The sequence below is a fragment of the Lentibacter sp. genome (genome assembly GCF_965657785.1).
Classification (GTDB): Bacteria; Pseudomonadota; Alphaproteobacteria; order Rhodobacterales; family Rhodobacteraceae; genus Lentibacter.
The window spans coordinates 1-48,964 of sequence record NZ_CBFHPP010000016.1 but is presented as its reverse complement, the minus strand read 5'-3'; the positions used below and the strand labels follow the sequence as shown (position 1 = coordinate 48,964).

The following is a 48,964-nucleotide window of genomic DNA, read 5'->3' as shown; positions in this document are numbered from 1 at the left end:
CTCGGCGGCGTCTTTCGATGTCTGTGGCTTCTTCGTCATCTCGATCTCCTAATCGATAAGATGAACCAGAAATCCTCCGTTATTCAAATCTTCAAATCTGTCCCAATGGTGCTGACGTCAGACAGTGGCCCCCTGACCCAAGACCGCCTGCGCAAAATCACTGGGCAAGAATTGCACCGAGATGAAGATCACGAGCGAGACGATCAACAGCGTCACGATCCCAAGGCCGAGGCGCTGTAAAATGGTGCGGATGACAGGATGCATATTAAATGGTTACCCTTCTTTGCAAGCAGAAGATTCATCCGATGATGCGAATGGATCATCCACCCTAGGCCAGAAATTCAAGTCACGGCGAGTGTAGTCAATGCGTCTGGTGTCTGGATTGACGCGACCGGGCGTAGCGCAGAAAATCACCTGTTTGGCAATTGCGGCAAACGGGCTGAAAAAGTGAAAGAGCGATTTCACAACAACAAGGTGTTTGGCCGCAAGCGCGATGCCCATCTGCTCGAATACTTCGGGGTGATAGACTTGGATGCGCAGGTCGTTGATCAACAAATCGACCTCGCCCTGCAACCTATGCCAAACCACCGTTCCCAAAGGCTCAAGCCCTGTTCCAAGGTGCTGACCCAAACCGGTTTTGATAGCACATATCGTTCCAGTCACTTCAGCCGGTTGACCCGAGGCCGGCTCGGCCTTGCCGCCAAGGTTCAACGTGACCGTGGCCCCTGCGCCAGCCCGCACGCAGGTCTGGACCGCTTCACTGTCCCAAGAGAGGCCAGACGCGACATTTGCCATGCCACGGTTCAGGATTGAATGGAGAACGTATGTCGCATCTCCAGGTGCACCAGCGCCTGAGTTGTCGGACATATCAGCCAGAACGACGGGTCCGCTCGGGGCCTGCTCGACCTGATTCAGCGCGTCGTCGAGGTTTGGATAGTCGGGAAGCAAACCGTTACGCGCTTCAAAAAAACGTTGCCCAATATCTCTTGCCGTGCGTTGGGCCAGCGCAGGGTCGCCGTCCGCGATGACAAGCATTCGCGCGCCCGTATCTGGCATGTCTGCCCATGGAAAGCCATGCGCCAAGGAAACCGATAGAATGCCTGGCGTAGCCTGTATTGAATTTATATCGGCAATAATTGCGCGCATCTGGGCAGTTTTGGTCAGGAACAAGGACACCATACGGCAGTCAAACATTGCCATAACGGGTTTGATCTCACCCTTCAGAACGCGGTGCGCCAGATTAAACAGCTCTTGCGCGCGCGGTGTCGCGTCGTCATGCGGATATTCTCTGAACGTGATCACAAGGTCCGCGGCCTCAAGCAAGCGGTCTCGTAAATGGCAGTGCAGATCAAGGGAGACCCCGATCACCGCATCGGGGCATAACGTGCGGATTTTCGAAACGAGATCGCCTTCGCAATCGTCTTCACCCTCTGCAATCATCGCCCCATGAAGTTGCAGCAATATGACATCTGGCTGGCCGGCAGCGCGCAGATCGTTCAGGATTTCGCCTGTCAGCTCCGCGTAGGCTGCGTGTGTGGTGAGGCCCGCAGGCTCTGCAATCGCGGTAAGACTTTCGGTGACCTGCCAGTCCAGCGCTTCTGCGCGCGCGCGCCACAGGTGCAGGGCTTCGGTCATGAGGTTGGCAGGTTCTTGCGTGGCCGTGCCATGTCGCAAAAAATAGGCCTGAAAATCCGAGTATACCGTTGGCACTGGCGAAAATGTGTTTGTCTCGGTCGACAGGGTCGCCATGAACATATGCATAGGTGCCGCCCCTTTATTGTAGAATGGCAGGGCAGCCTGAAAGATTACACTTTGCAGGCTGCCTGTTCAGCTTAAGCGCGCCACCAGCGTTCCATAAACTTCGAGCTATCCATGTCGAGGTTCCTGCCAAATGTTTCGGGGTGGCCAACCGTAGCAGCAGTCGCAAAGATGTAGGACGCAAACATCGGGATCGCCACGCCACCTTTGTTAGCGACAAGGTCCTGCATCTCAAAATACATCTCGCGCCGCTTGTCTTGATTAAGTTCGGCGCGCGCCTCTACCAGCAGGGCGTCGAAGCGGTCGTTCGACCAGAAGGATTCGTTCCAGTCCACACCAGATTTGAACGCCAGCGAGAACATCAAATCCTCGACCGGACGGCCTGCCCAGTAGCTTGCACACCAGCCTTTGTTGCGCCAGACATTGGACCAGTAGCCATCGTTAGGCTCGCGCACAACCTCGACGTCGATGCCCGCACCCGCAGCTGCTTCGCGGATCAGCACCCCCGCATCCACCGCGCCTGCAAAGGCTGCATCCGAGACCGAAAGCTGAACTTTCAGATCGCTGATTCCCGCATCACTCAGAATGCCACGAGCGCGGTCAGGGTCATAGGTTTTCTGTTCAAGATCTGCGTTGAAAAACTGCTGACCAGCCCCAATCGGATGGTCGTTTCCAACGGAGCCGAAGCCAGACAGAACCCGCTCCACCAACGCCTCGCGGTCGATGGCGTATTTAAGGGCTTGGCGGACGTTATTGTCGTCGTAAGGCGCCATGTCGGTGCGCATCGGGAAGGAATAATGCTGGTTTCCCGCAACCGAATGAACACCGATTGAGGGGTCCCGTTTCATCAGGTTCACGGTGCGCGGATCAAGGCGGTCAATCACATCGACATTACCAGAAAGCAAAGCTGTGGTGCGCGCATTGGTGTCTATCAACGAGAGGAGACGCCATTCCTCGACGTGGCCCACGTCTTGCGTCCAGTGGTTTGGATTGCGGCGCAGCTCTGCCGAAACACCCGGATCAAGGTTTTCAAGCGTGTAAGCCCCACACCCGATGCCCGACTGCCAGTCCGCGGCACCATCCTTGGCGGGCATGATCGCGAGGTGATAGTCGGCCAGAGCGGCTGGGAAATCTGCATTGCCCGCGCTCAGTTCGATCACGATAGTGTTGCCGCCTTCGGCGCGCATCTCTGTTACGGCAGACACCAATGGCTTGGCCGCAGACGTAGACGTTTCACCGCGGTGGTGATTGAGCGATACGATTACATCTTCGGGTGTGACAGTGCGCCCGTCATGGAACGTGATGCCGCTTCGTATTTTGAACGTCCATGTTTTGGCGTCCGGTGTCGCTTCCCAGTTTTCTGCCACCGACGGTTGCACGACGCTGTTGGCATCTACGTCCGTAAGGTAGCCATGAATTGCAAGGCCCAAAGGGATCATAAAACCCGCCTCAAACAAGCCGGGATCAAGCGTGTCAGTTGTCGCACCATGCGCCACGCCTGCGGTCAATGAGCCGCCCTTGACGGCGGTCTGGGCTTGCACTTGAGAGGCGAGGCTGAAGGCCCCCGCCAACCCTATACCCGTCGCGGCCGATGCGCGGATAAAATCGCGGCGGGACAGTCCACCAGTGGCGTAGTTTACCTTTAGGCGATCTAAGAAGTCGGATTTGGTCATGCTTGAAGCTCCCTGGTGTGCCGCTGATTTGGCCCGAAAAATCGGACTGCGGAGTGTTTGGCCGACGTGACATCGGCAGAATCAGATGACACAAGCCAACCCGTTTTATCTTTCCATAGATACTGCGCTGTGCTATGCGACTTTATGCTATTTTATGCGAGCGACCAATACTGATGACAAAACCGACGAGCAGTCTTGCTTTAAACCTGCGGCACTTGTGCGCCGATGTAGGAACTTCAGCATCCGTGTGCCGTTCTATCGGTATGAACCAACAGCAATTCAGCAAATACGTGAATGGTGTATCGCGGCCCGCAGCACATAACCTGCGCCGCCTTGCGGGCTATTTTGGTGTCGAGGAACGTGATCTGGACCTGCCGCACGAACAATTCATTGCCCGCGCACAGGTATCATCAATACCCAAACACACGCGACGAAAAGACGTTCTGTCCAGCGCCTTTCCAGGAGACATCGCGGCGCTGCGGACATTTATCGGCAACTACCAGGTCTATTATGCTTCGCCCGCACTTCCGGGCAGGATCGTATCGGCTACGATGTTCCTGCATGAAAAGAACGGGGTCGTTTTTACCCGCTCACTCGAAGTCCTGATGGACGAAGGTGAAAAAAGGCGGCAATGGACGCGGTGCGATGGCAAGGCCGCCCATTACGGCGAACGCCTGTTCGTCGTCGATTTTGAAGCAAAAAACGGTGGCGCGCTTTCCATGACCACGCTTGTTCCGCCACACCGGTATCGGCAGGGTTTGATTTTCGGTATGTCGTTTTTCCTTACGTCACATCCACGTCGTACGCCCCATGCCTCCCGCGTCGTCTGGAAACGAATGAGAGGCTACGTTTCAGCCAAAGAACTGCTGCAAAGCAGCGGTAGCTTTCCAATGGACTCCCCCGCCATCCACCCTGCGATACGCCGATATCTGGGCAGCCCCCAAGAACCGATGTCTGTTGCTCCGCCGTTTGGCCAGTGAGAAAGCAGGTCACGATAGGAAGCTCTAGCTTTTTCAGCGCGCCAGCGATCCGCTTTTAGGCGCAGAGGAGGTTCTCAGATCTAATGCGAGTGACAACGTCCCGCAGTTCTTGCGTCAGGCGTGGCCGCAAGACGGCCAAAAAGGGGCTTCCGCCGCGCATCTGGCGGGCCAGCGCTCGTCGGTGGCAGGCTTGGTTACTTCCATCAGCCCGTCGACATCATATCCGCAATCTTCCCCGATGCGAATGAGTAAAAAATCTCATCAGGCGCTAGGATGATCCGTTGGGTTGGGATACGTGCCCGAAAGATTGCGATTTGGGCCTTCAGGAGCCTCAGCTGCGCGGTGTGCCGCGGCATGAAGAGGTGGTTTAGGAAGACGAGAGGAAGGGATAAAGTTGAATTGATCTTATTGGCTCTACGATGACGTTTAATGAGGTTTGTAACTCAACGTCATATGGCTCGCTTTCGTTTGGGCATCCCTCTCAGTGAAGGCGGGAAATGCTGGAGCCTGAGGTTTACGGTCAAAAATAGGGCATGGCCTTTGCTCTCTAGTCGATCCCCAATCACAATGCTGCGGGCAGGTGAACCGCGTTAGGGAGCCCACCCAATCAGCTGACAAATGTCGCGCAGAGTTTCGCTCAAGCCCGCACTGGCTGCCTCTGAAACGAGAGAGAGTTCGGTGCCATGCTGCCTTCCTTCGTGGGATTGCAATTAATTGGGGGAAAATCGCATATAGGAATTGATTTGACTGAGCTTTTCTGCAATGTGCCTTCAACCTTTGTAATATCATATCGGAAATAAAATGCAGGTCAGTGTACGCGACAACAATGTCGATCAGGCGCTTCGTGCCCTTAAGAAGAAGCTCCAGCGCGAAGGCGTGTTTCGTGAGATGAGATTGAAAGAACATTTCGAGAAACCCTCGGAAAAAAAGGCGCGCACGAAGGCAGAAGCTATTCGTCGCCAGCGCAAGCTTGCCCGTAAAAAGGCCGAGCGCGAAGGGTAAACCCCACAAGCTATTGGATGGCCAGACTGGCCTCAGGCGTGGTTTGCGAAAGCAGGCCACGCTTTTTTTATGGGCGGTGATTTGAGCGTTGAACGGCTGTGATTCTTTGATCTGAAGGGTGTGGCAGAGTGTATGGCTTCCTATAGGGCAGCGCGGGATACAAAATGCATGACAGCGAACACAGCCACGACAGCGATCTGATCGTCATTTTGGGCGATCAGCTCAGTGAGGACCTCTCATCGCTACAAGCTCAATCCAAAGAGCGCTCTGTCGTGCTCATGGCGGAGGTGCATGAGGAGGCGGGGTATGTCTGGCATCACAAAAAGAAGCTCGTCTTTGTCTTCTCGGCCATGCGGCATTTTGCCGAGAGGCTGCGCCGCGCGGGCTGGACGGTCGAGTATCGGAAGCTCGACACACCAGATACCTGTAGCAGCTTGCCCGAGGCCGTTGCGGACCTTCTGAGCAGTGGCCGTTTTGGGCGCGTGGTGATGACCGAAGCAGGAGAGGTTCGGCTTAGGGATGCTTTTGCGGCTGCCAGCCCGAGCTGGCCTGTTCCGCTTGAGGTGCGCGCGGATGACCGCTTTTTGGCCTCCCATCAGGAGTTCAAGCTCTGGGCCGAGGGGCGCAAGCAGCTTCGGATGGAATATTTCTATCGGGAAATGCGGCGCAAGACGGGGTTATTGATGCAAGGCGATCAGCCCGAGGGCGGGCAGTGGAACTTTGATGCGGACAACCGCAAGGCCGCAAAAGCGGATTTGTTTATGCCGCAGCCTTTTCATGTGACCCCAGACGCTATCACTCAAGAGGTGATCGAGATGGTTGAGCGGGAGCGCGGCGATCATTTTGGCATCGTTGACGGCTTCTGGTTTGCCGTGACGCGCGAGGATGCGCTTGAAGCACTTGAGCAGTTTGCGAGTGCGGCCTTGCCGCGCTTTGGCGACTATCAGGACGCGATGCTGACGGGAGAGCCGTTTCTTTATCATTCTCTTTTGGCGCAATATATCAATATCGGCTTGCTGGGGCCGCTTGAAGTCTGCCGCCGTGTTGAGCGTGCTTATTATGAAGGCCATGCGCCGCTGAATGCGGTGGAAGGGTTTATCCGCCAGATTATTGGCTGGCGCGAGTATATGCGCGGGATCTACTGGCTTAAGCCTGAGGGCTACACCGATCAGAACTTTCTGGGTGCCGAGCGTGATTTGCCACAGTTTTATTGGACGGGAGAAACAGGCATGGCCTGCATGGCCGCCGCAATCGGCCAGACGCGGCAACAGGCCTATGCGCATCATATCCAGCGACTGATGGTGACGGGGAATTTTGCCATGTTGGCGGGGATTGATCCGAAACAGGTCCATGAATGGTATCTGGCGGTTTATGCGGATGCTTATGAATGGGTGGAAGCGCCCAATGTGATCGGGATGAGCCAGTTTGCCGATGGAGGCTTTTTAGGCTCAAAGCCCTATGCCTCAAGTGGCAATTACATCAACAAGATGTCCGATTATTGCGCGGGCTGTAAATACAGCGTGAGCCAGAAGACGGGCGCGGGGGCCTGCCCATTTAATGCGCTCTATTGGGACTTTCTGGTGCGCAATGAAGCCAAGCTGAGAGGCAATCCGCGGCTGGGGCAGATGTATGCCACATGGGGGCGGATGGGCGCTGAAAAGCAGCAAGACTATCTGGAGAGCGCAGCAGAAACATTGGCGCAGATCGAGACGCTATGAGGGCGCAGGATCTGCAAGTTGTTTGGTTTAAGCGCGACCTACGCGTCTTTGACAACCGCGCTTTGGCGCGTGCCGCTGAACGCGGGCCTGTTCTGCCGCTCTATGTGGTGGAGCCAGAGCTTTGGGCCGAGCGGGATATGTCGGCGCGCCAGTGGGATTTTATTGCAGAAACGCTTCACGGGCTGCGGGCGGAGCTTGCCACGCTCGGGCAGGGGCTTGTTCTTCGACAGGGCGATATTTGTGCTGTGCTGCAGGCGCTTAGAACAGAGCATGGCGGGTTTTCGCTTTGGGCCCATGAGGAAACGGGCAATGGCTGGACCTATGCGCGCGACAAGCGCGTCGCGGGCTGGTGCCGCGCGGCGGGGATGCCGTTTTATGAGATAAAGAACCACGGTGTGACGAGGGCGATGGCCTCGCGCAATGGCTGGGCCAGCTCTTGGGACAGCTTTATGAACGAGAAACTTACGGCTGCGCCACGGCTTCGGCCTCTGGAGGGGCTTGAGCTTGGCGCTATTCCGCGCGCTGAAGATATCGGGCTTGCGCCTGAGCGGTGCGACGGGCGCCAGAAGGGGGGGCGCAAAGCGGGGCTTGAGACGCTGCAGAGCTTTTTGAGCGAGCGTGCGCCGCCCTATCGCAAAGCCATGTCCTCGCCACTGGCCGGCGCGCGGCATTGCTCGCGGCTCTCGCCCTATCTGGCTTGGGGCGCGCTTTCGATGCGGGAGGTGCATCAGGCCAACGAGCGGCGGCGCGCAGAGCTGGCTGTGACGCCGCGCGCCGACAGACGCTTTAACGGCGCGCTCAAGGCCTTCTCGGGGCGGCTGCACTGGCATTGCCATTTTATTCAGAAGCTCGAAGACGCGCCGAGGCTCGAATATGAAAACCTGCACCGCGCCTATGATGGCTTGCGCCCCAAAACGGCAGATGCGACCCGCTTGGGGGCATTTTCGGAGGGCGAAACGGGGCTGCCGTTTGTGGACGCCTGTTTGCGCAGTTTGCGGGCGACGGGGTGGCTTAACTTTCGGATGCGGGCGATGCTGCAGGCTGTGGCGAGCTATCATCTCTGGCTGCCTTGGCAGGAGAGCGGAGCCGTTTTGGCGCGGCTTTTTACAGATTATGAGCCGGGGATTCACTGGAGTCAGGTGCAGATGCAATCGGGCACAACAGGTATGAACACGGTGCGGATTTATAACCCTGTGAAGCAGGGATATGACCAAGACCCGACGGGCGCATTTACCCGCCGATGGCTGCCCGAGCTTGTGGATATTGCGGATGAGTATCTACAGGAGCCGTGGCGCGCGCCAAATGCAGGCCAGATTTTGGGACGGGCTTATCCCGAGCCTCTTGTAGAGCCTTCTGCGGCGGCAAAGGCGGCGCGTGACGCTGTCTGGGCGGTGCGCAAGGGGCCGGCGTTTCGCGAGGAGGCGCAGCGGCTTTTGGTGAGGCACGCCTCGCGCAAGCCTGCGCGGGGGCGCGCAAAGAGGGCTGCTCAGACATCTCAGATGAGCTTTTCTTTTGGGGTGGACACGCCATGAAGATGCGCCGCAAGGGGGACTTGCCCCAGAAAATATGCGCCTGCTGCGGGCGGCCCTTTGACTGGCGCAAGAAGTGGGAAAAGGTCTGGGATGAGGTGCGCTATTGCTCGGAGCGCTGCAAACGGGAGGCGCGCCAGAAATGAGCCGTTGCCTTGGCGGCGCGGGTGGCTAAGCTGGCCTCAAAAGGGAGATTGGTGATATGAAACTTTTGCGTGTGGGGCCTTTAGGCCAAGAAAAGCCTGCTTGTCTGGATGCTGCGGGTGTGATCCGTGATTTGTCAGGTGTTGCGGCTGATTTTGAGGGCGCAGGTGTGACGCTTGAGGCGCTTGAGGCGCTTAAAAGCCTTGATCTGACGGCTTTGCCTATTGCTTCGGGGGAGCCACGGATCGGGGCGGCGCTTGCGCGGGTTGAGACGTTTTATGCGATTGGGCTCAATTATGCGCAACACGCGGCGGAGGCTGGCATGGAGCCGCCGAAGGAGCCGATTGTGTTTAACAAATCAGCCTCCTGCCTTGCGGGGCCGAATGATGATTTGAGCTTGCCGAGAGGGTCTGAAAAAAGCGACTGGGAGGTCGAGCTCGGGGTCGTGATTGGCAAACGGGCGCAGAATGTCAGCGTGGAAGAGGCGTTGAGCTATGTGGCGGGTTACTGTGTGATCAATGATCTGAGCGAACGCGCCTATCAGATCGAGCGCGGCGGGCAGTGGACCAAGGGCAAGTCTGCGCCGGGGTTCGGGCCTGTCGGGCCGTATCTTGTCACAGCCGATGAGGTCCCTGATCCGCAGGCGCTTGGGCTGCGCTTGAGCCTGAACGGTGCACGGGTGCAGGATAATTTCACCTCGGATATGATTTTCTCGGTGGCTGAAATCATTTCCCACATGAGCGAATTTATGGCGCTTGTGCCCGGGGATGTGATTGCGACGGGAACGCCTGAGGGTGTGGGCATGGGCATGACGCCACAGCGGTTCTTGCGGGCAGGCGATGTCATGGAGCTTGAGATTGACGGGCTGGGCCAGCAGCGCACAGAAGTGATCTGACCCAATAGAACGCGGCCCAGGGGCCGCGTACAGTATTTTTGAGTGAGGGGCGCTGCCCCTCAAACTCCCCGGGATATTTTTAGAAAGAAAAAGCCTAGGCGTTGGCTTCGCGGATTTTGTCTGCCGCATCCTGATTGAAGGCGATGCCATTGTCTGTGAAGAGCGTATCCAACTCGCCCGAGAGGGTCATCTCGGTGATGATGTCACAGCCGCCGACGAACTCGCCTTTGACGTAGAGCTGTGGCACGGTCGGCCAGTCGGAATAGTCTTTGACGCCTTGGCGGATGGCTTCATCGGCCAGCACGTTGACGTCTTGATAGTCAACGCCCATGAAGTTGAGCACGCCAGCGACACGGGAGGAGAAGCCGCATTGCGGCATTTCTTTGGTGCCTTTCATATAGAGCACCACATCGTTGGCTTTGACGGTTTGATCAATTTGGGTTTTTGCGTCGGTCATGGGGGTCTCGCTTATTCGGGGGCTTTTGTTGTGAGGGCAAGCGCGTGAAGCTCGCCATTGGGACCGTCCATTTTGCCTTTGAGGGCGGCGTAGACGGCGCGCTGTTGTTGAACGCGGTTTTTGCCGCGGAAGCTTTCGTCAATGATCATGGCGGACATATGCACGCCGTCGCTGCCTGAGACTGTGATCTCGGCCTCTGGAAAGGCGGCGCGCAGGATGGTTTCGAGTTCGTCAGCAAAGATTGCCATATGTCTCTCTCCTTGGATCGCTTCAAAAAGATGTAAGCGTCATGTTGCTTTTTCGCAAGCGGCTCAAGCGAAGGTTTCTGCAAAGCTGCTGCGGTAGAGGCTGCGAAGCTCGGTGAGGGGGGCTGTGCTGGCACCGAAGGTGACATCGGAGCCTGTGAATTTGCCCACCGCTGTGATCGGAACGCCTGCCCGCATGGCCGCACCCATCAGGGCTTCGGCTTGGTCAAAGTTGCAGGCCACAAGGTAGCGCGCCTGATCTTCGCCAAACAGCTCTTGGGTGTTTTCGCTGTCGATTTGTACGCCCACATCGGAGGCCTCGGCCATTTCAAACGCGGCCATGGCGAGGCCACCGTCGGAAAGATCAAGGCAGGCTGTGATCCACTCGTAATGATCGCGAATGAAATCGCCGTTGCGTTTTTCGGCGGCCAGATCGACGGCTGGTGCGTCGCCTTCGACACGGTTGAAGACTTCGGCCAGCAAGGCCGACTGGCCAAGGTGGCCTTCGGTGTCACCGATCAGAAGCGCAACATGACCTTCGCGGGCCTGGCCCAAAATTGCCTTGTCTTCATGGGCGATCAAGCCGACAGCTGCGATTGTCGGAGTTGGCAAGATGCCTGCGCCATCGGTTTCATTATAAAGGCTGACATTGCCTGACACGATGGGCATATCCAGAGCGAGAACGGCCTCGCCAATGCCCTGAATTGCGCCGACGAACTGGCCCATGATCTCTGGCTTCTCGGGGTTGCCGAAGTTGAGGTTGTCGGTGCTGGCAAGGGGTTTTGCGCCTGCGGCTGTGAGGTTGCGATAGGCTTCGGCGACGGCTTGTTTGCCGCCTTCAACGGGGTTTGCCATGACGTAGCGCGGCGTCACATCCGAGGTGAAGGCCAGCAGTTTTTCCGTTCCGTGAACGCGGACAACCCCAGCGCCAAAGCCCGGTGTGCGGACCGTGTCGGCCATAACCATTGTGTCGTATTGCTCATAGATCCACTGCTTGCCAGCATAGTTTGGCGAGGCGAGGAGGGCCTTGAGGCCATCCACAGGATCGACCTGTGGCACATCATTGTTGTCAAGCGGGGTGGCCGCAGGGGTGGCGACCCAAGGGCGGTCATATTCGGGGGCGGAGCCTGACAGCGTGGCCAGCGGCAGATCGGCTTTCAGCTCGTTGCCATGCATGATGATAAAACGGTCTTCGGCGATGGTCTCGCCGACGATGGCGAAATCAAGGTCCCATTTGACAAAGACGGCGCGCGCCTCGGCTTCGAGTGCGGGGTTGAGCACCATCAACATACGTTCTTGGGATTCCGAGAGCATCATCTCATAGGCGGTCATATTTTTTTCGCGTTGGGGCACGTCATCGAGCTGGAGGCGCACGCCAAGGCCGCCTTTGTCGCCCATTTCGACGGCCGAACAGGTCAGACCTGCGGCGCCCATGTCTTGAATGGAGATCACAGCGCCTGTGGCCATCAGCTCGAGCGTGGCCTCCATCAGGCGCTTTTCTGTAAAGGGATCACCGACCTGAACGGTGGGGCGCTTTTCCTCAATCGTCTCATCAAACTCGGCTGAGGCCATTGTGGCTCCGCCGACGCCGTCGCGGCCCGTTTTGGCCCCGAGATAAACAACGGGCATCCCGACACCAGAGGCGGCAGAGTAAAATATCTTGTCGGCATCTGCGAGGCCTGCGGCAAAAGCGTTGACGAGGCAGTTACCGTTGTAGGCGGGATCAAAGCGCACTTCCCCGCCGACGGTGGGCACGCCGAAACAATTGCCGTAGCCGCCGATACCTTCGACCACACCGTGCACGAGCTGGCGCGTCTTGGGGTGGTCTTTTTCGCCAAAGCTGAGCGAGTTCATCGCGGCAATGGGGCGCGCGCCCATTGTGAAGACATCGCGCAGGATGCCGCCGACGCCTGTGGCTGCGCCTTGGTAAGGCTCGATATAGCTCGGGTGGTTGTGGCTTTCCATTTTGAAGATCACGGCCTGACCGTCGCCGATATCGACGACACCTGCGTTTTCGCCCGGGCCGCAAATGACTTGGGGGCCTGTGGTGGGCAGGGTGCGCAGCCATTTCTTGGAGGATTTGTAAGAGCAGTGCTCATTCCACATGGCCGAAAAGATGCCAAGCTCTGTAAAGGTCGGCTCGCGGCCAATGATCTCAAGGATGCGCTCGTATTCGTCAGGCGAAAGCCCGTGCGCTTTGATCAGGTCTGGGGTGATGGCGGGCTCGGTCATGGCAGCAATCCTTGCAAGGCAGAGGTATTATTCTTGCTGTTTGTCATAGGACAACTGCTGAGAATGTAAAAGCTGAAAGCTTGGATTTTTGGGCAAATCAGAGGCCGTTTGGCGCGGGAGAGCGACTTGACCTAGGGTTGAATATGGCTTTCTGATAGTTGGCATAAATTAAGGAGCTGAAATTGATCGAAAATCCATTTCTGGGCATGGGCCTAAACGATGAGTCTCTTGCAGGGTTTCCTATGCCGAGTGTGGATGCGGCCGCGCCGCGGGCCTTGTTGGAGCGGTGTCCCGAGGCTGGGCCTACACCACTGGTTGCGCTTGGGGCCTTTGCGGGAGCGGGGGCTGTTTTTGTGAAGGACGAGCGTGCCCGCATGGGGCTTGGAAGCTTTAAGGCGCTTGGGGCGGCTTATGTTATCGCCTGTGAAGCGGCGGCAGGGCACGCCGAAGGGCAGACTTTTGTCTGTGCGAGTGCTGGCAACCATGGGCTTTCGGTGGCAGCGGGCGCACAGGCCTTTAAGGCGAAAGCGGTGATTTATCTGAGCCGCACTGTGCCTGAGGCTTTTGCAGAGCGCTTGAGAGCGCGGGGTGCCGAGGTGCGCCGTGTGGATGGAAGCTATGAAGAGAGCATGGCGGCGGCGTCCAAGGCCGCTGAGGAGGAGGGGTTCAAGCTTTTGTCTGATAGCTCTTGGCACGGCTACGTCGATTATCCGCATCGCCTGATGGAGGGCTATCTTGTGATGGCGGCGGAGGCTGCGGAGGCGATGCCCGCGCCGCCCACCCATATCTTTTTACAAGCGGGGGTTGGCGGGCTTGCGGCGGCTTGTGCGGCGTATTTTCGCAAGGTTTGGGGCGATGCGCCGCAGATCATTGTGGTCGAACCAGACGCAGCGCCGGCTTTGAAAGACTGTATTTCGGCGGGCAAGTTTGTCGCGGCGACGGGGCCTGAGTCTTGTATGGGGCGTCTCGATTGCAAGGAAGCCTCATTGATTGCTTTGAACGGGCTCGCCCGCGATGCGAGTGCTTTTATGACGATCTCTGAAGCGCAGTCGATTGCGGCGCTGCCTCTTTTGCAAGAGGCGGGCCTTGAAACAACGCCATCTGGCGGTGCAGGGATGGCGGGGCTTCTGGCGCTGGCGTCCCTCGGGCCAGAGGCGCGAGTCTTGTGCATTGTGAGCGAAGGACCAGAGGCATGAGGCGCGGGTTTGATGTTGGTGAGTTCAAGGCGCGTGTGAAGGCGGCACAAATTTCTATGGCCCGCCATGAACTGGCGGCGATCTTGCTGACGACCGAGCCGGAAGTGCGCTATTTCACTGGCTTTCAAACGCGGTTTTGGGAGAGCCCGAGCCGTCCTTGGTTTGTCATTGTGCCCCAAAGCGGCGCGCCGATCGCGGTGATCCCCTCTATTGGTGAAGCTCTGATGCGGCGCACCTGGGTGAGTGATATCCGAACCTGGAGCGCGCCTGACCCGATTGATGACGGGGTATCTTTGTTGAGTGAGGCGCTTTGGGAGGTTGCGAAAGGCGGTAAAATTGGTGTGCCCTCCGGGATGGAAAGTCACTTGCGGATGCCGCTGGCCGACTTTGGCCGCTTACAAGCGGCGGGGCTGACGTTTGGCGACGATGCGGGCATTGTGGCGCAACTCAGAGCCGTGAAAACCGAAGCCGAAATCGAGAAAATCGCCAAGGCGTGCTCGATTGCGGGGCGGGCGTTTGACCGTGTGGGCGAGGTGGCGCGGCAGGGCGCAAAGCTTGATGCTGTTTTTCGCGGCTTTCAGGGGCTTTTGCTCGACGAGGGGGCCGATTGGGTGCCATATCTGGCTGGCGGTGCAGGCCCTAAGGGGTATAGCGATGTGATCTCGCCTGCGGGTCCTCAGCCTCTGGCGATGGGCGATGTCCTGATGCTCGACACGGGGGCCGTCTGGGACGGGTATTTCTGTGATTTTGATCGCAACTTTTCAATCGGGGTGCCTGCACGCAAGGCGGCCGCCTCTTGGAACCAACTGCTTGAGGCAGCGCTCGCAGGCTTTGAGGCCGCGCGACCAGGGGCGGAAGCCGCAGATGTCTGGCGCGCTATGGCGTCGATTGTGGGCGCAGGCGATACGGCCGGACGGCTTGGGCACGGGCTAGGAATGCAGCTGACGGAAGGGCTTTCTCTGACGGAACGGGACCATACAGTGCTTGAGGCGGGGATGGTGATCACTTTGGAGCCTGGGATCGAGACGGGGGATGGGATGATGCTTGTTCACGAAGAAAATATTGTGATCCGTGAAGGCGGCGCACAAATTCTGTCGCCTTGGGCGAGCGGGGCCATGCCTGTTCTTTAGGCAAATCTGTAGGCAAAAAAAAGGCCGAGCGCTAAGCTCGGCCGAAGTCCAACAGGGAGGTTGAAAGCGATAAATCATTGCTGTCAGAACTGCATCTAGGCCTCAGACCTGCCCCGATCAAGAGAAAAAATGCCGCAGGTGCAGCATGACCGCCATGCGCAAAATGCATGGCTTGTCTAATTTTTAATCAAACCGCTGATTTTTAACCTGTTTACGGTAAGTTAAGATCTCGTCTTGGACAAAGTCGCGGAACGCCCCAATGCGCTTTGAGTGGCGCAACTCTTCAGGATAGGCCAGAAAAACAGGAATATCGCCGCTGTCGGCCTCTTCCAGAAGGGGGATAAGCTGGGGAAAGTCATTGGCGACATATTCGGGCAGAACGCCGATTCCCAGATTGTTGAGGGTGGCTTGGAGCACGCCGTAGTAGTTGTTCACGGTGAGCAGCGAGTCGAGCTCGTAGCTCATGAGCGCGTTGACCATGCTTGCGGCGGCGCCTACCTGTGTTGAGCGCACGTTCTGGCAGATCAGGCGGTGCTGTGCGAGATCCTCCATGCGCGTTGGTGTGCCACGTTGCTCAAGGTATTCTTTCGTTGCAAAAAGTCGCATACGCACTGTCATCAGGCGTTTGCGGATCAGATCGGCTTGGCTTGGCTCTTTCATGCGGATCGCCACATCGGCTTCGCGCATGGGGAGATCGAGCACGCGCTCTTCGAGCATCAGATCAATCTTGAGGTCAGGGTATTTTTCATAGAGCCGCGCCAGACGCGGGGCGAGCCAGAGAGAGCCAAAGCCGATTGTCGTCGTGACGCGCAGCTCGCCAAAGACTTCTTCTTCGCTGTCTTTGATACGGGCTGTGGCCGCGTCAAGCCGTTTGATCATGGCGCGGGTGGCATCAAACAGAAGCTCGCCTTGTTCTGTCAGGATCAGGCCTCGGGCGTGGCGGTGAAACAGGGTTGTGTTAAGTGATTCTTCCAGCCCGCGCATTTGACGGGACACGGCGGATTGGGACAGATTGAGGGCTTCGCCAGCGTGTGTCAGGCTTCCCGCGTCGGCCACAGCGTGAAATATTCTGAGTTTGTCCCAATCCATCTGGAATACTTTCTGCTCATAATTATTTTGTTTGTGCAAGAATACGATTGCACTCACCGTAACGTAACGAAATTTCGGAGGAAACGCGAATTTCTATTTATAGGTCAACTTTTGTGACCTAACATAGAGGAAAGGGATTGCCTTGAGGGGCAATGTCATCATGTGAAGGGAGGCGCGCGATGAGCAACCAGAAAGTTTCATTGAACGATAAGTTTGATCTGACGAAATCACCGGTCTTGTTGAACGGCACGCAGGCGCTTGTGCGGCTGATGCTGACCCAGAAGGCGCGGGACCGTGCGCTTGGCCTAAACACCGCAGGATATGTCACGGGCTATCGCGGCTCGCCGTTGGGGGCTGTGGATATGCACATGAGTCGCGCGGAAAAAGTTCTGAGAGAGCATGATGTGACGTTTCAAGCAGGGTTGAATGAAGACCTTGCGGCGACGGCGCTTTGGGGCAGCCAGCAAGCCGAGCTGCGCGGCGAAGGCAAGTTCGACGGCGTGTTTGGGCTTTGGTATGGCAAGGGGCCAGGTGTTGACCGCACGGGCGATGTGTTTCGCCACGCGAATATGGCGGGGACGAGCGCCAAGGGCGGTGTGCTCGTGGCGATGGGCGATGACCACACGGGCGAAAGCTCGACGGTTTTGCATCAGAGCGAATGGGCGCTGATTGATGCTTATATGCCGATTGTTTCGCCTGCGGGTGTGCAGGAAGTCATAGATTATGGTGTTTATGGCTGGGCGCTGAGCCGTTTTGCGGGGCTTTGGGTTGGCTTGAAGACCATGAAAGACACGATTGAAGCCACGGCGGTTGTTGATGGTGATCCGAACCGTGTGAACCTTGTTTTGCCAGAGTTTGATATGCCGCAAGGGGGCTTGAACATCCGTCTTGTTGACACGCCGCATGAGCAAGAAACGCGGATGATTGACTACAAGCGCTTTGCAGCAGAAGCCTTTAGCCATGCCAACAAGATGGACAAGCGCGTTTGGGGCAAAGCGGGGGCGAAGATCGGCTTTGTGGCGGCGGGCAAGAACTGGCTTGATCTCACCCATGCGCTTTCGCTGCTTGGAATTGACGAAGCAGAAGCCGAGCGGCTTGGCGTCACCACATATAAGGTCGGGCAGACCTTCCCGCTGGATATGCGCGGCTTTAGTGACTGGGCTGAGGGGCTGGATCTGATCGTGGTCGTGGAAGAAAAGCGCAAGCTGATTGAAGTCCAGATCAAGGAAGCGCTGTTTGATGTGCGCAAAGGCCGCCGCGTCTATGGCTGGTATAAGGGCGGGGCGGGCGGCATTCACCGCGAAGAGCTTTTCCCGACCCGTGGCGCGCTTGATCCGATCTGGATTGCTGAGAAGCTGGGCGATATCCTCGTTGAGGAAGGCCGCGGAACCGACGGCGTGAAAGCGGGGCTGGCGCAGATTGCCGAGGCGCGGCGCGCGGACAACGCGGAAGACATTGCGTCGCGCTTGCCGTATTTCTGTGCAGGCTGTCCGCATAACTCTTCAACAAAAGTGCCCGAAGGAAGCCGCGCTTATGCGGGGATCGGCTGTCACTACATGGTTCAGTGGATGGACCGTAACACGCTTGGCTCCACCCAGATGGGCGGTGAGGGCGCGAACTGGATCGGCGAGGCGCCATTTTCGACCCGTGCGCACGTGTTCCAGAATCTCGGGGACGGAACTTACAACCATTCAGGCATTCAGGCCATCCGCGCGGCTATCGCAGCGGGCACGAATATCACTTATAAGGTGCTTTACAACGACGCTGTCGCGATGACGGGCGGGCAGGCCAACGAAGGCGAGCTTGATGCGCCCAAGATTGTGGCCGAGCTGCGCGCTATGGGCGTGAAAGACTTGGCGATTGTCTATGACGACAAAGAAGATGTCGACATGAGCTTATTCCCGCAAGGTATTGAAATTAAGGCGCGAGAGCACCTTATGGAAGTGCAGGAACGGATGGAGGCAGCGCAAGGCGTCTCGGCGATCGTCTATATCCAGACCTGCGCCGCAGAGAAGCGTCGCCGCCGCAAGCGCGGGCTCTTCCCCGATCCTGACAAGCGGGTGTTTATCAATACGGATGTGTGCGAGGGCTGTGGCGATTGCGGTGTGCAATCAAACTGCGTGGCGATCACGCCTGTGGAAACCGAGCTGGGCCGCAAGCGTGCGATTGATCAATCCGCTTGCAACAAGGATTTTAGCTGCCTGAAAGGCTTTTGCCCCAGTTTTGTGACGCTGGAGGGCGCAACCCCGAAGAAGGCGGCGACCGCGACGCTTGAGCTGCCTGATATGCCGATGCCAAACCTGCCTGCGATTGCTGGGACACATAATGTTGTGATCACGGGTGTGGGCGGAACGGGTGTTGTGACCATTGGGGCGGTGCTCGCGCAGGCGGCACAGATTGATGGCAAGGGTGCTGGCATGATGGAGATGGCGGGGCTTGCCCAGAAGGGTGGTGCCGTTCATATCCATTGCCGTATCGCGGAAAAGCCGAGTGATATTAGTGCGATCCGCGTCGCGACAGGCGAGGCCGACGTTTTGATTGGGGGCGATCTGGTTGTCAGTGCGGGGGCCAAAACGCTTGGTTTAACGCGCACAGGCAAGACGGGGGCGGTTGTCAACGCGCACCAGACCACCACAGGCGACTTTACCCGCAACACCGAATTCAAGCTGCCGTTTGAGCGACTTGAGTTGCAGATTGAGGCGCGGCTCAAGGAACGCCTGAGCTTGTTTGATGCCTCTGATCTGGCCAAGGTCTTGCTCGGGGATAGTATTTTCTCCAACATGATGGTCTTTGGTGGCGCATGGCAGCGGGGCTTTATCCCTGTGAGTTATGAGGCGATCATGGCAGCCATTGGCCTCAATGGTGCTGCGGTCGAGCGCAACCAGCGCGCCTTTGATCTGGGGCGGTGGGCTGTGCTTTATCCTGAAGATGCCGCGCGCATGATCACTTCAGCTGTGGAGGCTAAGCCCCTTTCTTTGGAAGAAAAAATCAATTACCGGGCGGATAGGCTTACGGCCTATCAGAACGCCGGATTGGCCAAGACCTATCGGGCGTTTGTTGCGCGGTTTGAAGAAGAGCGGCTGAAAGAAGCTGTTGCAAAGGGCTATCACAAGCTCTTGGCGTATAAGGATGAATATGAAGTGGCGCGGCTTCTTTTGAGCACGCAGGAGAAGGCAGAAGCAGAGTTTGAGGGTGACTTTAAGATGAGTTACCATATGGCACCGCCACTTCTCTCCAAGCTGGGGCATGATGGCCGCCCGCAAAAGCGGCAGTTTGGGCCTGGTATGAAGCGCTGGTTGAAGCTTCTGTCAAAGCTAAAAGGCTTACGGGGCACGGCGTTTGACCCGTTTGGCCGAACCCATGAGCGTAAAATGGAGCGGGCTTTGATTGCGCAATATGAACAGGATATGGAGGAGGTCTTGGCGAGTTTACGTCCCCAGACGCTCGATATTGCTGTGGCTCTGGCGGAATTGCCTCTCAAAATTCGTGGCTTTGGCCCTGTAAAGGCGGAGAATGAAGCCAAGGCAGCCAAAGAGCGCGAGGCGCTTTTGCAGCAGCTGCGCAGTGGCGGCACACCCGTATTGGAAGCCGCTGAGTAGGGGCGTCATCACCCTGTCATAAACACAGTCCAGATTGCGGATGATGCAGGATAGCTCTGCGAAATCCGTGATCTGGTGACTGAAAGATGACCAAACACCCGACGGCCGCTCGTGATATTTCTTATGCCTATTCTGCCCAGTCGCGGGGCGGGCGGGCCTTGATCCGAACGATGGAAAACGCCACGGGGCGGCTCGGGCTTATCAAGCGCGCGCGTGGCTATGAGCTTGATGTGGCCAATGGTCATGATTTTTGGGATGTGATCGTGGCGCGCTATGGTCTTTCACTGAATGTGGTTGCGGGCGCTTTGAAGAATATACCGCGCGAGGGGCCGCTGATTTTGGTGGCCAATCACCCTTATGGCATCCTTGATGGCCTGATGATGGGACATATGCTGCGTCATGCGCGGGGCGATTTTCGGATTATGGCCAATTCTGTTTTTACCAAAGCAGAAGACCTTCAGCGCGTTATTCTTCCGATTTCGTTTGAGGAGACGAAAGAGGCCATGCGGCAAAATCTGGAGACGCGCCGCGAGGCTCTGCGGTATCTGGGGGCGGGCGGTGCGATTGGTATTTTTCCGGGCGGAACTGTGAGCACGGCGTCAAAGCCCTTTCGCAAAACGCCGTTTGACCCGAGCTGGCGCAATTTTACGGCCCGTATGGTGGCAAAGTCGGGCGCGACGGTTGTGCCTGTTTTTTTTGATGGCACGACAAGTCGTTTGTTTCAAGTTGCGAGCCATCTTCATTACACACTTCGGATGGGCCTTTTGCTGAAAGAATTCAGCAAACGCGTTGATCGCCCTGTGGATGTTGTGATCGGAGCACCGATTGAGAGCGCTGCGCTCAAGGCACGGGCAAGTGACAGCAAAGCAATGATGGATTTCCTGCGCCAATCGACGTATGAACTCTCTCCAAGGCCAGTCGCCACGTGCGAGTATGGCTATGAATTTGAAGAGAAACATCGCGCTTGAGGGCGTTTCATATGGCTGTTGGTATTTTTGATTCTGGGCTGGGCGGGTTGACTGTTTGGCAGGCGGTGCGGGCGCGTATGCCTGACTTGCCGATACATTATTTGGCGGATTCGGCCCATGCGCCTTACGGCGTGCGCGACGCGGAGGATATCCATGCTTTGACCAAGGCCGCGGTTGAGCGTCTATGGGCGTCGGGCTGTGACCTAGTTGTGCTGGCGTGCAACACCGCGAGTGCTGCCGCTTTGCGCAGGATGCAAGAGGCGGGAGTGCCCGAGGGCAAGCGGGTGCTTGGGGTATTTGTGCCGCTGATCGAGGCCCTGACCGAGCGCGACTGGGGCGATAACTCGCCGCCGCGTCAAGTGCAGGTGACGAATGTGGCGCTTTTTGCGACGCCTGCGACGGTGTCCAGCCGCGCGTTTCAGCGGGAGCTGGCGTTTCGCGCGATTGGGGTGGATGTCGAGGCGCAGGCCTGTGGCGGCGTTGTTGATGCGATTGAAGATGGCGACATGATTTTGGCCGAAGCGCTGGTGCGCAGCCATGTCGACGCGCTCAAGCGCAAAATGCCTGCGCCGCAAGCTGCGATCCTTGGGTGCACGCATTATCCGCTTGTGGAGGATGTCTTTCAAAAAGCTTTAGGGGCTGATGTGAAGGTGTTCAGTCAGCCAGAGCTGGTTGCGGCGAGTCTTGAAGACTATCTCAAGCGGCGTCCTGAGATGCACGGGGCTGGGGAAACCAATATGTTCCTGACCACGGGAGACCCGAAGCGGGTCTCTGACCGAGCCACACAATTTTTGCGACGACAGATCACATTTGAAGCCGCTTAGGCGCCCCGTATTTTTTCCTTTTGACTGAATAGAACTGAAAGTGAGGTCTGACATGACCCATAACATCGCAATCCTTGGTGCCTCGGGCTATACGGGGGCTGAACTGATCCGCCTGTTGACGGGGCACCCTGCCTATGAGATTGTCGCCCTTGGCGCGCATTCAAAAGCGGGACAGCGTATGGCAGACGTCTTTCCGCATTTGCGGCATCTGAATTTGCCCGCGCTTGTGCGCTTTGATGAGATTGATTTTGGTGCGATTGACCTCTGCTTTTGTGCGCTGCCGCATAAGACAAGCCAAGAGGTCATCCGCGATTTGCCCAAGCATTTGAAAATAGTCGATTTGTCGGCTGATTTCCGTCTGCGCGATCCTGAGGCCTATCTGAAATGGTATGGCAACCCGCACGCCGCTCTGGAAATGCAGGGTGAGGCTGTTTATGGTTTGAGCGAGTTTTATCGCGACGACATTGCCAATGCGCGGCTTGTGGCCGGGACTGGGTGTAACGCGGCGGCAGGGCAGTTCGCTTTGCGGCCATTGATTGCGGCCGGGGTGATTGATCTGGATAATATTATTCTTGATCTCAAATGTGGCGTCTCGGGCGCGGGGCGGTCCTTGAAGGAAAACCTGCTTCATGCCGAGTTGAGCGAGGGCACAAATGCCTATGCGGTTGGCGGCACTCATCGCCATTTGGGCGAGTTTGATCAGGAGTTTTCAAAGCTTGCTGGGCGGGATGTGAAGGTGCAGTTTACGCCACATCTCATTCCTGCCAACCGCGGTATTCTGGCGACTGTATATGTCAAAGGCGATCCTCAAGAAATTTATGAAACTTTCTCAAAGGCTTATCAATCTGAACCCTTTTTGCAAGTTTTGCCGTTTGGCGAGACGCCCAGCACGCATCATGTGCGAGGCTCTAACTTTTGCCATATTGGGGTGACGGGTGATCGTATCAAAGGCCGTGCTATTGTTGTTGCAGCTTTGGATAACCTGACAAAAGGTAGCAGCGGGCAGGCCTTGCAGAATGCGAACCTGATGTTAGGTGAAGAAGAGACATCTGGTTTGATGGGGGTTCCTGTCTTTCCGTAAGGGAGCTTGGCATGAAGAGTTTAAAGAAAAAGCGCCGTGTTCAGATCATGGCATTGGCGGCGGTCTCGCTGGCGTTGGCAACCGCTTTGATTGGCTATGCGATGAAAGACGGGATCAACTATTTTCGCGCGCCCAGTCAGATCGCCGCAGACCCGCCGCCGTCGACCGAGACCTTTCGGATTGGCGGGCTTGTGGAAGACGGGAGCCTGACGCGCGGACAGGGCGAGAGCGTTACCTTTCGGGTGACCGATGGTGGCGCGTCTATTCCTGTGAGTTATACTGGGATTTTGCCTGATTTGTTTGAGGAAAATCAGGGGATGGTTGGCACTGGAAAACTCGAAGACGGGGTTTTTGTGGCGTCTGAAATTCTGGCAAAGCATGATGAGACCTATATGCCACGCGAGGTTGTGGACGCTTTGAAAGAACAGGGTGTTTATAAAGAGCCGAACGGTAGCTAAGCAGTCTCTTAACCAAGATTGAACACACTCCTCACAAGCTTTGTGGAGAGTTTTTTTCATGTCTAAAACTGTGCAAGACATTGCCTACGACATTGTGCGGCGCGAAGGCGGCTATGTGAATGATCCTGATGATCCGGGGGGGGCCACAAACCACGGCGTGACCATTCACACCATGCGCCGCCTCGGGCTTGATCTTGATCTGGATGGCGATGTGGACGCGGCTGATGTTCAGGCTTTGCAGCCTGATCAGGCAGTGGCTTTGTATCTTGAGCATTACTACGTGGCGCCGCGGATCGGGCTTTTGCCTGAAATTCTGCGGGCCAGTGTTTTTGATATGTATGTCAACGCTGGCGTGACGGCTGTGAAGCTTCTGCAACAGCTATTACGCCAGATGGGCTATGACTTGGCCATTGACGGGGTCATTGGCCCTGTGACGTCGCGCGCCGCGCGGGAAGCCGCAGAAAAAGCGCCCCAACACCTTGCCGATGCCTACGGGATTGCGCGGCGCAACTATTATTTCCGCCTTGCAGATCGGCGCGTTGCCAGCCGCAAGTTTGCGCGCTCCAGATCCGGCAAAAAGGGCGGATGGATCAGGCGCGCGGAAGAATTTATCCGCCCTGAGTTTCACCTGACAGAGGCCGAATTTTTGGAAAGGACAGAAAAATGGGGCTGATGGAGCGTATGTTGACGTTGATCTTTGGCGACGGGCGCAACGCTTTGGCCCAAACGGTAGAGGTTTTTCGAGAAAACGCGGAAGGCGCTGCGCAGCGTGAGGGAACGTTGCGCCATGCGGCGCTTGAGGAATTTGAGGCCGAGTTTGGGCGAGACTCTTGCAGCAGGTTTGACCGCTTTATTGACGGGATGAACAGGCTTCCTCGGCCGTTGCTCGCTTTTGGGACCATCGGGTTGTTTGTCTCGGCTATGGTGGAGCCTGTTTGGTTTGCCTCCCGAATGCAGGGGATCGCACTTGTGCCGGAGCCGCTCTGGTGGCTCTTGGGCGCGATTGTTTCGTTTTATTTTGGAGCACGCCATCAAGCCAAGGGGCAGGCGTTTCAACGTGAAATTACGCAAACTCTGGCACGAACCCCGCTTGTTGCACGCAATCTTGCCGCGCTCAGCGCCTTGAAGGAAGGGTCCAACGGGTCTGACACCGAATGGGACAGTGCAAGTGAAGACGACAATGCCGCTCTGGACGCATGGCATAGGCGTTCTGGCCCCTCCGAGCGCTAACCCGCGACAATGTGATCACTTATACCCTTCGATTATGATTGGCGAAGGGCGCGGAAGCGACTAAAACCATGTCATGGTAGCAGAACTCGGACATTTCACCCTTATCCTCGGATTTATTATCTCCCTCATGGTGATGATTATACCCCTCGTCGGGGCGTATAAACGCTGGCAGGGTTGGATGCGCTTTGGCGACGTTGGCTCTAATGCGCTGTTTTTGCTGACGGCGACGTCTTTTGGCGCACTGACGTATGCTTTTGTCATGTCAGATTTTTCGCTCAAGCTTGTCTGGATGAACAGTCACACGGCTAAACCGATGATTTACAAAATCACAGGTGTCTGGGGCAACCATGAAGGCTCCATGCTTCTTTGGGTTTTGATCCTTACGTTGTTTGGCGCAATGGCAGCTTGGTTTGGCAATGGTCTTCCGCCGACGTTGAAGGCCCGTATTCTTGCGGTTCAAGCATCTATTACCTCTGCTTTCATGGCGTTTGTGCTGTTTACCTCCAACCCGTTTTTACGGCTAGATCCTGCGCCTTTGAATGGCAAGGATTTAAACCCTCTGCTTCAAGACCCAGGCCTCGCGTTTCACCCGCCATTTTTATATCTGGGATATGTCGGACTTTCGATGGCGTTTAGCTTTGCTGTCGGCGCCTTGATCGAGGGCCGTGTGGATGCGGCTTGGGGGCGTTGGGTTCGTCCATGGACATTGGCGGCTTGGATCTGTCTTACAATCGGGATTGGACTTGGCTCTTGGTGGGCCTATTACGAGCTTGGGTGGGGCGGGTTCTGGTTCTGGGATCCTGTTGAAAACGCAAGCTTTATGCCATGGCTTCTGGCTGTTGCCTTGCTGCATTCGGCGATTGTGGTTGAAAAGCGTGAGAGCTTGAAAAGTTGGACAATTTTGCTGGCGATTATTGCATTCAGCTTTTCGCTTTTGGGCGCGTTCATCACCCGTTCTGGGATCATCACGTCGGTTCATGCCTTTGCGACCGATCCTGAACGCGGGGTGTTTCTGCTTTTGATTATGGGCGTATTCACTGGCGGGGCGCTTGTGCTTTATGCTGCGCGGGCCAGTGTCATGGAGGCCAAAGGCGTCTTTGGGATGGTGAGTCGCGAATCTGCACTTGTGATGAACAATATCCTGCTCGCGGTGGCTGCGTTTATCGTTTTCATCGGGACCATGTGGCCACTGTTCAGCGAGATGTTATTTGATCGCAAGCTGTCTGTTGGTGCGCCGTGGTTTAATGCGGCCTTCACGCCGATAATGGTTCTGCTTGGACTGATCTTGCCACTCGGGGCAATGCTGCCTTGGAAGCGGGGGATTTTGGCGCGCGTTGGTGGGCAATTACGTTTTGCCTTGATGCTGGCGGTCGCGATTGGCGCGCTGTTTTGGGCGATACAAACTGGGCGGTCGGCCCTTGGGCCTGTCGGGCTTTTGCTAGGGGCCTGGCTCATTGCTGGCGCGGCAACAGACCTGTTGAGCCGCACCCGAAAGGGAGAGGTTTTGGGCCGTTTACGCCGTTTGCCGCGTGCGGACTGGGGTAAAGCTGTGGCACATGCGGGCTTGGGTGTAACGATGGCTGGTATCGCAGGTATGATGGCCTGGAAGCAGGAAGACATCCGCGTTTTGAAAGCTGGCGAGCAGTTTGACATTGCGGGCTATACGATTGTTCTCAATGGGGTCAATCAGGTTCAGGGACCAAACTATCTTTCAACGATGGGCGATGTGAGCCTCTTGAAAGGCGGACGTGACATTGCAACGCTTAACCCTGAGAAGCGGGTCTATCCTGTAGCCGGTATGCCGACGACCGAAGCGGCAATTGATATCGGGTTCTTCAGGGATGTTTATGTTGTGGTTGGAGATGCGCAGGACAATGGCGGCTGGGCTTTTCGAACCTATTATAAACCTCTGGCAAACTGGATTTGGGGCGGCGCGATCCTGATGGCTTTGGGCGGCGCTTTGAGCTTGTCGGATCGTCGTTATAGGGTGGCTGCTGGGGCCCGCAAAGCTGTGGCTTCACCCAATCAGGTGGCGGCAGAATGAGATGGTTTCTCGTTTTTTCGATGCTTTGGATCGGGCCTGTTTTTGCAGTTCAACCGGATGAAATTCTGAGTGATCCACGGCTTGAAGAGCGTGCGCGCGACCTGAGTCGCGGGTTACGCTGTCTTGTCTGTCGCAATGAAAATATTGATGACAGTAATGCCGAACTTGCGCGGGATCTTCGGCTTTTGGTGCGTGAGCGCTTGGTCGCTGGGGACAGCAATGACGAGGTTCTTGAGTTTGTTGTCAGCCGGTATGGCGAGTATGTTTTGCTCAACCCGACCAAAGGCGGCAGCAATATGATTTTGTATTATGCGGGGCCAGCTATGCTGTTGCTGGCGCTCTTGATCGGCGGGCTTTATCTCAGAGCCCGCGCTGTTGCCGCGCCGAGCGGAAGTGATCGTTTGAGCAGTGATGAGGCAGAGCGGCTCAAGCGTATCATGGAAGAGTGACGCTTGGTTCTTCTTTCAATCTTGATTTGAATGGGCTTTTCTAACTGCGAAAAGCACGGGGGAAGTTATGGATTTTCAGACGGTTACCTATGAGTTGAACGCAGACGGATATGCGGTCATTGGCCTCAACAGGCCTGACAAGATGAACGCTATGACCGCGCAGATGCGGGCTGAAATTCCTGCGGCTTTGGCGGAGGCCATTGCTGATGGCGCACGGTGCATTGTTCTGACGGGGCATGGCAAAGCGTTTTGCTCGGGGCAGGATTTGGGCGATGGCGGCAATGCGGCGCAGATTGATCTGGAGCGTATTTTGCGGGATGAATATAATCCTATGGTGCAAAATCTGGTGTCGTCGCCTGTGCCTGTGATTGCGGCTGTGAACGGTGCGGCCGCTGGTGCGGGCGCGAATCTGGCCTTGGTGGCGGATGTCGTAATCGCGACCAAAAGCGCATATTTCATGGAGGCTTTCTCGCGGATTGGTCTGATCCCTGATGCGGGTGGCACATACTTCCTGCCGCGATTGGTCGGGCCGGCGAAGGCCATGGGGGCGGCGCTTTTTGCTGAGAAAATAACAGCGGAAGAGGCCGACCGTATGGGGCTGATCTGGGAGCATATTGAAGATGAGGCCTTTGAGACGCATTGGCGTGCTCGGGCGGCGCATCTTGCTCAAGGTCCAACAGAGGCCTACCGCCGCACCAAAAAGGCCCTACGGGCCAGCCTTGGCAACAGCTTGGAAGAACAGCTTAATCTTGAGGCCCGTGAACAGGGCCGCGCGGGCAAAAGCCGCGATTTCAAGGAGGGCGTGATGGCGTTCTTGGAGAAACGCCCAGCCCAGTTTGAGGGCCGATAAGAGCGTTTTCGCTTTGGTTCTGACCTGAGAACAAGAAAAAGGCCCGCATCACGCGGGCCTTTTTGCAATCTATCGGAAGATGTTACCCGCGCTTTTCAACGTCGACATAGTTGCGCTCTGTCTCGCCAAGATAGAGCTGGCGTGGGCGACCGATTTTTTGCTGTGGGTCTTCAAACTGTTCTTTCCACTGTGAAATCCAGCCGACTGTGCGAGATACGGCAAAGATCGGAGTGAACATAGAGGTGGGGAAGCCCATCGCTTCCAGAATGATGCCTGAGTAGAAATCAACATTCGGGAAGAGCTTTTTCTCAACAAAATAGGGATCATTGAGGGCGACTTGCTCAAGCTCTTTGGCAACTTCGAGAATAGGGTTGTTCTCAACGCCGAGCAGTTCGAGCACTTCGTCTGCGGATTGCTTGAGCACCTTGGCGCGCGGGTCGGTGTTTTTGTAGACGCGGTGACCAAAGCCCATGAGGCGGAAGGGGTCACTCTTGTCTTTTGCGCGTGCGATATACTCTGGAATGCGGTCTTTTGTTCCGATTTCTTTGAGCATTTCGAGGCAGGCTTGGTTGGCACCGCCGTGAGCAGGCCCCCAGAGGCAAGCAATGCCCGCCGCAATACAAGCGAAGGGATTGGCCGCAGAGGAGGAGGCAAGGCGCACTGTTGATGTCGAGGCGTTTTGCTCGTGATCAGCGTGGAGCGTGAAAATACGGTCCATCGCGCGGCTCAAAATCGGATCAACATTGTAATCTTCGGCAGGCACCGCGAAGCACATATGCAGGAAGTTTGAGGCATAATCCAAGTCATTGCGTGGATAAACGAAAGGCTGGCCGATCGAATATTTGTAAGCCATAGCCGCAATCGTTGGCAGCTTGGCAATCATACGGATCGATGCGACTTCGCGCTGCCATTCATCGTTCACATCGGCGCTGTCGGCGTAGAAGGCAGACATCGCACCAACAACGCCCACAAGCGTCGCCATTGGATGAGCATCGCGTCGGAAGCCACGGAAAAAGTTATGCATTTGCTCATGCACCATCGTGTGGCGCGTGACGCGGTTTTCAAAATCTTCGACCTGCGTCGCGGTGGGCAGCTCACCGTAGAGGAGCAGATAGCACACTTCGAGATAGTGGGACTTCTCGGCGAGCTGATCAATCGGGTAACCACGGTGCAAAAGCTCGCCTTTATCACCGTCAATGAACGTGATTGTGCTCTCGCAAGAGGCTGTCGAGGTGTAGCCCGGATCATATGTGAATACGCCCGCTTGGGCATAAAGTTTACGGATATCAATGACATCGGGGCCAGTTGTGCCCGAGTATACGGGAAGCTCGAAGCTCTGCCCATCGATTGTCAATGTTGCTGTTTTGGTGCTGTCAGTCATCTTGGCCTCATCCTCTGAAGTCTTGAGCGCGGACCGCCCAAGAGTGTCTTTAACGTGTCAGGCTTTAAACGCGGTTAACGTCTTTAAGCCGCTGCATCTTGTATACGGGCGAGTGTCTCGTCCGGACCAAGAACCAGCATCATGTCAAAGACGCTGGGCGTTGCGGCACGTCCTGCAAGGGCTGCGCGGAGCGGTGCTGCAAGCTGTCCAAACTTTGTGCCTTTCTCTTCGGCAAAGCCGTTGAGGAGCGCTTCCAAGTCTGCACGTGTCCAGCTAGCATTTTGCAGATGCGGCGTCAATTCTTTCAGTATGCCACGGGATACAGTGTCAAGCGACTTGGCGGCTTTCTCATCGGGGGAAATGGGGCGCTCTGTCAGAATAAAGTGTGCTTTATCAATAATATCAGGGTAAATCTTCGCGCGCTCTTTGAGGTGGGGCATAGCGGCTTTGAGGAGAGATATTTTTGTGTCTGACAGCGCCGGCTGGCCTGTCACAGCCAAGAAAGCCTCGATCTCATGCAGCAGTGCAGCATTTTCTGTCTGGGCAATGTGTTGTCCGCAGAGATTCTCCAACTTCTTGAAATCAAACCGCGCAGGCGACTTGCCAATGCTGGGCAAATCAAACCATTCGAGCGCCTGAGCATCGGTAAAGAACTCGTCGTCGCCATGGCTCCAGCCGAGGCGGGCAAGATAATTGCGCATCCCCGAGGCGGGGTAGCCCATGTGCTGGTAGTCCTCAACGCCTGTGGCGCCGTGGCGCTTGGAGAGTTTTTTGCCGTCGGGGCCAAAAATGAGCGGGATATGGGCATAGACGGGCAGCGGCCAGCCCATCGCCTCATAGATCATCATCTGGCGCGCTGCATTGTTGAGGTGATCATCGCCACGGATCACATGGGTGACGCCCATGTCGTGATCATCGACGACAACTGCGAGCATATAGACAGGCGTGCCATCAGAGCGCAGCAAGATCATGTCATCGAGCTGGCTGTTCTGGATGGTTACATCTCCCTGAACCTGATCGCGGATCACGGTCTGGCCCTCTTTGGGGGCCTTGATACGGATCACATAGGGCGCGTCAGGGTGCGCACTCTCTGGCGTGTCACGCCAAGGCGAATGGTAATGGGTGCTCGTGTTGGCGGCCCGCGCCGCTTCGCGGAAGGCTTCGATTTCGTCTTGGGTCGCAAAACACTTGTAGGCCTTGCCCTCGGCGAGCAGGTGGTGGGCGACTTCGGCGTGGCGAGCGCTTTGCTCAAACTGGCTGACGGGCGCGCCGTCATAGTCAAGGCCAAGCCAGTCCATGCCGCGCAGGATCGCGTCTGTGGCCTCTGAAGTGGAGCGGGCGCGGTCTGTGTCTTCGATGCGCAACAGGAACTTGCCGCCGCGGCCACGGGCATAGAGCCAGTTAAAGAGCGCTGTGCGGGCGGTGCCTATATGCATGAAGCCTGTTGGCGAGGGCGCAATGCGGGTGACAACGGGGGTGTCTGAGGGCTGGGACATGGGGCATTAACCTTTCGGTAACCATCAATTGGTTAGGATTTGGGCCTGTCTAACTATCTCCATGGGTAAGAACAAGTGACGTGGCTCAAGGCCTTCAGCGAGCGTGTTTTGCTCGGACAGCGCGGCGCGCTCTATCCTTGGGCGCCTGTTTTTCTAGCCTTTGGGATTGGCGGCTATTTTACAGTGCCTGAGGAGCCTTCTGCTTGGGCCTATGTGCTTGTGGCTCTCCTGATTGGGGTTGGCGGTTTTCTGCTTTGGGGGCGTCCTAGTCTCTTTGCGCCTTTGATCTGGGGCATGGTTTTGCTGTCTTTCGGGTTTGGGTTGGCGGGGGGGCGGGCGGTTTGGGTTTCGGGGGCGGTTTTGGGGTGGCGGTATTATGGCCCGGTCGAGGGGCGGATTGTGTTAATCGACCGTTCGGCCAGTGGCGCGGTGCGGATTACGCTGGATCAGGTGATTCTCGAACGTATCCCCCCGAACAAAACGCCAACACGGGTGCGCGTTGCGTTGCATGGCCCAGAGGCGCGCCCGATGGCGGGCAGCACTATTCTGATCACGGCGCATTTGTCGCCGCCCTCGGGGCCTGTGGAGCCGGGCGGATTTGATTTCCAGCGCCACGCCTGGTTTCAGGAGCTTGGCGCAATCGGCTATAGCCGCACGCCGCTGATGCTGTTGGAGCCTGCGGCGGGCGGCGCTTTGATCAGTCAGGCGCGCTACAGCTTTGCCGCGTTTGTGCGCAGCAAGATTGACGGCGAAAACGGTGCCTTTGCGGCGGCGATCATGGCGGGGGACAGATCGGAAATGTCGCAAGCCACGATCGACAGGCTGCGCCACACCAATCTGGCGCATCTTCTGGCCATTTCGGGGCTGCATATGGGGCTGCTCAGCGGGTTTATCTATGCGGCGCTGCGCTATGGCCTCCTGTTGAGCCCGGGCCTGCGTCACCGTTTGCCGATCCGCAAAACGGCGGCATTGGGCGCGCTTTTTGTTTCGTTTTTCTATCTGCTGCTCTCTGGCGGCGCGGTCGCAACCGAGCGCGCCTTTATTATGGCGATGGTGGCGCTCGGAGCCGTGTTTTTCGAGCGCCGCGTGATCAGCCTGCGGTCGGTGGCCACGGCGGCATTGATTGTCTTGATCTGGCAGCCAGAGGCCTTGCTTGGCCCCGGATTTCAGATGTCTTTTGCGGCAACAACCGCTTTGGTGGCTGTGTTTGCGGCGCTGCGCGCGCATCAGATCCGGCTTGGCCCGAAATGGCTGCGTCCGTTTTCAACCCTGTTCATCACATCCCTCGTGGCGGGGCTGGCGACAGCCCCTGTGGCGGCGGCACATTTCAACCATTTCGCGCATTACGGGCTGTTGGCAAACCTGTTGGCTGTGCCCTTGATGGGCGCGGTGGTGATCCCTGCGGGGGTGATTGCCTTGCTGTTATGGCCCGTTGGGCTGTCGTCGCTCGGGTTTTACATCATGGAACTGGGGATCGCCTGGATCCTCGCAGTGGCGGGCTTCTTTGCGGCGCTTGACGGGGCGCGGGGCACGGTTGTGGCGCCTGAGGCTTATGTTCTTACGGTGATGATGCTGGGGGCGCTGTTTCTTGTGCTCTGGCGCGGGCGCGCGCGGCTCTTGGGCGCGGTCCCGATGCTTGTTGCGGCTTGGCTCTGGTCGCAGACCACGCGGCCTGATGTTTTGATCTCGGACACTGGCAAGCTTGTCGGGGTGATGACAGAGGCGGGGCGGGCGCTGAGCGCCAAGTCTGGCAGCGGGTTTGTGGCACGCGGCTGGCTTGAGAACGATGGTGACAAGCGCGCCCAAGAGGTGGCGGCGAAGCTTTGGGGGGAGGCGGCGGCTGTGGCCCAATTTGCGCTGCGTCATGCGCGTGGCAAGGCCGCTGTTGCGACAGCGGATTGCGCGGCGGGGCAAATTCTTGTGGTTGCGGGCAAGCTTGAGCGCGAGGTGCCCTGTCTTGTGTTTGACGAAACGCGGCTCAGGACAACAGGCGCTGTGGCGCTTTATTTTGAGGTGGATGGCCTGAAAATCAAAACGGCCCGCGAGAGCACGGGCCGCAGACGCTGGAACACAAAAGAGGCGCGTCAGTAGGTCCGGATCAGACCGACGAGACGACCTTGGACTTTGACCTGATCGTCAGGAAAAACGCGCGTTTCATAGGCGGGGTTTGCGGCCTCAAGCGCGATGGCATTGCCACGGCGGAAAAAGCGCTTGAGCGTGGCCTCCTGATCTTCAATGAGCGCGACGACAATATCGCCGTTTTCGGCGGTTTGAGTCTCGCGGATCACCACAACGTCGCCATTGTTGATGCCAGCTTCGATCATGGAATCGCCTTTGACTTCAAGGGCGTAGTGCTCGCCGCCGTCGCGCATCATGCTGGTGGGCACAGCCACGTTATGGGAGACTTCGCTGATTGCGGCGATGGGCACACCTGCCGCGATCCGGCCCATAACGGGCACTTCCGCTGCCGAGACATGGCCCACGGGCATTGCGCCTGACGGGCGCGGCGCATCGGGGCGGTCGCCGTCAATGACCTTGGGGGTGAAGCCGCCTGTGGGCGCTGCCATGCTGTCGGGGAGTTTGACGATCTCCAGCGCGCGGGCGCGGTGGGCGAGGCGGCGGATAAAGCCGCGCTCTTCAAGGGCCGTGATCAGGCGGTGGATGCCGGACTTTGAGCGCAGATCAAGGGCTTCCTTCATTTCATCAAAGCTGGGCGGCACGCCGTCGCGCTGCACCCGTTTGTTGATAAAGTTGAGCAGATCGAGCTGTTTTTTGGTGAGCATCCACAGGCCCTCCTTAGGGTTAAACTGCTTTTTGTTCTACTCATGTTCTCTTTTTGTGTCAACTGTTCTGTTTTTGAGCGTCAGGCTTTGGCAAAAATAGGGTTAAGCCTGCGCCCCAGAGGGTTAACGGGGCAGATTTGGCATGATTCGGGGGGGGGTGTTTTGTGTGCACCACCCGTGCACCTTGCGTGCACCGCCTGTGTCATCTGTGTGTTAACGCTCATTAAGGAAATGCGGCGTGCGCTGCGCGCGGAAGATGAGCGAAAGGGAAAGGCGGCGCGCGGCGACGGGGGCGGTGCGCAGTGAATGCGCCCCCGACGGGGGGGCTTGCTGCGCGGATTGGCTTAGGCTTTTACGATCCAGCCGCCGCCGAAGATGCGGCTGCCTTCAGGGTCGTAAAACACACAGGCCTGCCCGGGGCTGACGCCTTCTTCTGGGGTGAGCAGCTCGACTTCGCCTGTGGTCGGGCCAGTGGCGCGCAGGATCGCTTCGCGGGGGGCGCGCGTGGAGCGGACGCGCACGGCGATGCGGCGCTCTGGCGTGGCCTCAAACGGCTCATCGCCCAGCCAGTTGATTTCGGCGAGGGGGACGATGCGGGTTGCGAGGGCCTCTTTGGGGCCGACGACGACGCGTTTGTTATCCACATCAAGCTTGACCACATAGAGCGGATCGGCGAGGCCGCCGATCCCGAGGCCGCGGCGCTGGCCGATTGTGTAGTGAATGACGCCTGTGTGCTCGCCAAGGACGTTGCCGTCCATATCGACGATCTCGCCCGGCTCGGCCGCGCCAGGGCGCAGCTTTTCTATGACGGCGGCATAATCACCGTTGGGGACAAAGCAGATGTCTTGGCTGTCGGGCTTGTTGGCGACTTTGAGGCCGTATTTCTCGGCCAAGGCGCGGGTTGCCTCTTTGGAGGGCAGGTGGCCGAGGGGGAAACGCAGATAGGCGAGCTGCTCTGGCGTTGTGGAAAAGAGGAAATAGCTCTGATCGCGGTTGCTGTCTTCGGCGGAGTGCAGCTCGGGGCCGTTTGTGCCCATCATGCGCTGGATGTAGTGGCCTGTGGCCATGCAATCGGCGTCAAGATCGCGGGCTGTAGCGAGCAGGTCTTTGAACTTTACCCGCTCGTTGCAGCGGATGCAGGGCACGGGCGTTGCGCCGCCAAGATAGCTGTCGGCGAATTCATCAATAACGGCATCTTTAAAAATGTTCTCATAATCGAGGACATAATGCGGAAAGCCCATCTCTTCGGCGACGCGGCGGGCGTCGTGAATATCGATCCCTGCGCAGCAGGCGCCCGACTTGGCAAGTGCTGCGCCGTGATCATAAAGCTGGAGCGTGACGCCGACCACATCATAGCCCTCTTCGGCCAACATAGCCGCAACAACAGAGCTATCCACGCCGCCTGACATGGCAACAACCACGCGGGTTTCGCTCTCGGGTTTGGCAAAGCCAAGAGAGTTGAGCTTGGGTTGGGGCGCGGTTTGAGGGGCGGCTGACATGGTGGCTCCGGACATTACTCTGAAAACATGAGGAAAATTCGATGTTTTCTTGCAGGTTGGCTTCACGCCTCTTTAAGCGCTTTGGCCGAGTTTGGCCATCACACAAAGAAGGTTTATGCCATGTATCTCAAGAAAGTCGATGGTCCAAGAGCTGTTCGTCTCCCTGACGGGAAGGTGATCACCCGTGCCGATTTGCCCCCCGCGCATACGCAACGTTGGGTTGCGTCGCGCAAAGCGCTGGTGGTGCGCGCGGTGCTCTACGGGCTGATGAGCCAAGCGGAGGCCATGAGCCATTATGACCTGAGCGAAGAGGAATTTTTCGAGTGGGTTCATGCCGTTCGCTCTTATGGCGACGACGGTTTGAAGGTCACGCAGATGCGTGCGATCAAACACTCATAGGTTGTTTTAATATTTATTTTTGCTACGGTAACCTGCGGTTAACCATTTTTAGTCAGATTTAGCCTCAATGAAAGAATAACTGCGGAGAATTTATTATGCGCGTCCTTCTCGTTGAAGACGATCCGACGACCAGCAAAAGTATTGAAATGATGCTGACCCATGCCAACCTCAATGTCTACACAACAGACATGGGCGAGGAGGGCATCGACCTTGCCAAACTCTATGATTATGACCTTATTTTGCTCGATTTGGGCCTGCCTGACATGAACGGCCACGAAGTCTTGCGCCAGCTGCGGTTGGCCAAGGTGGACACGCCGATCCTTATTTTGTCAGGGTCTGATGACACGGAAAACAAAATCAAGGGTTTCGGCTTTGGCGCAGATGATTACATGACCAAGCCGTTTCACCGCGAGGAGCTTGTGGCGCGCATTCACGCGATTATCCGCCGTTCCAAGGGCCATTCGCAGTCGATTATTAAGACGGGTGCGATTTTGGTGAACCTTGATGCCAAGACGGTAGAGGCGGGCAACAAGCCTGTGCATCTGACGGGCAAGGAATATCAGATGCTTGAGCTGTTGAGCCTGCGCAAGGGCACCACACTGACAAAAGAAATGTTTCTCAACCATCTTTACGGCGGGATGGACGAGCCGGAACTCAAGATTATTGATGTCTTTATTTGCAAGCTGCGCAAGAAGCTGGCCAATGCGACAGATGGGGCGAATTATATCGAGACGGTTTGGGGCCGTGGCTATGTCTTGCGCGACCCGCAACCCGAGACGCTGGAAGAGCCGCCCATTGCGCTTGGGGCTTAAAGCCAAAAACATTTAGCTTAGAGCTTAGAGTGACTTGCCGTAAACGGGCCACGCCAAGACGCGGCATGGCTGCGTGGCCTTTGGCCTCGGCGATAGATTTGTTTATTTCTGACTGCCGTGACGCTTTTCCATATGGATGGCGGGACGTTTTTAATATGGGTCTTCACGCGAGCGGGCGCAGCGAATTTGCTGCGCCTGTTTTGCAATCTGTTTTGTGATGTGCGCCCTTGCTCTGGCCCTTTCCCGACTCTGTTCTGCCAGTTGCTGGCTACTATGTGGTCGCCCGTGTGTTCCCCTATATGTTAACCCATGTTTGCCCCTACTTTTTCCCCCATGCTGCTCAGTTGATCCCCTCATACTCCCCCCATATTCCCCCCGTGCTGCGCTTGCTGTTTTCTCTCTTGCCGCGCACTGGCGCTCTGGGCAAACTTGGGGCATGAAGGCGTGAAGCAATCACAAATCGGGGGCGCGTGTGGCGGAGCAAGACGTTGGGACATTGACGGAAGCGGCGGCGCAGGACGAGCTTGAGCGGCTGGCGGCAGCTTTGGCGGCGGCCAATACGGCTTATCACACCAAGGATGCGCCCGAGATTTCGGATGCGGAGTATGACCGCCTCAAGCAGCGGAATGCGGCACTTGAGGCGCGCTTTCCCGCGCTGAAACGCGCCGACAGCCCAAGCGAGCAGATTGGCGCGGCGCCTTCGGAGGGCTTTTCCAAAGTCACCCACGCGCAAGCGATGCTCTCGCTTGGCAATGCGTTTGAAGACAGCGATGTGGACGAATTTGTCGCGCGCACGGCGAAATTTCTGGGCGTTTCCGAAGACAGCCTGAGCTTTACGGCGGAGCCGAAGATTGACGGGCTGAGCCTGTCTTTGCGCTATGAAAACGGGGTTCTTGTGCAGGCGGCGACGCGCGGCGACGGGGCAACGGGGGAAAATGTCACCGCCAATGCGCGCACAATTGCGAGCATTCCACAGAGGCTCACGGGCGCACCCGATATTCTGGAAGTGCGCGGCGAAGTCTATATGCGCCATGATGATTTTGCCGCGCTCAATGCGGCCCAAGAGGCGCGCGGGGCCAAGGCCTTTGCCAATCCGCGCAATGCGGCAGCAGGCTCTTTGCGCCAGCTTGACGCGAACATCACGCGCCAGCGGCCCTTGGCCTTTTTTGCCTATGCTTGGGGCGCGCTGTCTGAGCCTTTGGCCGAAACCCAGAAGGCGGCCATCGAGCGGCTGCACGCGCTTGGCTTTGAGACCAACCCGCTGACAGCCCTGTGCGCAGGCGCAAGCGAACTTGTGGCGCATTATAACAAGATCGGCGCAGCGCGCGCGGAGCTGCCATATGATATTGATGGCGTGGTTTATAAGGTCAATGATCTGGCGCTTCAGGCGCGTCTTGGCTTTCGCAGCACCACGCCCCGCTGGGCGATTGCTCATAAATTTGCCGCCGAGCTGGCTTGGACGCGGCTTGAAGGCATTGATATTCAGGTCGGGCGCACGGGCGCCTTGAGCCCTGTGGCGCGGCTTTTGCCTGTGACCGTGGGGGGCGTTGTTGTCTCAAACGCGACGCTGCACAACGAAGACTACATTCTGGGGCGCGACAACAAGGGCGAGGGCATTCGCGGCGGCAAGGATATTCGCATTGGCGACTTGGTGCAGGTCTATCGCGCGGGTGATGTGATCCCCAAGATCGCGGATGTGGATTTGAGCCAACGGGCGCAGGGGGCTGAGCCTTATGTCTTTCCGAGCCAGTGCCCCGAATGTGGCTCGGAGGCGATCCGCGAGGAGGGCGATGCGGTGCGCCGCTGCACAGGCGGGCTGATCTGCCCAGCGCAAGCTGTTGAAAAGCTGAAGCATTTTGTCTCGCGCAAGGCGTTTGACATTGACGGGCTTGGCGCAAAGCAGATCGAGATGTTTTATCATGATGACCAGCTTGCGATCCGCGAACCTGCGGATATTTTCACGCTTGCTGCGCGGGATGCGGCCAATCTGACCAAGCTCAAGAACCGTGAAGGCTGGGGCGCGCGCTCGGCGGAGAAGCTCTTTGAGGCGATTGAAGAAAAGCGCAGGATCGGTTTTGCGCGGCTGTTGTTTGCGCTCGGGATCCGTCATGTCGGGGAGCAGGCGGGCAAGCTTTTTGCCAATTATTACCTCAACTGGGAGGTCTTTGTGAGCGCTGTGCGCGCCGCCGAAGACGAGAGCGGCGCGGCTTGGGCCGAGCTATTGAGCATTGATGGTGTGGGCGAGGTGATGGCGCGGGCGCTTGTCACGGCTTTTGCGCAGGACCATGAGCGCGAAAGCATTGAGCGGCTTGTGCGCGCGCTTGAGATTGAGGATGCGGTGGCGGCGCGCAGTGACAGCCCAGTGGCGGGCAAGACGCTTGTTTTTACCGGAACGCTTGAGAAAATGACCCGTGCCGAGGCCAAGGCGCGGGCCGAGAGCCTCGGCGCGAAAGTTGCGGGGAGTGTGTCGGCCAAGACCGATCTTTTGATTGCGGGGCCGGGGGCGGGCAGCAAGGCCAAGAAGGCCGCCGAGCTTGGCATTGAAACGATAGATGAAGACGGCTGGATCGCGCTGGTGGCGGGGCTATGAGCGGGCGTCCGACAGCGCTGTTTCCCTTATTTGCGGGGCTTGAGACGCTGGAGGGCGTCGGGCCGAAGACGGCGGCGCTTCTGGAGCAGGTCCATATTGCCAAGCCGCGCGATCTGATTTTTACGCTGCCCTATGCGGGTGTGGACCGCGCTGTGCGGCCCAGTGTCTTGGGCTTGGAGTTTCCCACTGTGGCGACAGTCGAGGTCGAGGTGATCCAGCATCATCCTGCACGGGCGCGGGGGCGGCCAACGCGGGTTCAGGTCGAGGATGGCGAGACAACATTCGAGCTCGTGTTTTTTCATGCGCGGGGGGAGTATTTGCAGAAAATTCTGCCAGTCGGGGCGCGGCGTCTTGTGTCGGGCAAGCTTGAGATGTTTGATAATGTGATCCAGATGACCCATCCCGATCATATTCTACCGCTGGAGGAGGCGGCGGATTTGCCCGCCTTTGAGCCGGTTTATCCGCTCACGGCGGGGGTGAGCCAGAAGGTGATGTATAAGGCGACGCGGGCGGCCTTGGCGCGGGTTCCCGAGCTTGCCGAATGGGCGGACGCCGAACAGTTGCGCCAGGCGGGCTGGCCGACATGGGCGGCGGCGGTGGCGGCGGCGCATTCGCCCGCAGGCTTTGCTGATTTGGCGGCGACAGCGCCGGCGCGGGAGCGGTTGGCCTATGACGAGTTTTTTGCCCATCAGTTGACACTGGCTTTGGCGCGGATGAACCGCCGTAAGGGCAAGGGGCGGGTGAGCAAGGGCGACGGGGCGTTGCGCGCAAAGGTTCTGGCGAGCCTGCCGTTTCAGCCCACGGGCGCACAGAGCCGCGCTGTTGCGGAAATTGCCAAAGATATGGAGGAGCCTGCGCGGATGAACCGCTTGTTGCAGGGCGATGTGGGCGCGGGCAAAACGCTTGTGGCTTTGATGGCGCTGCTCGTCGCTGTGGAAGCGGGCGGGCAGGGTGTCATGATGGCGCCCACCGAGATTTTGGCGCGTCAGCATCTGGCCGGCTTGCAGCCTTTGGCGGCGGCGGCGGGGGTGCGGCTTGAGCTTCTGACGGGGCGCGACAAGGGCCGCGCGCGGGCCGAGAAACTGGCCGCGCTGGCGGCGGGCGAGATTAACATTCTGGTGGGAACCCATGCGGTGTTTCAAAAGGATGTGCATTTTGCGGATTTGCGCCTTGCGATTGTCGATGAGCAGCACCGCTTTGGCGTGCGCCAGCGGCTGGAACTGGGCAAGAAGGGCGTGAGCGCGGATGTGCTTGTGATGACGGCGACGCCTATTCCGCGCAGCCTCGCGCTGGCGCAATATGGCGATATGGATGTGTCGGTTCTGGATGAGAAGCCTGCGGGGCGGCAGCCTATCAAGACCGCGCTTGTTAACACGCAGCGGATGGATGAGGTGATCGAGCACCTCAAAGGCGCAGTTTCCGAGGGCAAGCAGGCCTATTGGGTCTGTCCTTTGGTGGAGGAAAGCGAAAGCGTGGACTTGGCCGCCGCCGAGGAGCGCTTTAAGGCCTTGCGCGCGCGGCTTGGCGACGGGGCTGTCGGGCTTGTCCACGGGCAGATGCCGCCGGAAGACAAGGACGCGGCGATGGCGGCGTTTCAGAGTGGCAAGCTGAGTGTTCTGGTTGCGACCACCGTGATTGAAGTGGGAGTGGATGTGCCCAATGCGACGATCATGGTGATCGAGCGGGCCGAGAGCTTTGGGTTGTCACAGCTTCACCAGTTGCGCGGGCGGGTCGGGCGCGGAAGCGGGGCTTCGACCTGTCTTTTGATGTATCGCGCGCCGATGAATGAGGGCGCGGAGAGGCGGCTTACCACGCTGCGCGACACGGAAGACGGCTTTAAGATCGCTGAAGTCGATCTTGAGATGCGCGGCGCGGGCGACTTGATCGGCACGGCGCAGTCGGGGATGCCGCGCTTTCGGGTGGCGGATATGGAAAGCCAGAGCGCGCTGATGAAAGTGGCGCAGAGCGATGCGCGCAAGCTGCTCAATGACGATCCGACACTTGAAACACCGCGCGGGAAGGCGGCGCGGGCGCTTTTATGGCTGATGGAACAAGATCAGGCGATCCGTTTGATTTCAGTGGGTTAGGCAGTTTGTTCCCATATTTATCGCAAATGTTCTCAAAAAGTTCTTTACAGGGCGTTAATTAAATGAGAACAAAGTGGCAACAAAGGGAACAACCCCACAATTGGAGCCTCAAGATGATCAAAGATGTGAAAGACGTTATTGCCCGCTCACACGCCAGCCTGCTTGCTGATGCGCTTGGTGCTGTGTCTTTGATGGCGATACTTGTGGTGGCGCTGCACCTTCCGAACCTGATCTAACTGATTTCTGCCTCGTATGCTTTGCGAAAGTCTGGCGCGCATTGTCCCAACAAGGTTGGCTCTGCCGACCGCGCGCCAAGAGACACTCTGCCGTTCCAGCGAATAAGGCCTGCCTTTCTTTTTCGTCGCCAGCTTGCAATCATACGCACTTGATCCGCCGCCTCTGAAAAGAGTGCGGCGGTTTTTTTATGCGGGAGTGCTGGCCGCGTCGATGGCGTCAAGGGTGGCATCAAGGCAGAGCATGATCGAGGCGTGGCGATTTTTATACTCGCGCGCGGGGAGCAGGACTTTTAGCTCGTCAAAAGGCGCATCGGGGGCTTGGCCTTCGGCTGCGCCGTCGCTGCGCAACATGGCGAGGAGCTCATCATGGGCGGCCTGAATTTGCGCACGGGTGCAGCCGATCGCGTTGGCCGCGACCACCGAGGCGGCGGCTTGGCCGAGGGCGCAGGCTTTGACATCCTGCCCGAAGGCTGTGATTTTGTCGCCCTCAAGCGCGACATCGACCGTTATGTTTGAGCCGCAAAGCGGCGCGCGGCGGTGGGCTGTGCCCGAGGGAGCGCTTAGCCGCTCAAGACCAGGCATATCCGCGGCCAGCGCCAGAATACGGGCGGAGTAGAGTTTGATCAGGTCGGTGTCATTGCTCATGGTATTTTCCCCGCTAACTTGGCATAGATAGCCACAATAGCGGCCCAAGAAAAGGATAGATCATGCGCTTTGATGCACAGTCACTCACCTATAATGCGCAGGGTCTTATTCCTGCGATTGCGCAGGATGAGGCCAGTGGTGAGGTCTTGATGATGGCTTGGATGAACGCAGAGGCCGTGGAAAAAACGCTTGAAACACGGCGCGTAACCTATTGGTCACGTTCTAGAAATGCCTTCTGGATTAAGGGCGAAACCAGCGGGCACACGCAAGAGCTTGTTGACCTGCGCGTGGATTGTGACCGCGATGCGCTTTTGCTTGTGATCCGTCAGGTCGGGCCGGCCTGTCACACCCACCGTCGCTCTTGTTTTTACACCTCGGTTAGTGAGGGCGAGGAGCGCGAGTTGATGAAGCCAATGGGGCCAATGGAGGGCTAAAGCCCGACCATGGAGCGGATCTCTGCGGGGGTTTTGCCTTCGTCGCGGTAAAGGCGAATGGCGCGGGCATCGTCGCGCTTGGCGAGGCGCTTGCCTGTTTCGTCGCGAATAAGGCTGTGGTGATGGTAGGTGGGGGTTGGCAGACCCAACAGCTTTTGCAGCACCACATGAATATAGGTCGCGGTGAAGAGGTCTTGGCCGCGCGGCACCAGCGTGACGGCTTGGGCGGCGTCATCTATCACCACGGAAAGGTGATAGGAGGCGCCCATTTCGGCGCGCGCGAGGATAATATCGCCAACGTCAGATAGGAGCATGGCATGGGGCAGCGTGATCTGGCCTGTTTCGCCCACAGGGCTTGCGCCTGTTTCTGTGAAAACGAGCGGATCGGGCAGGCTGCGCAGGGCGCGGGCCATGTTGAGGCGCAAGACCGCGTTTGGCAGGGGCGACGCGGGGTTTGGCACTTGGCGGCAGGTGCCGGGATAGATCAACCCGTCGGGCCCAAAGGCGGGCGGAACGCCTTCTTGGGGCGCCTCGGCGGCTTCGGCAATGTCGCGGCGTGAGCAGGTGCAGGGGTAGAGGAGGCCGAGCGCCCAGAGCCTTGTGAGGGCGGCGCGGTAGGCAGGGATGCGCTCTGATTGGCGCATCACCGGTGTCTCCCATGTGAGGCCGAGCCACGCGAGATCATCATGGATTTGGGCCTCCCATTCGGGGCGGGCGCGGCTCTGGTCGATATCTTCAATGCGCAAGAGGAAGCGGCCCTTGGCGGCGCGGGCCATATCGGCGGCCAGAAGTGCCGAGTAGGCATGGCCCAAGTGCAGCGGGCCTGTCGGGCTGGGGGCAAAGCGCGTGGTGAATGTCACGTTTTTTCAAGCACGTAGACGTTAGAGTTCAGGTTGATCCCTGGAATATGGGGGCCATAGTCTTTGTGCAGGAGGCGCGCGGCACCGCAGTCGATATAGTCGTTGAGCTTGCCTTCAAAATTGGGGTCTTCCAGCGCGTGATCATTGAGGCTGAGCACCACAAGGCCGCCCGAAGCGAGGCCTTTCATGATCAGATCAAAGACCGAAACGGGCGCGGCCCCTGTGCCGATCACGCCGATGGCTGTGATGGCGGCATAGGTGCCTGCGGTGTGGCTGAGGGGTGTGTTTGGTTCGATCAGATCAAGCGCGCGGTAGAGATTTTTGTCGCGTGCGCCTGTGAGCATATCGGCGGTCACATCGACGCCATCTATGGTTTCAAAGCCTGCAAGCTTCAGCGCGAGGCCCGAGAGGCCTGTGCCGCAGCCGAAATCAAGGATGGGCGCAGACAGATCGCGGCTGTGTTTGGCGAGGGCTTCGGCGCAGCGGGCGGGCGTGGCGTAGCCGCCTTCGCCAAGCTCCTGATCATAGGATTTGGCCCACGCGGCGTAGAGATCGCGCGTGTCGCCTGTTTTGCCATAGGCCTTATCAAGAAACCGATCTGTCATGATCGGAGTTTATGCACGCTTAGGCTTGTGCGTCTAGCCACTCTTTCCAGAGGGCTTTGGCGCGGTCTGTATAGGCTTGGTAGCGGTCTTTGCGCCCGCGCCGGCCTGATTTGAGGCCTTCGACAAGGGGGAAGAGGCCGAAATTGACGTTCATCGGCTGGAACGTCTTGGCCTCGGCGCCGCCTGTGATGTGGGTCACGAGCGCGCCTGTGGCTGTTTCGGGCGCGGGAGCGGCGAGGCTTTGGCCGAGCATTTCGGCAGCGGCCAAGCGCCCTGCAAGAAGGCCCATGCCTGCGCTTTCAACATAGCCTTCAACGCCAGTGATCTGGCCTGCAAAGCGGATATGGGGCATCGATTTGAGGCGCAGCTGGTTGTCGAGCAGGGTCGGCGAATTGATGAAGGAGTTGCGGTGAATGCCGCCAAGGCGGGCAAAGCTGGCCTCTTCCAGACCGGGGATCATGGAGAAAACTTCTTTTTGCGCGGCGTATTTCATCTTGGTTTGGAAGCCGACCATATTCATCAGCGTGCCAAGGGCATTGTCAAAGCGCAGCTGGACCACGGCGTGGGCTTTGATGTCGGGCGCGTGAGGATTGGTGAGGCCCACGGGCTTCATCGGGCCAAAGCGCAGGGTTTCGCGGCCACGCTCGGCCATGACCTCGATGGGCAGGCAGCCGTCAAAGTAGCCAGCGGTTTCCCCGATCCGGAACTCGGTTTTATCCGCCGCAAGCAGCGCGTCGATAAAGGCGTTATATTGCGTCTCATCCATTGGGCAGTTGAGATAGGCTTTTTGCTCTTCTTCGCTCTCGCCTTTGTCATAGCGCGACTGCATCCATGCGATATCCATGTTGATGCTGTCGGTGTAGACAATCGGTGCAATGGCATCAAAGAAGGCGAGCGCATCTGCGCCTGTGGCCTTTGCTATGGCGGCGCTGAGCGCGTCGGATGTGAGCGGGCCTGTGGCGATGATCCAGTGGCCAGAGGTGGGTAGTTCGGTCACTTCTTCATAGGAGACTTCAATCAGCGGGTGGGCCTTGAGCGCTTCTGTGACGGAGGCAGCGAAAGGCTCGCGATCCACGGCGAGCGCGCCGCCTGCGGGGAGGCGGTGCTTGTCGGCTGTGGCCATGATGATGCCGCCTGCGGCGCGCATCTCCCAGTGCAGAAGGCCGACGGCGTTTTGTTCGCTGTCATCAGAACGGAAGGAATTGGAGCAGACCATCTCGGCGAGATCGCCAGACTGGTGCGCGAATGTGCCGACCTTGGGGCGCATTTCATGGATGGTGACGGGCACGCCCATTTGGGCGGCTTGCCATGCGGCTTCCGAGCCTGCGAGGCCGCCGCCGATGATGTGTAATCTCTCTGTCATGCCTGCCATTTAGGCCAAGTGGCGCGGCTTGAAAAGGCCTTAGTCGAGAATGGAATCGACAGGCAGGCCAGAGGGCACGGAAGCGGGCGCGCCGAGCTTGCCGCCAATGCTGTTTGGGTCTGTTAAAGCGTGCAGAAAGGAGATGATGTCGCTGAGCTCGCTCTTGGTGAGGGGCGGGATATCAAGCGTGATCGCGGCTTTGATGCGCTCAAGCTCCTCGGGCGAGGGCATTTCTGGCGTTACGGCGCCATAGCCTGCAAGCGCGGGTAGGGGGGCTATGGTTGGATCAAAGGCCATCAGGCTTTCACGCGGGGCGAGGTGATGGCGCACCACGGCCTCAAGGCTCGCGTAGGCGCCCGAGTGACCATAGGGGGCGGTCAGGGCAACATTGCGCAAGGACGGCGTGCGAAAGCAATAGTCATCTTTTGGGTCGCCCGTGATGGCGCTGCGGCCATGGTCGGCGCGGCTGGCGTGGTCTTTGCCTGGGCCGATCTGGGGAATGCCGATGGCGTGAAAGCTGTTGTCGGTTTGAAAGCGGCCTGCGTGGCAGCTTGAGCAGGTGGCTTTGCCATAAAACAGCGCCATGCCGCGGGCTTGGGGCGCTGTGAGCGCCTCTGCCTCGCCGCGCAGATAGGCATCAAAGGGGCTTTGATCGGCGCGAAACTCAAAGGCGATAAAAGCGCCGATGGCATTGCCTATGTCGGAGATATGCAGCGGCGCGGCGCTGTCCTTGAGGGCTGTGAAGCGGGCGCGATAGTCTGGCACGGCCTCAACGCGGGCGGCGAGCTTGGCCCATGCGCCGCCCGGGCCGCGAATTTGCCCTGCTGCAACAGCCGTTGCGATATCGTTTTCGCCCTCGGTGCCTGCCATCTCTTCGGGGCTGAGAACGGGCAGGAGGGCTTGGGCCGACAGGAGGCTTGTGGCGGGGCGCTCAAGGGCGTTGCCGTCGGGCATCTGGATGCCGAAGAGCGCATCAGGGTCAAGGGCGACGCGGCCATCGTGAAACAATGTGGTGAAATCGCTTGCGCCGAGATTGAAGATCGCGGGGGCGTTGCGCGGGATGTGGCGCGCGGCGGGGGCGCTTGATGTGCCGCGGCGGCGCTTGCCAAGGCCTATGCCGCCTTCGCCGACAGAGAGCGGCACCGCATCAGCCGAGCCAAGCACGCCGTGATGACAGCTCGCGCAGGAAATATTGCGATTGCCTGACAGGAGCGGGTCAAAGAAGAGGTCGCGCCCGAGGAGCACGTGCTCAAGATCATCTTGGGGGAAGTCCGAGGGGGTCACCGCTGGCAGATCTGCGGCCAGAGCCAGAGAGAGCGTGGCCTGAAGAGACAGGGCGCAGGCGGTGACCCACTTGAAATACAGTGCAGCGAGGCGGGGGCGATCCTTGGAGGGCTGAGCCACCCGCTGCTGTGGTCTGTGGCGCAAATGCACCCGAAATGTGGCAGGACTATGGCAAAACGGGAAAAACTTGGGCATCGGAGCGACAATCCGCGAACTACTGGAACCAAACAGGGTGTTTTGAGCTTAGCGCATAGAACTGGGGAGGAAAGCCTCTCTTTCGTCGCAGGTTAAAGGCCTTATTGCTCCCACGTGGGCGGGCGCTTTTCCAGAAAGGCGCTGATGCCTTCTTCGGTGTCGCGATAGAGCATATTTTCGGCCATGGCGGCGCCTGTGTAGGCGTAGGCCTCCTCAAGGCCCATCTCCGATTGTTTGTAAAAGCCTTCCTTGCCGATTTTGACAGCAGAGGCGAGCTTGCTGGCGACGGTTTCGGCGAGGGCGAGGGCCTCGGCGACGGCCTCGTCGGAGACGCGGTTGATCAGGCCAAGTTCTTCGGCGCGCGCGGCTTCGATAAAGCTGCCTGTGGTGAGCATCTCGAAGGCTTGTTTGCGGCCGATGTTGCGGCTGAGCGCGACCATGGGTGTGGAACAAAAGAGGCCGATATTGACCCCATTGACGCCAAAGCGTGTGCCTGTCTGGGCGATGGCCATGTCGCAGGTGGCGACAAGCTGGCAGCCTGCGGCGGTTGCGATCCCGTGGGGGGCGGCGATAACGGGCTGGGGCAGGGCGCGAATGCTGAGCATCATTTTGGCGCAGGTGGCAAAGAGATCATTGAAATAGGCTTTGCCGCCATCTTCGGCCTGACGACCGGCTGTCATTTGCTTGAGATCATGGCCAGCGCAGAAGGCTTTTCCCGCGCCCGAAAGCACCACGGCGCGAATGGAGCGGTCGTCCTTGAGCGCGTCAAACTCGGCCTGAAGCGCTGCGAGCATTTCTTCAGACAGCGCATTGAGGCGCTCCGGGGCATTCATCCTCAGATGGGCCACTGCATTTGTGTCGTTACGTTCCAGAAGGTTCATCTTGCTCTCCTATGCACTCAGCGGCAGTCTAATGCGCAAGTGATCGGGAGGTAAAGATGGCTTTGGAACTGGATAAGGACGCGCTACAGGCCTTTTTGGATGAGGTGTTTCCTCAGGTGGCGGGCGAGTTTGTTGTCGAGCGGGTCGAGGAGATGTATTCAGAGATCCGCATTCCGATTACCGACAAGCACTTGCGCCCCGGCGGGACAGTCTCAGGGCCGACGATGTTTATGCTCGCGGATGTGGCTGTTTATGCGACGGTTCTGGCGATGATCGGGAAGAAAGCGCTGGCTGTGACGACAAGCTGTAGCCTTGATTTCATGCGCAAACCCGCAGCGGGCAAGGACTTGCTGGCGAAATGCACATTGCTAAAGCTCGGGCGGGTGCTGGCTGTGGGGGATGTGTTGCTTTACTCTGTGGGCGAAGAAAAGCCTGTGGCACGCTCGACCATGACCTATTCTATCCCGCCCAAATAGCGCATTTGCGTGGGGTAAAATAATACCTATTTTGCAAGGCATTGTTTTTGAACGAATAAATAGGGTTTTGTGTGGTTGACTGTGCGCGCGGGCGAGTTATAAACCGCCCATCCCGCAAGCAGAGAGCGGTTTTCTCTTTGCCCAACCCGATTATCAGGATTTCAACCATGAAAACCTTTACTGCGACACCCGCAGATATCGACAAGAAATGGATCATCATCGACGCTGAAGGCGTTGTTCTTGGCCGTCTTGCGTCGATCATTGCGATGCGCTTGCGCGGCAAGCACAAGCCTTCGTTCACACCCCATATGGACATGGGCGACAATGTTATTGTCATCAATGCCGAAAAAATCCAGCTGACGGGCAAGAAGCGCGAAGAGCACTTCTACTGGCACACAGGCCACCCCGGCGGGATCAAAAGCCGCACCAAGCAGCAGATCCTCGAAGGCGCACACCCAGAGCGCGTTGTGACCAAAGCGGTTCAGCGTATGCTTCCCGGTGGTCCGTTGAGCCGCAAGCAGATGACCAATCTGCGCGTCTATGCCGGCACAGATCACGGCCACGAAGCGCAAAACCCAACCGTTCTTGATGTTAAATCAATGAACAAGAAAAACACACGGAGCTGAGCGACATGGCTGATCAAGTGAACTCACTCGAAGAGCTGAGCGCCGTAGCTGGCGACGCAGCCCCCGTAGCCGCAGCAGTGGCAGAACCCCGCGAGCCTGTGCGTGACGCACTTGGCCGCGCCTATGCCACAGGCAAGCGTAAAGACGCGGTCGCCCGCGTCTGGATCAAACCGGGCTCAGGCAAGGTTATTGTCAACGGCAAAGAGCTGAACACATATTTTGCACGCCCTGTGCTGCAAATGATCCTGCGCCAACCTTTTGAGGTTGCGGGTGTGGAAGACCAGTTTGACGTGGTTGCCACAGTTAAAGGCGGCGGCCTGTCAGGCCAAGCGGGCGCTGTGAAGCATGGTGTTTCCAAAGCGCTTCAGCTCTATGACCCCAGCCTGCGCGGCGCATTGAAAGCCGCCGGCTTCCTGACGCGCGACAGCCGTGTTGTAGAACGTAAGAAATACGGTAAGCGCAAGGCGCGTCGTAGCTTCCAGTTCTCTAAGCGCTAACAGCGAACGGCATATTTTGTCATATAAAACAAAGGGTTGCATATTTTGCAGCCCTTTTTTTGTGCTTAGCAGAATTGTAGTAGACGCTGTATGTATTGACGTTATGGTTTAGCGATTTTAGCACAAGTGTAGCGTTTTAGGTTGCTATTGGAGTGCGCTTTGGGAAAAAATTATAGCACACAACTTGCTGGGCAAATTGGTGAAAGCCTAACTGTAGCGGAACTTGGAAGACGCGGCATAGTTGCTACAGCGTTTGCTGGCAAC

The 48,964-nt window shown here is 57.8% G+C and carries 44 protein-coding genes and 1 pseudogene; 28 read left to right on the top strand and 17 right to left on the bottom strand.

Features of this window, described 5'->3' with window-relative positions:
- Positions 1–123 precede the first annotated feature (123 nt).
- The 3 genes and pseudogenes from ACTF58_RS10200 to ACTF58_RS10190 all read right to left on the bottom strand — a co-directional run.
- Positions 124–264: pseudogene (locus tag ACTF58_RS10200) on the bottom strand (ABC transporter permease); the annotation flags it as partial.
- A gap of 9 nt (positions 265–273) precedes the next feature.
- Positions 274–1,761: a M81 family metallopeptidase gene (locus ACTF58_RS10195; RefSeq protein WP_438991868.1), complete on the bottom strand. Its 1,488-nt coding sequence runs from the start codon at positions 1,759–1,761 to the stop codon at positions 274–276.
- A 71-nt stretch (positions 1,762–1,832) separates the two neighbouring features.
- On the bottom strand, positions 1,833–3,431 hold the full coding sequence (locus tag ACTF58_RS10190) for an ABC transporter substrate-binding protein (protein ID WP_438991867.1): 1,599 nt from the start codon (positions 3,429–3,431) through the stop codon (positions 1,833–1,835).
- Positions 3,432–3,604: 173 nt separating this feature from the next.
- On the opposite strand from ACTF58_RS10190, the gene ACTF58_RS10185 reads away from it, so the two are divergent.
- From ACTF58_RS10185 to ACTF58_RS10160, 6 genes are all read left to right on the top strand, one after another.
- Positions 3,605–4,411, top strand: a complete 807-nt coding sequence (locus tag ACTF58_RS10185) for a helix-turn-helix domain-containing protein (RefSeq protein ID WP_438991866.1) — start codon at positions 3,605–3,607, stop codon at positions 4,409–4,411.
- An 801-nt stretch (positions 4,412–5,212) separates the two neighbouring features.
- Positions 5,213–5,413: a 30S ribosomal protein S21 gene (gene rpsU / locus ACTF58_RS10180; RefSeq protein WP_298803082.1), complete on the top strand. Its 201-nt coding sequence runs from the start codon at positions 5,213–5,215 to the stop codon at positions 5,411–5,413.
- A gap of 164 nt (positions 5,414–5,577) precedes the next feature.
- Positions 5,578–7,131, top strand: coding sequence for a cryptochrome/photolyase family protein (locus ACTF58_RS10175; protein WP_438991865.1), 1,554 nt, complete (start codon positions 5,578–5,580; stop codon positions 7,129–7,131).
- On the top strand, positions 7,128–8,663 hold the full coding sequence (locus tag ACTF58_RS10170) for an FAD-binding domain-containing protein (RefSeq protein WP_438991864.1): 1,536 nt from the start codon (positions 7,128–7,130) through the stop codon (positions 8,661–8,663). The genes ACTF58_RS10175 and ACTF58_RS10170 overlap by 4 nt, the downstream gene beginning before the upstream one ends.
- The gene (locus ACTF58_RS10165; RefSeq protein ID WP_438991863.1) at positions 8,660–8,806 is read left to right on the top strand and encodes a DUF2256 domain-containing protein; all 147 of its coding nucleotides are present in this window, start codon (positions 8,660–8,662) and stop codon (positions 8,804–8,806) included. Before ACTF58_RS10170 ends, ACTF58_RS10165 begins: the two co-directional genes overlap by 4 nt.
- Before the next feature lie 56 nt (positions 8,807–8,862).
- Positions 8,863–9,699 carry a fumarylacetoacetate hydrolase family protein gene (locus tag ACTF58_RS10160; RefSeq protein WP_438991862.1) on the top strand — a complete coding sequence of 279 codons (837 nt, stop codon included), beginning with the start codon at positions 8,863–8,865 and terminating at the stop codon, positions 9,697–9,699.
- Positions 9,700–9,793: 94 nt separating this feature from the next.
- On the opposite strand, the gene grxD is transcribed toward ACTF58_RS10160, so the two are convergent.
- From grxD to purL, 3 genes are all read right to left on the bottom strand, one after another.
- Complete coding sequence (gene grxD, locus ACTF58_RS10155; protein WP_438991861.1) at positions 9,794–10,156, bottom strand: Grx4 family monothiol glutaredoxin; 363 nt, start codon at positions 10,154–10,156, stop codon at positions 9,794–9,796.
- A gap of 11 nt (positions 10,157–10,167) precedes the next feature.
- A complete protein-coding gene (locus ACTF58_RS10150; protein ID WP_438991860.1) occupies positions 10,168–10,404 on the bottom strand; it encodes a BolA/IbaG family iron-sulfur metabolism protein in 237 nt (78 codons plus the stop codon).
- Between the two features lie 63 nt (positions 10,405–10,467).
- Positions 10,468–12,633, bottom strand: coding sequence for a phosphoribosylformylglycinamidine synthase subunit PurL (purL, locus tag ACTF58_RS10145; RefSeq protein WP_438991859.1), 2,166 nt, complete (start codon positions 12,631–12,633; stop codon positions 10,468–10,470).
- A 176-nt stretch (positions 12,634–12,809) separates the two neighbouring features.
- Here purL and ACTF58_RS10140 point away from each other — a divergent pair, with 176 nt between their 5' ends.
- On the top strand, positions 12,810–13,829 hold the full coding sequence (locus ACTF58_RS10140; RefSeq protein ID WP_438991869.1) for a pyridoxal-phosphate dependent enzyme: 1,020 nt from the start codon (positions 12,810–12,812) through the stop codon (positions 13,827–13,829).
- The gene (locus tag ACTF58_RS10135) at positions 13,826–14,959 is read left to right on the top strand and encodes a M24 family metallopeptidase (protein ID WP_438991858.1); all 1,134 of its coding nucleotides are present in this window, start codon (positions 13,826–13,828) and stop codon (positions 14,957–14,959) included. The genes ACTF58_RS10140 and ACTF58_RS10135 overlap by 4 nt, the downstream gene beginning before the upstream one ends.
- 183 nt (positions 14,960–15,142) lie before the next feature.
- On the opposite strand, the gene ACTF58_RS10130 is transcribed toward ACTF58_RS10135, so the two are convergent.
- A complete protein-coding gene (locus ACTF58_RS10130) occupies positions 15,143–16,048 on the bottom strand; it encodes a LysR family transcriptional regulator (protein ID WP_438991857.1) in 906 nt (301 codons plus the stop codon).
- A 179-nt stretch (positions 16,049–16,227) separates the two neighbouring features.
- Here ACTF58_RS10130 and ACTF58_RS10125 point away from each other — a divergent pair, with 179 nt between their 5' ends.
- From ACTF58_RS10125 to ACTF58_RS10080, 10 genes are all read left to right on the top strand, one after another.
- Positions 16,228–19,647 (top strand): indolepyruvate ferredoxin oxidoreductase family protein, encoded by a 3,420-nt coding sequence (locus ACTF58_RS10125; RefSeq protein WP_438991856.1) that lies wholly within the window; start codon positions 16,228–16,230, stop codon positions 19,645–19,647.
- An 86-nt stretch (positions 19,648–19,733) separates the two neighbouring features.
- Positions 19,734–20,615, top strand: a complete 882-nt coding sequence (locus tag ACTF58_RS10120; RefSeq protein WP_438991855.1) for a lysophospholipid acyltransferase family protein — start codon at positions 19,734–19,736, stop codon at positions 20,613–20,615.
- 11 nt (positions 20,616–20,626) lie between these two features.
- Positions 20,627–21,439, top strand: coding sequence for a glutamate racemase (locus ACTF58_RS10115; protein ID WP_438991854.1), 813 nt, complete (start codon positions 20,627–20,629; stop codon positions 21,437–21,439).
- A 52-nt stretch (positions 21,440–21,491) separates the two neighbouring features.
- Positions 21,492–22,520, top strand: a complete 1,029-nt coding sequence (gene argC, locus ACTF58_RS10110) for an N-acetyl-gamma-glutamyl-phosphate reductase (protein WP_438991853.1) — start codon at positions 21,492–21,494, stop codon at positions 22,518–22,520.
- Between the two features lie 11 nt (positions 22,521–22,531).
- Positions 22,532–22,978: a cytochrome c maturation protein CcmE gene (gene ccmE, locus ACTF58_RS10105; RefSeq protein ID WP_438991852.1), complete on the top strand. Its 447-nt coding sequence runs from the start codon at positions 22,532–22,534 to the stop codon at positions 22,976–22,978.
- Between the two features lie 58 nt (positions 22,979–23,036).
- Positions 23,037–23,651: a holin-associated N-acetylmuramidase gene (locus ACTF58_RS10100; protein ID WP_438991851.1), complete on the top strand. Its 615-nt coding sequence runs from the start codon at positions 23,037–23,039 to the stop codon at positions 23,649–23,651.
- Positions 23,642–24,208: a holin family protein gene (locus tag ACTF58_RS10095; RefSeq protein WP_438991850.1), complete on the top strand. Its 567-nt coding sequence runs from the start codon at positions 23,642–23,644 to the stop codon at positions 24,206–24,208. Before ACTF58_RS10100 ends, ACTF58_RS10095 begins: the two co-directional genes overlap by 10 nt.
- Before the next feature lie 73 nt (positions 24,209–24,281).
- Complete coding sequence (locus ACTF58_RS10090) at positions 24,282–26,252, top strand: heme lyase CcmF/NrfE family subunit (protein ID WP_438991849.1); 1,971 nt, start codon at positions 24,282–24,284, stop codon at positions 26,250–26,252.
- Complete coding sequence (locus tag ACTF58_RS10085) at positions 26,249–26,701, top strand: cytochrome c-type biogenesis protein (protein ID WP_438991848.1); 453 nt, start codon at positions 26,249–26,251, stop codon at positions 26,699–26,701. The genes ACTF58_RS10090 and ACTF58_RS10085 overlap by 4 nt, the downstream gene beginning before the upstream one ends.
- Before the next feature lie 67 nt (positions 26,702–26,768).
- Positions 26,769–27,551: an enoyl-CoA hydratase-related protein gene (locus ACTF58_RS10080; RefSeq protein WP_438991847.1), complete on the top strand. Its 783-nt coding sequence runs from the start codon at positions 26,769–26,771 to the stop codon at positions 27,549–27,551.
- Positions 27,552–27,633: 82 nt separating this feature from the next.
- Here ACTF58_RS10080 and ACTF58_RS10075 read toward each other — a convergent pair whose 3' ends face one another.
- Positions 27,634–28,932 (bottom strand): citrate synthase, encoded by a 1,299-nt coding sequence (locus ACTF58_RS10075; protein WP_438991846.1) that lies wholly within the window; start codon positions 28,930–28,932, stop codon positions 27,634–27,636.
- 83 nt (positions 28,933–29,015) lie between these two features.
- Complete coding sequence (gene gltX / locus ACTF58_RS10070) at positions 29,016–30,428, bottom strand: glutamate--tRNA ligase (protein ID WP_438991845.1); 1,413 nt, start codon at positions 30,426–30,428, stop codon at positions 29,016–29,018.
- A gap of 75 nt (positions 30,429–30,503) precedes the next feature.
- On the opposite strand from gltX, the gene ACTF58_RS10065 reads away from it, so the two are divergent.
- The gene (locus tag ACTF58_RS10065) at positions 30,504–32,519 is read left to right on the top strand and encodes a ComEC/Rec2 family competence protein (protein WP_438991844.1); all 2,016 of its coding nucleotides are present in this window, start codon (positions 30,504–30,506) and stop codon (positions 32,517–32,519) included.
- Here ACTF58_RS10065 and lexA read toward each other — a convergent pair.
- Complete coding sequence (lexA, locus tag ACTF58_RS10060; protein ID WP_438991843.1) at positions 32,513–33,211, bottom strand: transcriptional repressor LexA; 699 nt, start codon at positions 33,209–33,211, stop codon at positions 32,513–32,515. The genes ACTF58_RS10065 and lexA overlap by 7 nt on opposite strands.
- Before the next feature lie 344 nt (positions 33,212–33,555).
- Positions 33,556–34,710: a tRNA 2-thiouridine(34) synthase MnmA gene (mnmA, locus tag ACTF58_RS10055; protein WP_438991842.1), complete on the bottom strand. Its 1,155-nt coding sequence runs from the start codon at positions 34,708–34,710 to the stop codon at positions 33,556–33,558.
- Positions 34,711–34,830: 120 nt separating this feature from the next.
- On the opposite strand from mnmA, the gene sciP reads away from it, so the two are divergent.
- The 5 genes from sciP (at position 34,831) to ACTF58_RS10030 (ending at position 40,834) form a co-directional block, all read left to right on the top strand.
- On the top strand, positions 34,831–35,109 hold the full coding sequence (sciP, locus tag ACTF58_RS10050) for a CtrA inhibitor SciP (RefSeq protein WP_438991841.1): 279 nt from the start codon (positions 34,831–34,833) through the stop codon (positions 35,107–35,109).
- A gap of 95 nt (positions 35,110–35,204) precedes the next feature.
- Entirely contained in the window at positions 35,205–35,921 is a 717-nt protein-coding gene (gene ctrA, locus ACTF58_RS10045; protein WP_438991840.1) for a response regulator transcription factor CtrA, read from the top strand.
- A 472-nt stretch (positions 35,922–36,393) separates the two neighbouring features.
- Positions 36,394–38,511 (top strand): NAD-dependent DNA ligase LigA, encoded by a 2,118-nt coding sequence (gene ligA, locus ACTF58_RS10040; RefSeq protein WP_438991839.1) that lies wholly within the window; start codon positions 36,394–36,396, stop codon positions 38,509–38,511.
- Positions 38,508–40,598, top strand: a complete 2,091-nt coding sequence (gene recG / locus ACTF58_RS10035; protein ID WP_438991838.1) for an ATP-dependent DNA helicase RecG — start codon at positions 38,508–38,510, stop codon at positions 40,596–40,598. The genes ligA and recG overlap by 4 nt, the downstream gene beginning before the upstream one ends.
- Before the next feature lie 113 nt (positions 40,599–40,711).
- Positions 40,712–40,834: a hypothetical protein gene (locus tag ACTF58_RS10030; RefSeq protein WP_438991837.1), complete on the top strand. Its 123-nt coding sequence runs from the start codon at positions 40,712–40,714 to the stop codon at positions 40,832–40,834.
- Between the two features lie 186 nt (positions 40,835–41,020).
- On the opposite strand, the gene ACTF58_RS10025 is transcribed toward ACTF58_RS10030, so the two are convergent.
- Positions 41,021–41,479, bottom strand: coding sequence for an iron-sulfur cluster assembly scaffold protein (locus tag ACTF58_RS10025; RefSeq protein WP_438991836.1), 459 nt, complete (start codon positions 41,477–41,479; stop codon positions 41,021–41,023).
- Positions 41,480–41,541: 62 nt separating this feature from the next.
- On the opposite strand from ACTF58_RS10025, the gene hisI reads away from it, so the two are divergent.
- Positions 41,542–41,913 (top strand): phosphoribosyl-AMP cyclohydrolase, encoded by a 372-nt coding sequence (gene hisI / locus ACTF58_RS10020; RefSeq protein WP_438991835.1) that lies wholly within the window; start codon positions 41,542–41,544, stop codon positions 41,911–41,913.
- Here the strand turns inward: hisI and gluQRS are convergent.
- From gluQRS to ACTF58_RS09995, 5 genes are all read right to left on the bottom strand, one after another.
- A complete protein-coding gene (gluQRS, locus tag ACTF58_RS10015; RefSeq protein WP_438991834.1) occupies positions 41,910–42,773 on the bottom strand; it encodes a tRNA glutamyl-Q(34) synthetase GluQRS in 864 nt (287 codons plus the stop codon). The two genes, hisI and gluQRS, sit on opposite strands and share 4 nt — an antisense overlap.
- Entirely contained in the window at positions 42,770–43,378 is a 609-nt protein-coding gene (locus tag ACTF58_RS10010) for a class I SAM-dependent DNA methyltransferase (protein WP_438991833.1), read from the bottom strand. The genes gluQRS and ACTF58_RS10010 overlap by 4 nt, the downstream gene beginning before the upstream one ends.
- 19 nt (positions 43,379–43,397) lie before the next feature.
- Positions 43,398–44,741: a methylenetetrahydrofolate--tRNA-(uracil(54)-C(5))-methyltransferase (FADH(2)-oxidizing) TrmFO gene (trmFO, locus tag ACTF58_RS10005; protein WP_438991832.1), complete on the bottom strand. Its 1,344-nt coding sequence runs from the start codon at positions 44,739–44,741 to the stop codon at positions 43,398–43,400.
- A 39-nt stretch (positions 44,742–44,780) separates the two neighbouring features.
- Positions 44,781–46,220, bottom strand: a complete 1,440-nt coding sequence (locus ACTF58_RS10000; RefSeq protein ID WP_438991831.1) for a cytochrome-c peroxidase — start codon at positions 46,218–46,220, stop codon at positions 44,781–44,783.
- A 101-nt stretch (positions 46,221–46,321) separates the two neighbouring features.
- Positions 46,322–47,101 (bottom strand): enoyl-CoA hydratase, encoded by a 780-nt coding sequence (locus tag ACTF58_RS09995; RefSeq protein WP_438991830.1) that lies wholly within the window; start codon positions 47,099–47,101, stop codon positions 46,322–46,324.
- 56 nt (positions 47,102–47,157) lie between these two features.
- Between ACTF58_RS09995 and ACTF58_RS09990 the strand changes: the two genes are divergently transcribed.
- From ACTF58_RS09990 to rpsI, 3 genes are all read left to right on the top strand, one after another.
- Positions 47,158–47,577, top strand: coding sequence for a PaaI family thioesterase (locus ACTF58_RS09990; RefSeq protein ID WP_438991829.1), 420 nt, complete (start codon positions 47,158–47,160; stop codon positions 47,575–47,577).
- Between the two features lie 167 nt (positions 47,578–47,744).
- Positions 47,745–48,203, top strand: coding sequence for a 50S ribosomal protein L13 (gene rplM / locus ACTF58_RS09985; protein ID WP_438991828.1), 459 nt, complete (start codon positions 47,745–47,747; stop codon positions 48,201–48,203).
- A 5-nt stretch (positions 48,204–48,208) separates the two neighbouring features.
- On the top strand, positions 48,209–48,700 hold the full coding sequence (rpsI, locus tag ACTF58_RS09980) for a 30S ribosomal protein S9 (protein ID WP_298803910.1): 492 nt from the start codon (positions 48,209–48,211) through the stop codon (positions 48,698–48,700).
- Positions 48,701–48,964: the final 264 nt, after the last annotated feature.

Excerpts from the sequence above, each read along its gene's own strand:
- ACTF58_RS10170 (WP_438991864.1), top strand. The coding sequence starts at position 7,128 with ATGAGGGCGCAGGATCTGCAAGTTGTTTGGTTTAAGCGCGACCTACGC.
- ACTF58_RS10160 (WP_438991862.1), top strand. The coding sequence starts at position 8,863 with ATGAAACTTTTGCGTGTGGGGCCTTTAGGCCAAGAAAAGCCTGCTTGT.
- purL (WP_438991859.1), bottom strand. The coding sequence starts at position 12,633 with ATGACCGAGCCCGCCATCACCCCAGACCTGATCAAAGCGCACGGGCTT.
- argC (WP_438991853.1), top strand. The coding sequence starts at position 21,492 with ATGACCCATAACATCGCAATCCTTGGTGCCTCGGGCTATACGGGGGCT.
- lexA (WP_438991843.1), bottom strand. The coding sequence starts at position 33,211 with ATGCTCACCAAAAAACAGCTCGATCTGCTCAACTTTATCAACAAACGG.
- recG (WP_438991838.1), top strand. The coding sequence starts at position 38,508 with ATGAGCGGGCGTCCGACAGCGCTGTTTCCCTTATTTGCGGGGCTTGAG.
- hisI (WP_438991835.1), top strand. The coding sequence starts at position 41,542 with ATGCGCTTTGATGCACAGTCACTCACCTATAATGCGCAGGGTCTTATT.
- ACTF58_RS10190 (WP_438991867.1), bottom strand. The coding sequence starts at position 3,431 with ATGACCAAATCCGACTTCTTAGATCGCCTAAAGGTAAACTACGCCACT.
- grxD (WP_438991861.1), bottom strand. The coding sequence starts at position 10,156 with ATGACCGACGCAAAAACCCAAATTGATCAAACCGTCAAAGCCAACGAT.
- mnmA (WP_438991842.1), bottom strand. The coding sequence starts at position 34,710 with ATGTCAGCCGCCCCTCAAACCGCGCCCCAACCCAAGCTCAACTCTCTT.
- ACTF58_RS10025 (WP_438991836.1), bottom strand. The coding sequence starts at position 41,479 with ATGAGCAATGACACCGACCTGATCAAACTCTACTCCGCCCGTATTCTG.
- ACTF58_RS10125 (WP_438991856.1), top strand. The coding sequence starts at position 16,228 with ATGAGCAACCAGAAAGTTTCATTGAACGATAAGTTTGATCTGACGAAA.
- ccmE (WP_438991852.1), top strand. The coding sequence starts at position 22,532 with ATGAAGAGTTTAAAGAAAAAGCGCCGTGTTCAGATCATGGCATTGGCG.
- ACTF58_RS10120 (WP_438991855.1), top strand. The coding sequence starts at position 19,734 with ATGACCAAACACCCGACGGCCGCTCGTGATATTTCTTATGCCTATTCT.
- ACTF58_RS10195 (WP_438991868.1), bottom strand. The coding sequence starts at position 1,761 with ATGCATATGTTCATGGCGACCCTGTCGACCGAGACAAACACATTTTCG.
- ACTF58_RS10100 (WP_438991851.1), top strand. The coding sequence starts at position 23,037 with ATGTCTAAAACTGTGCAAGACATTGCCTACGACATTGTGCGGCGCGAA.
- ACTF58_RS10085 (WP_438991848.1), top strand. The coding sequence starts at position 26,249 with ATGAGATGGTTTCTCGTTTTTTCGATGCTTTGGATCGGGCCTGTTTTT.
- ACTF58_RS10080 (WP_438991847.1), top strand. The coding sequence starts at position 26,769 with ATGGATTTTCAGACGGTTACCTATGAGTTGAACGCAGACGGATATGCG.
- rplM (WP_438991828.1), top strand. The coding sequence starts at position 47,745 with ATGAAAACCTTTACTGCGACACCCGCAGATATCGACAAGAAATGGATC.
- ACTF58_RS10150 (WP_438991860.1), bottom strand. The coding sequence starts at position 10,404 with ATGGCAATCTTTGCTGACGAACTCGAAACCATCCTGCGCGCCGCCTTT.
- ACTF58_RS10075 (WP_438991846.1), bottom strand. The coding sequence starts at position 28,932 with ATGACTGACAGCACCAAAACAGCAACATTGACAATCGATGGGCAGAGC.
- ACTF58_RS09990 (WP_438991829.1), top strand. The coding sequence starts at position 47,158 with ATGGCTTTGGAACTGGATAAGGACGCGCTACAGGCCTTTTTGGATGAG.
- ACTF58_RS10000 (WP_438991831.1), bottom strand. The coding sequence starts at position 46,220 with ATGCCCAAGTTTTTCCCGTTTTGCCATAGTCCTGCCACATTTCGGGTG.
- rpsI (WP_298803910.1), top strand. The coding sequence starts at position 48,209 with ATGGCTGATCAAGTGAACTCACTCGAAGAGCTGAGCGCCGTAGCTGGC.
- ACTF58_RS10185 (WP_438991866.1), top strand. The coding sequence starts at position 3,605 with ATGACAAAACCGACGAGCAGTCTTGCTTTAAACCTGCGGCACTTGTGC.
- ACTF58_RS10030 (WP_438991837.1), top strand. The coding sequence starts at position 40,712 with ATGATCAAAGATGTGAAAGACGTTATTGCCCGCTCACACGCCAGCCTG.
- ACTF58_RS09995 (WP_438991830.1), bottom strand. The coding sequence starts at position 47,101 with ATGAACCTTCTGGAACGTAACGACACAAATGCAGTGGCCCATCTGAGG.
- ctrA (WP_438991840.1), top strand. The coding sequence starts at position 35,205 with ATGCGCGTCCTTCTCGTTGAAGACGATCCGACGACCAGCAAAAGTATT.
- gltX (WP_438991845.1), bottom strand. The coding sequence starts at position 30,428 with ATGTCCCAGCCCTCAGACACCCCCGTTGTCACCCGCATTGCGCCCTCG.
- ACTF58_RS10095 (WP_438991850.1), top strand. The coding sequence starts at position 23,642 with ATGGGGCTGATGGAGCGTATGTTGACGTTGATCTTTGGCGACGGGCGC.
- ACTF58_RS10090 (WP_438991849.1), top strand. The coding sequence starts at position 24,282 with ATGGTAGCAGAACTCGGACATTTCACCCTTATCCTCGGATTTATTATC.
- ACTF58_RS10130 (WP_438991857.1), bottom strand. The coding sequence starts at position 16,048 with ATGGATTGGGACAAACTCAGAATATTTCACGCTGTGGCCGACGCGGGA.
- ACTF58_RS10135 (WP_438991858.1), top strand. The coding sequence starts at position 13,826 with ATGAGGCGCGGGTTTGATGTTGGTGAGTTCAAGGCGCGTGTGAAGGCG.
- ACTF58_RS10175 (WP_438991865.1), top strand. The coding sequence starts at position 5,578 with ATGCATGACAGCGAACACAGCCACGACAGCGATCTGATCGTCATTTTG.
- trmFO (WP_438991832.1), bottom strand. The coding sequence starts at position 44,741 with ATGACAGAGAGATTACACATCATCGGCGGCGGCCTCGCAGGCTCGGAA.
- ACTF58_RS10115 (WP_438991854.1), top strand. The coding sequence starts at position 20,627 with ATGGCTGTTGGTATTTTTGATTCTGGGCTGGGCGGGTTGACTGTTTGG.
- rpsU (WP_298803082.1), top strand. The coding sequence starts at position 5,213 with ATGCAGGTCAGTGTACGCGACAACAATGTCGATCAGGCGCTTCGTGCC.
- ACTF58_RS10010 (WP_438991833.1), bottom strand. The coding sequence starts at position 43,378 with ATGACAGATCGGTTTCTTGATAAGGCCTATGGCAAAACAGGCGACACG.
- ACTF58_RS10165 (WP_438991863.1), top strand. The coding sequence starts at position 8,660 with ATGAAGATGCGCCGCAAGGGGGACTTGCCCCAGAAAATATGCGCCTGC.
- sciP (WP_438991841.1), top strand. The coding sequence starts at position 34,831 with ATGTATCTCAAGAAAGTCGATGGTCCAAGAGCTGTTCGTCTCCCTGAC.